Annotated in this window: 48 protein-coding genes (1 of these 48 running past the window's edge); 23 read left to right on the forward strand and 25 right to left on the reverse strand. The window is 72.0% G+C overall.

The annotated features are described in order from the left end of the window. Window positions 1–209 precede the first annotated feature (209 nt). Window positions 210–1,337: a hypothetical protein gene (locus DP939_RS40870; protein WP_147268337.1), complete on the reverse strand. Its 1,128-nt coding sequence runs from the start codon at window positions 1,335–1,337 to the stop codon at window positions 210–212. Between the two features lie 26 nt (window positions 1,338–1,363). Then, entirely contained in the window at window positions 1,364–1,810 is a 447-nt protein-coding gene (locus DP939_RS40875) for a DNA-processing protein DprA (RefSeq protein WP_199565744.1), read from the reverse strand. Between the two features lie 78 nt (window positions 1,811–1,888). Between DP939_RS40875 and DP939_RS45725 the strand changes: the two genes are divergently transcribed. The 4 genes from DP939_RS45725 (at window position 1,889) to DP939_RS40895 (ending at window position 6,469) form a co-directional block, all read left to right on the forward strand. Continuing rightward, window positions 1,889–2,353, forward strand: coding sequence for a hypothetical protein (locus DP939_RS45725; RefSeq protein WP_147268338.1), 465 nt, complete (start codon window positions 1,889–1,891; stop codon window positions 2,351–2,353). A gap of 370 nt (window positions 2,354–2,723) precedes the next feature. Next, window positions 2,724–3,596: a DMT family transporter gene (locus DP939_RS40885; protein ID WP_113986226.1), complete on the forward strand. Its 873-nt coding sequence runs from the start codon at window positions 2,724–2,726 to the stop codon at window positions 3,594–3,596. A 112-nt stretch (window positions 3,597–3,708) separates the two neighbouring features. Then, window positions 3,709–5,943 (forward strand): accessory Sec system translocase SecA2, encoded by a 2,235-nt coding sequence (gene secA2, locus DP939_RS40890; protein ID WP_113986227.1) that lies wholly within the window; start codon window positions 3,709–3,711, stop codon window positions 5,941–5,943. Between the two features lie 82 nt (window positions 5,944–6,025). Then, window positions 6,026–6,469, forward strand: coding sequence for a VOC family protein (locus DP939_RS40895; protein WP_113986288.1), 444 nt, complete (start codon window positions 6,026–6,028; stop codon window positions 6,467–6,469). Window positions 6,470–6,491: 22 nt separating this feature from the next. Here the strand turns inward: DP939_RS40895 and DP939_RS40900 are convergent, their stop codons facing one another. The 7 genes from DP939_RS40900 to DP939_RS40935 all read right to left on the reverse strand — a co-directional run bounded on the left by DP939_RS40900 (window position 6,492) and on the right by DP939_RS40935 (window position 16,517). Continuing rightward, complete coding sequence (locus tag DP939_RS40900; RefSeq protein WP_113986228.1) at window positions 6,492–7,625, reverse strand: NosD domain-containing protein; 1,134 nt, start codon at window positions 7,623–7,625, stop codon at window positions 6,492–6,494. A gap of 302 nt (window positions 7,626–7,927) precedes the next feature. Further along, entirely contained in the window at window positions 7,928–8,866 is a 939-nt protein-coding gene (locus DP939_RS40910) for an ATP-binding cassette domain-containing protein (protein ID WP_113986230.1), read from the reverse strand. A gap of 97 nt (window positions 8,867–8,963) precedes the next feature. After that, entirely contained in the window at window positions 8,964–9,770 is an 807-nt protein-coding gene (locus DP939_RS40915) for a DeoR/GlpR family DNA-binding transcription regulator (RefSeq protein ID WP_225878819.1), read from the reverse strand. Window positions 9,771–9,955: 185 nt separating this feature from the next. After that, a complete protein-coding gene (locus tag DP939_RS40920) occupies window positions 9,956–10,987 on the reverse strand; it encodes an ABC transporter ATP-binding protein (RefSeq protein ID WP_225878820.1) in 1,032 nt (343 codons plus the stop codon). After that, a complete protein-coding gene (locus DP939_RS40925) occupies window positions 10,984–11,745 on the reverse strand; it encodes an ABC transporter permease (protein WP_113986233.1) in 762 nt (253 codons plus the stop codon). The genes DP939_RS40920 and DP939_RS40925 overlap by 4 nt, the downstream gene beginning before the upstream one ends. Before the next feature lie 213 nt (window positions 11,746–11,958). Beyond that, window positions 11,959–12,210 carry a hypothetical protein gene (locus tag DP939_RS40930; protein ID WP_113986234.1) on the reverse strand — a complete coding sequence of 84 codons (252 nt, stop codon included), beginning with the start codon at window positions 12,208–12,210 and terminating at the stop codon, window positions 11,959–11,961. Between the two features lie 14 nt (window positions 12,211–12,224). Continuing rightward, window positions 12,225–16,517, reverse strand: a complete 4,293-nt coding sequence (locus DP939_RS40935) for a golvesin C-terminal-like domain-containing protein (RefSeq protein ID WP_147268339.1) — start codon at window positions 16,515–16,517, stop codon at window positions 12,225–12,227. A gap of 323 nt (window positions 16,518–16,840) precedes the next feature. Between DP939_RS40935 and DP939_RS45730 the strand changes: the two genes are divergently transcribed. The 3 genes from DP939_RS45730 (at window position 16,841) to DP939_RS40950 (ending at window position 19,115) form a co-directional block, all read left to right on the forward strand. Beyond that, window positions 16,841–17,410, forward strand: coding sequence for an RICIN domain-containing protein (locus DP939_RS45730; RefSeq protein WP_147268340.1), 570 nt, complete (start codon window positions 16,841–16,843; stop codon window positions 17,408–17,410). Between the two features lie 106 nt (window positions 17,411–17,516). Then, window positions 17,517–18,437, forward strand: coding sequence for an acyltransferase domain-containing protein (locus DP939_RS40945; protein ID WP_113986237.1), 921 nt, complete (start codon window positions 17,517–17,519; stop codon window positions 18,435–18,437). Window positions 18,438–18,566: 129 nt separating this feature from the next. Then, the gene (locus DP939_RS40950) at window positions 18,567–19,115 is read left to right on the forward strand and encodes a Uma2 family endonuclease (protein ID WP_158578958.1); all 549 of its coding nucleotides are present in this window, start codon (window positions 18,567–18,569) and stop codon (window positions 19,113–19,115) included. 4 nt (window positions 19,116–19,119) lie between these two features. On the opposite strand, the gene DP939_RS40955 is transcribed toward DP939_RS40950, so the two are convergent. After that, a complete protein-coding gene (locus tag DP939_RS40955; protein ID WP_113986239.1) occupies window positions 19,120–19,383 on the reverse strand; it encodes an SHOCT domain-containing protein in 264 nt (87 codons plus the stop codon). Window positions 19,384–19,538: 155 nt separating this feature from the next. On the opposite strand from DP939_RS40955, the gene DP939_RS40960 reads away from it, so the two are divergent. Beyond that, window positions 19,539–22,616 (forward strand): BTAD domain-containing putative transcriptional regulator, encoded by a 3,078-nt coding sequence (locus DP939_RS40960; protein WP_113986240.1) that lies wholly within the window; start codon window positions 19,539–19,541, stop codon window positions 22,614–22,616. 3 nt (window positions 22,617–22,619) lie between these two features. On the opposite strand, the gene DP939_RS40965 is transcribed toward DP939_RS40960, so the two are convergent. From DP939_RS40965 to DP939_RS40975, 3 genes are all read right to left on the reverse strand, one after another. After that, a complete protein-coding gene (locus DP939_RS40965) occupies window positions 22,620–23,120 on the reverse strand; it encodes a hypothetical protein (RefSeq protein WP_113986241.1) in 501 nt (166 codons plus the stop codon). 252 nt (window positions 23,121–23,372) lie between these two features. Next, entirely contained in the window at window positions 23,373–24,290 is a 918-nt protein-coding gene (locus tag DP939_RS40970; RefSeq protein WP_113986242.1) for a TIGR03619 family F420-dependent LLM class oxidoreductase, read from the reverse strand. 110 nt (window positions 24,291–24,400) lie between these two features. Then, window positions 24,401–24,655 carry a hypothetical protein gene (locus DP939_RS40975; RefSeq protein ID WP_225878821.1) on the reverse strand — a complete coding sequence of 85 codons (255 nt, stop codon included), beginning with the start codon at window positions 24,653–24,655 and terminating at the stop codon, window positions 24,401–24,403. 331 nt (window positions 24,656–24,986) lie between these two features. Between DP939_RS40975 and DP939_RS40980 the strand changes: the two genes are divergently transcribed. Then, the gene (locus tag DP939_RS40980; RefSeq protein ID WP_113986244.1) at window positions 24,987–25,586 is read left to right on the forward strand and encodes a class I SAM-dependent methyltransferase; all 600 of its coding nucleotides are present in this window, start codon (window positions 24,987–24,989) and stop codon (window positions 25,584–25,586) included. Window positions 25,587–25,589: 3 nt separating this feature from the next. Here the strand turns inward: DP939_RS40980 and DP939_RS40985 are convergent, their stop codons facing one another. Continuing rightward, window positions 25,590–25,973 carry a VOC family protein gene (locus DP939_RS40985; protein WP_158578959.1) on the reverse strand — a complete coding sequence of 128 codons (384 nt, stop codon included), beginning with the start codon at window positions 25,971–25,973 and terminating at the stop codon, window positions 25,590–25,592. 118 nt (window positions 25,974–26,091) lie between these two features. Between DP939_RS40985 and DP939_RS48945 the strand changes: the two genes are divergently transcribed. Together DP939_RS48945 and DP939_RS40990 are read left to right on the forward strand one after the other, a co-directional pair. After that, window positions 26,092–26,223, forward strand: coding sequence for a hypothetical protein (locus DP939_RS48945; RefSeq protein ID WP_263972379.1), 132 nt, complete (start codon window positions 26,092–26,094; stop codon window positions 26,221–26,223). A gap of 277 nt (window positions 26,224–26,500) precedes the next feature. Beyond that, complete coding sequence (locus DP939_RS40990) at window positions 26,501–28,405, forward strand: glycoside hydrolase family 15 protein (RefSeq protein ID WP_113986246.1); 1,905 nt, start codon at window positions 26,501–26,503, stop codon at window positions 28,403–28,405. Here the strand turns inward: DP939_RS40990 and DP939_RS40995 are convergent. Further along, the gene (locus DP939_RS40995; protein ID WP_113986247.1) at window positions 28,374–28,964 is read right to left on the reverse strand and encodes a histidine phosphatase family protein; all 591 of its coding nucleotides are present in this window, start codon (window positions 28,962–28,964) and stop codon (window positions 28,374–28,376) included. The genes DP939_RS40990 and DP939_RS40995 overlap by 32 nt on opposite strands. Window positions 28,965–29,012: 48 nt before the next feature. On the opposite strand from DP939_RS40995, the gene DP939_RS41000 reads away from it, so the two are divergent. Beyond that, on the forward strand, window positions 29,013–29,507 hold the full coding sequence (locus DP939_RS41000) for a GNAT family N-acetyltransferase (protein ID WP_404828632.1): 495 nt from the start codon (window positions 29,013–29,015) through the stop codon (window positions 29,505–29,507). Here the strand turns inward: DP939_RS41000 and DP939_RS41005 are convergent. After that, window positions 29,491–30,714, reverse strand: a complete 1,224-nt coding sequence (locus DP939_RS41005; protein ID WP_113986249.1) for an MFS transporter — start codon at window positions 30,712–30,714, stop codon at window positions 29,491–29,493. The two genes, DP939_RS41000 and DP939_RS41005, sit on opposite strands and share 17 nt — an antisense overlap. Before the next feature lie 91 nt (window positions 30,715–30,805). Here DP939_RS41005 and pdxR point away from each other — a divergent pair, with 91 nt between their 5' ends. Next, window positions 30,806–32,230, forward strand: a complete 1,425-nt coding sequence (gene pdxR, locus DP939_RS41010) for a MocR-like pyridoxine biosynthesis transcription factor PdxR (RefSeq protein WP_113986250.1) — start codon at window positions 30,806–30,808, stop codon at window positions 32,228–32,230. A 4-nt stretch (window positions 32,231–32,234) separates the two neighbouring features. On the opposite strand, the gene DP939_RS41015 is transcribed toward pdxR, so the two are convergent. Next, window positions 32,235–33,218 (reverse strand): MsnO8 family LLM class oxidoreductase, encoded by a 984-nt coding sequence (locus tag DP939_RS41015; RefSeq protein ID WP_113986251.1) that lies wholly within the window; start codon window positions 33,216–33,218, stop codon window positions 32,235–32,237. A gap of 63 nt (window positions 33,219–33,281) precedes the next feature. Between DP939_RS41015 and DP939_RS41020 the strand changes: the two genes are divergently transcribed. After that, window positions 33,282–33,977, forward strand: coding sequence for a Mut7-C RNAse domain-containing protein (locus DP939_RS41020; protein ID WP_113986252.1), 696 nt, complete (start codon window positions 33,282–33,284; stop codon window positions 33,975–33,977). A gap of 10 nt (window positions 33,978–33,987) precedes the next feature. Here the strand turns inward: DP939_RS41020 and DP939_RS41025 are convergent, their stop codons facing one another. The 3 genes from DP939_RS41025 to DP939_RS41035 are packed head-to-tail and all read right to left on the reverse strand — an operon-like array spanning window position 33,988 to window position 35,925. Continuing rightward, window positions 33,988–34,359 carry a VOC family protein gene (locus DP939_RS41025; protein WP_113986253.1) on the reverse strand — a complete coding sequence of 124 codons (372 nt, stop codon included), beginning with the start codon at window positions 34,357–34,359 and terminating at the stop codon, window positions 33,988–33,990. A 20-nt stretch (window positions 34,360–34,379) separates the two neighbouring features. Beyond that, a complete protein-coding gene (locus DP939_RS41030; RefSeq protein WP_225878822.1) occupies window positions 34,380–35,300 on the reverse strand; it encodes a DUF5996 family protein in 921 nt (306 codons plus the stop codon). 43 nt (window positions 35,301–35,343) lie between these two features. Continuing rightward, a complete protein-coding gene (locus tag DP939_RS41035; protein WP_113986255.1) occupies window positions 35,344–35,925 on the reverse strand; it encodes a TIGR03086 family metal-binding protein in 582 nt (193 codons plus the stop codon). Between DP939_RS41035 and DP939_RS41040 the strand changes: the two genes are divergently transcribed. After that, entirely contained in the window at window positions 35,924–36,055 is a 132-nt protein-coding gene (locus tag DP939_RS41040; protein ID WP_199565745.1) for a helix-turn-helix domain-containing protein, read from the forward strand. The genes DP939_RS41035 and DP939_RS41040 overlap by 2 nt on opposite strands. A 29-nt stretch (window positions 36,056–36,084) precedes the next feature. On the opposite strand, the gene DP939_RS41045 is transcribed toward DP939_RS41040, so the two are convergent. After that, entirely contained in the window at window positions 36,085–37,308 is a 1,224-nt protein-coding gene (locus DP939_RS41045; RefSeq protein ID WP_225878823.1) for a C39 family peptidase, read from the reverse strand. 243 nt (window positions 37,309–37,551) lie between these two features. Between DP939_RS41045 and DP939_RS41050 the strand changes: the two genes are divergently transcribed. The 3 genes from DP939_RS41050 to DP939_RS48950 all read left to right on the forward strand — a co-directional run bounded on the left by DP939_RS41050 (window position 37,552) and on the right by DP939_RS48950 (window position 47,694). Further along, window positions 37,552–38,358 carry an SAM-dependent methyltransferase gene (locus DP939_RS41050; protein WP_113986258.1) on the forward strand — a complete coding sequence of 269 codons (807 nt, stop codon included), beginning with the start codon at window positions 37,552–37,554 and terminating at the stop codon, window positions 38,356–38,358. Window positions 38,359–38,824: 466 nt separating this feature from the next. Continuing rightward, the gene (locus DP939_RS41055; RefSeq protein WP_147268341.1) at window positions 38,825–45,685 is read left to right on the forward strand and encodes a hypothetical protein; all 6,861 of its coding nucleotides are present in this window, start codon (window positions 38,825–38,827) and stop codon (window positions 45,683–45,685) included. After that, window positions 45,682–47,694, forward strand: coding sequence for an MBL fold metallo-hydrolase (locus DP939_RS48950; protein WP_113986260.1), 2,013 nt, complete (start codon window positions 45,682–45,684; stop codon window positions 47,692–47,694). Before DP939_RS41055 ends, DP939_RS48950 begins: the two co-directional genes overlap by 4 nt. On the opposite strand, the gene DP939_RS41065 is transcribed toward DP939_RS48950, so the two are convergent. Further along, complete coding sequence (locus DP939_RS41065) at window positions 47,685–48,518, reverse strand: universal stress protein (protein ID WP_113986261.1); 834 nt, start codon at window positions 48,516–48,518, stop codon at window positions 47,685–47,687. The two genes, DP939_RS48950 and DP939_RS41065, sit on opposite strands and share 10 nt — an antisense overlap. Window positions 48,519–48,736: 218 nt before the next feature. Here DP939_RS41065 and DP939_RS41070 point away from each other — a divergent pair, with 218 nt between their 5' ends. Continuing rightward, entirely contained in the window at window positions 48,737–48,985 is a 249-nt protein-coding gene (locus tag DP939_RS41070; protein WP_113986262.1) for a DUF5988 family protein, read from the forward strand. Window positions 48,986–49,046: 61 nt separating this feature from the next. Next, on the forward strand, window positions 49,047–49,706 hold the full coding sequence (locus DP939_RS41075; protein ID WP_113986263.1) for a 4'-phosphopantetheinyl transferase family protein: 660 nt from the start codon (window positions 49,047–49,049) through the stop codon (window positions 49,704–49,706). A 26-nt stretch (window positions 49,707–49,732) separates the two neighbouring features. Here the strand turns inward: DP939_RS41075 and DP939_RS41080 are convergent, their stop codons facing one another. Continuing rightward, window positions 49,733–52,678 carry a hybrid sensor histidine kinase/response regulator gene (locus DP939_RS41080; protein ID WP_225878825.1) on the reverse strand — a complete coding sequence of 982 codons (2,946 nt, stop codon included), beginning with the start codon at window positions 52,676–52,678 and terminating at the stop codon, window positions 49,733–49,735. A gap of 287 nt (window positions 52,679–52,965) precedes the next feature. On the opposite strand from DP939_RS41080, the gene DP939_RS41085 reads away from it, so the two are divergent. The 3 genes from DP939_RS41085 (at window position 52,966) to DP939_RS41095 (ending at window position 55,398) form a co-directional block, all read left to right on the forward strand. After that, window positions 52,966–53,679, forward strand: coding sequence for a response regulator (locus DP939_RS41085; protein ID WP_225878828.1), 714 nt, complete (start codon window positions 52,966–52,968; stop codon window positions 53,677–53,679). Beyond that, window positions 53,676–54,533 (forward strand): glutamate ABC transporter substrate-binding protein, encoded by an 858-nt coding sequence (locus DP939_RS41090; protein WP_225878829.1) that lies wholly within the window; start codon window positions 53,676–53,678, stop codon window positions 54,531–54,533. The genes DP939_RS41085 and DP939_RS41090 overlap by 4 nt, the downstream gene beginning before the upstream one ends. A 106-nt stretch (window positions 54,534–54,639) precedes the next feature. Next, entirely contained in the window at window positions 54,640–55,398 is a 759-nt protein-coding gene (locus DP939_RS41095) for an HAD family hydrolase (RefSeq protein WP_113986291.1), read from the forward strand. A gap of 12 nt (window positions 55,399–55,410) precedes the next feature. Here the strand turns inward: DP939_RS41095 and DP939_RS41100 are convergent, their stop codons facing one another. Further along, window positions 55,411–56,370: an aldo/keto reductase gene (locus DP939_RS41100; RefSeq protein WP_113986264.1), complete on the reverse strand. Its 960-nt coding sequence runs from the start codon at window positions 56,368–56,370 to the stop codon at window positions 55,411–55,413. 39 nt (window positions 56,371–56,409) lie between these two features. Then, window positions 56,410–57,092 carry the 3' portion of a zinc-binding dehydrogenase gene (locus tag DP939_RS41105; protein WP_199565746.1) on the reverse strand. 439 nt of this gene lie beyond the right edge of the window, so 683 of the gene's 1,122 nt are visible here — the last part of the coding sequence; the start codon falls outside the window, past its right edge; its stop codon occupies window positions 56,410–56,412.

Consider the following 57,092-nt stretch of genomic DNA (forward strand, 5'->3'; position numbering starts at 1 on the left):
GTCAGGTTGGAGCCGGTGCAACGTTAGGAGGCGTAAACGCCGGTTCCTCGCGTACTCCTTTCCGTCTCGCTTGCCGGACCCGCTCCATCTGACGGTGCTGACACGTCCCGGCTTTGTCAGGGCCGCTTGCCACCCTCCCCGGCACCTCCCGGGTCAGGCTGCCCTCAGCTTCAACCGTCTTGCTGCGACAAGACGGCGGTGCAGGTCTTTCACCTCCACTCGATCAGCAAGCGCTTCACGGCGCACAGCGCGGCCATCGCATCCACCAGATGCGGTTCTGCTTCCGCCCCACGGCCGAGGTGCACATTGCACACACCCTCGAAGCCATCGAGGTGGCCAGCCCCGAACCGGCCGCCCGCCGGATCGTCCGTACAGTCGCCGTCCACATCCCGCCACGCCAGGCGCAGAGCCGCGAATGCGTGGTCGCTCTGGCCGGCACGCGCCGCCATCTCGGCCTGCAGGGCGTGGGCGCGGGCTCGCATGATGGGGCTTTCGCTCCGACCGGCCGTACGGACGGCCTCGTCGGCGACGGCTCGGGCGGCTGCGACATCGCGGCCCGAGTAGAGGACGACCAAGGCGCGGCTGGTGTTCATGGCCGTACGCTGCCACGCCGGTGCGTCAACGGCTGCGCGGACGGCTTCCTGGTAAAGGCGCAGCGAGGTGTCATCGTCGCGTGCCTCGAAAGCGATACGCGCGGCGACCATGAAGGCGCCCGCCGTTACCTGTGCGAGCGGCTGCCGTAAATGCTCGGACCTCGGTGCGGCCATGAGGCGACGAGAGATCTCTACGGCAGGAGCCATGGCGAGGTGGAGGCGGGCGAAAGGCGCACCGCCGACCTGGCCGTTGACATCCGCCACGAGCGCGTCCAACGCGTTGACGCCCCCCATGGTCAGGTGGCCCTTCCCATTGACCGCCGAGACCAGCGGTTCCAGGCCAGGCGGCAAGAATGCCAGCAAGCCGTGGCCAGATGTCGCCGCACGCGTGGCCAGGTCGCGGATCTCGGCCACGCGCTCAGCCGAGCCGCCCCATGTCACGATCAGGTCCATGACCTGATCGAAGTCAGAGCCCTGACCCACTCGTACGTTCTCGCCGCGACGGGCGAAGACATATGCCAGCAGCAGTTGGTAGCGCTCGGCGGGGGAGGTCGGCCGATCTTCGCGTTCCCATCGCGCGATCGTCCGTACGAGGCTGGGGACGGTGAGGCGATCGACCGGTGTCGTGGCGAGCTCGCCTGCGGCGGACTTGATCGCGCGCGCCAGATCAGACCATGACCAGCCGCGGCCTTCACGGAGGAGTCGCAGGGTGCACGCCGCCGCACGCCGCTCACTCGCTGTCATGCGCGTATTACAGCATGCTGCAGGAGCTAGATGGGGTGGATCAGCCGAGGCTTGTTCCGCTCCGCCGCGTAGTTGAGCGTGTACCAGGTCCCGCCCGATGGGCCTTTCGGGAAACCGAGGACAAAGTCACTTCGATCGACCATCCACCGATTCCGGGCGTGGTAGCTCTCGGTGGACGGATGCCGAGGATGCCGCAACTCGACCAGTTCGGACAGACGGTCGCGCTCTCGTGCCAAGGCCACGGCACGGCGAGCGTCGGCGGGTTGGTCGGCGAGGGTGCCCGGGGTCGCCACGATCAGTGACGCCTGGGTCTCGGATGACAGCCATAGCAGGGCAAGAGAGTCGATTCCCGAGGCTCCGCCGAGGTAGATCGCCACACCGGCGCGCGCAAAGGGGCCGAGGTAGGTGTTGAAGATCGCCCAGTACTCGTCCGACCGCCGATGATCAGTCGCCCTTGACCCGGTGATGGTCATCGCACCCGGCATCCCGTCCCGCCCTGTCATCGGATGTCATCTTCCTGGAAGCAGCCCCCTCCGGGTCTACTCGTCATCATGACCCAGCCTGACGACCTCCACGGTGTCACCGACGATGCGGACGCCGACGAGAAGGCCATGCTCGACGCCCTGGACGGCTTCCTCGCCGGCCGGGGACGTGTGCGGTACGCCCGGCTGTCGTTCCTCGGGATCGGCTACGAGTACGGCCGACGGCGCGACCGTCACGGCGGCCGGCGACACGTGGAGGGCGACCCCATGAACGGGTGCGGTGGCGCGGCGAGGGAGTACAGCGCGCCGCCGTGCCGTACGGCGGGCCGCCGAGGGCCCGCCTGGCGCGGGTGGGTACGAGGTGTGCTCCCCGCCCGCGCCACCCCGTGGACCGCGCGGCGGCCCCACCTTCCCTGGGGCCGATGCCGCGCCGCACGGGGCAGCGGCAGTCCCCGTGCCGCGCGGGCGGGCGGTGTGCCCCACAACGCCGCCCGTCCGCGCCCTGCGAAGGACGGTGTGCAGTGGACGGCTTGAGCGCTCGCGAACGCGCCCACCTTGCCGCAATGGGGGTCATATCCCTGAGGTCGCACGTGTGGCAGACAACGAAGTACGCCCAGCCCGGCACGGCTTGCCGATGATCCGCTTCTTCGAAGGCCCCGGTATCAGATGCCTGAAACAGCCGGTGACATAAGGAAGATCGTCCGAGGGGAGCGAGGGCCCTTGGTCCAGGGCGGTAGGCGGGGGCGGCCGTTAAGGTGGGGGCATCATGCGTTCGATCATGTCTCCCCCCGCCGCTCGCTAGGCGGGCGGGGCTCACGCGCGTAGCCGGGTCTGGGTGACTCGGTGAGTGGTCGCTGCCCGCGTACGGGTCCCTTTTCGGCCACTCCCCTTCGGAGAGTTCTCGATGACGCATGTCTCCGTGCGGCAGGGTCTGCTGTACGTGTCCATTGCGGCCACCGCCTGGGGCACCGGTGGTGCCGCGGCGGCCCTGATCTATCGGCTCGGCGGCCTTGGGCCGGTCGCCGTCTCGTTCTGGCGGTTCGCCATCGGTGCCGCGTTGCTCGCCGTGGCGGGCGCGCTGATCGCTCGCGCGGGTGTCCGTGCGGGGCGCGGGCGGATGGTGGTCACCGGCGTGTGTATGGCGGTGTCGCAGACGTCCTACTTCGCCGCGGTCGGCGAATCCGGGCTCGCCGTGGCCACCGTGGTCACGCTGGGCGCGGCGCCGGTGCTCGTCGCCGCGGGTGCGCGGCTTGTTCTCGGCGAACGGCTCGGCGCGGGCAGGCTCGCCTCGGTCACCGCCGCGCTGGCCGGGCTGGTCCTGTTGAGCCTGCCCGGCGGTTCGACGGACTTCTCGCCGCTCGGGCTGGGCTGGGCGTTGCTGTCGGCCGTGACGTACGCGAGCGTGACGCTGGTCAACCGCGCGGGCGGCGGCGACCCGTACCGTACGGCGCTCGGCTCGCTGGTCGTCGGCGGGATCTTCCTGCTGCCCGCCGCGCTCGCCACCGGCGTACTGCCGTCCGGCGGCCATCCGGTCGCCGCGGCGGCGCTGCTCGCCTACCTGGGGGCGGTGCCCACGGCGCTCGCGTACGGGCTGTTCTTCGCGGGCCTGCGCACCGTACCGGCCACCACCTCGTCGGTGATCGTGCTGGTGGAGCCGCTGGCCGCTACGCTGATCGGGGTCTTGCTGCTGGGCGAGACGCTGACCCCGTACTCCGCGGCGGGAGCGGCCGTACTGCTGCTCGCGGTGGTGGCGCTGGCGCTGCGCGAACCGCAGTGATCACAATGGGGTGAGGCAGGCGCACGCCTGCGGCGGCGATGCATACTAGGAGCCTTCGGGGAACGTGTCCCTCGAACGGCTCGTTGGAGGGTTCGTGGCCTCTTTAGCGCAGATGTTCCGCAAGCTCCTGCAGCGTCCAGGTTCGCTGGACCTCACCCCGTTCGAGCGCGTGGTCGCCAGGGCGGGCGAACGCGGGGAGGCCGTCGCGGCGCTCGACGAGCTGCCCACCCCGGCGATGGACGACCTCGCGGAGTTCTGCGCCATCGCCAGGGAGGCCGCCGACCGTACCCTCGGCCTGCGCCCCTACGACGTGCAGCTCGTCGGCACGGTCGCGCTGCTGGCCGGGCACGTGGCCGAGATGGCGACCGGTGAGGGCAAGACCCTCTCCGGCGCGATGGCCGCGGCCGGCTACGCCCTGCAGGGCAAGCGCGTCCACGTGATCTCCGTCAACGACTACCTGGCCAGGCGCGACGCCGAGTGGATGGAGCCGCTGTACACGGCGCTCGGCGTCAGCGTCGGCTGGATCGGCCAGGACTCCACGCGCGAGGAGCGCAGGGAGGCGTACGCCAAGGACATCACCTACGGCTCGGTCAGCGAGATCGGCTTCGACGTACTGCGTGACCGGATGGTCACCTCCGCCGCCGACCAGATCGTGCCCGAGCCCAACGTGGCGCTGATCGACGAGGCCGACTCCGTGCTGGTGGACGAGGCCAGGGTGCCGCTGGTACTGGCCGGGGCCGCCGACCCGGGCACCAGCGTGCCGTCGATGGCCGCGCTGGTCAGGCAGCTCGTCCGGGGCTACCACTACGAGCTCGACGAGCAGGGCCGCAACGTCTTCCTCACCGCGCTCGGCACCGACGCGGTGGAGGAGGCCCTGGGCGAGACGCTGGGCGAGGACGGCAACCTCTACGACACGCCCGACAAGGTGACCGAGGTCAACCTGGCCCTGCACGCGCACGCGCTGCTGACCCGAGACATCGACTACATCGTCAGGGACGGCCGGGTCCAGCTCATCAACGCCTCGCGGGGCCGGGTCGCGCTGCTCCAGCGCTGGCCGGACGGCCTGCAGGCGGCGGTGGAGGCCAAGGAGGCGCTGCCCGCCAGCGAGACCGGCGAGATCCTGGACTCGATCACCATCCAGGGGCTCATCACCCGTTATCCGGAGAAGTGCGGAATGACGGGCACGGCGGTGGCGGTGGGCGAACAGCTCACCGAGTTCTACGACCTCCAGGTCGCCGCGATCCAGCCGAACAAGCCGTCCGGCCGGGTGGACGAGCCCGACGTCCTGTACGCCACGGTGACCGACCGTGACATGGCGCTGGCGCACAAGATCGTCGAGGTGCACGCCACCGGCCGGCCGATCCTGATCGGCACGCTCGACGTGGCCGAATCCGAACGCCTGGCGCTCACCCTGCGCGGGCGCGGCATCGACTGCGTGGTGCTCAACGCCAAGAACGACGCCGAGGAGGCGTCGATCATCGCCAAGGCGGGCGAGCGCGGCGCGATCACCGTCTCGACCCAGATGGCCGGGCGCGGCACCGACATCAGGCTCGGCGAGAGCGTTGCCGAGCTAGGCGGCCTGTACGTCATCGGCTCCGGCCGCCACTCCAGCTCCCGCCTGGACGACCAGCTCCGCGGCCGGGCCGGACGCCAGGGCGACCCCGGCGGCTCGGTCTTCTACGTCAGCCTGGAAGACGAGCTGATCACCAGGTTCGCGCCCGACGAGCGCCCGCCCGCCGCCGACAAGGACGGCGTGGTCAGACACCGCCGCGGCGACCACATCGTCGGCCACGCCCAGCGCGTCGCCGAGGGCGCCAACCTGGAGATCCACCGCAACACCTGGCGCTACACCCGGCTGCTGGAACACCAGCGGTCGCTGGTCCTGGAACACCGCGACAAGATCCTGCACGGCGACAGCGCGGCCGACGCGCTGGCCGAGGCCCGGCCGGAGCGGTGGGCCGAGCTGCTTGAGTCGGTGGGCGAAGACGTACTGCGCGAGGCGGCCAGGCAGATCGTGCTGTACCACCTGGACGCGGGCTGGACCCGTCACATGGCCTTCCTCACCGAGGTCCGCGAGGGCATCCACCTGCGGGTGCTCGGCCGGATGAACCCACTGGACGAGTTCCACCGCGAGGCGGTCGCCGGTTACCAGCGGCTGCTGGCCGAGGTCGAGGAGTCCTCGGTGGAGGCGTTCGAGACCGCCCCGGTCACCGCCGACGGGCTCGACCTGGCCGCCGCCGACATCAAGCGCCCGACCGCCACCTGGACCTACATGGTCCAGGAGAACCCGTTCGGCACCGCCCTGGAGCGCATCCTCAAGCGGGTCTCGGGCAAGGACCGCGACTGACGGCCCGAAAAAAGCGACCCCGAAAAGTCGGCCCGGAAATGTCGGCCCGGAAATGTCGGTGCCATGCGGCAGCATCTGCCGCATGGCACGGAAATTCCAGGTGACCTTCGACTGCGCCGACCCCGATCGGCTGGCCCGCTTCTGGGCCGACGCCCTGCACTACCGGCTGGAGGAGCCGCCCGACGGCTTCGCCACCTGGGCCGCCTACTGGGCGGACCGAGGGCTCCAGGAGGAGATCCCCGACGGCTACGACTCGGTGGTCGATCCCGACGGCGCGGGTCCGGGCATCTGGTTCCAGCGGGTGCCCGAGGGCAAGGTCGTGAAGAACCGCGTGCACCTCGACATCCAGGTCACCGAGGGCCGCGCCGTGCCGGTGGAGGTCCGCAGGCGGCAGGTCGACACCGAGGCCGAGCGCCTGGTCGGCCTCGGCGCGACCCTGGTCCGGGCGGTGCCCGGCGGCGGCATCCCCGACTATTACGCGGTCACCATGCTCGACCCGGAGGGCAACGAGTTCTGCCTGAGCTGACCGGCTCTCATTCGGTCAGAGATCAGAAACAGGTGAGGTCGGGGTTGGGCGTCGGGCCGCAGGGGCCCTGGTTGCCGCCGCCGTCGATCACCATGCCCGGCGGGGCCCAGATCAGGTGTCCGGCGTTGCCGCTGCCGGTGTTGTTCGCCAGCGTGATCCGCTTCAGCGGGTCGTCGGTGCCGGTCCTGATGTGGATGCCGCCGCGTACCGCGTTGCCGCCCGCGTCGGTGAGGCCGCTCGGGTCGTGGCCGTTGTTGACGAACTCGTTGCCGGACAGCGCGTCGGGGCTCGCCACGGGAGTCATGGTGAGCAGGTACATCCCGGCCGTGTCGTTGTCCTCGAACACGTTGTTCCGCACGATCACATTGCGCATGTCGTGGCTGCGCAGGCCGATGTCGTTGTCCCGGAAGACGTTGTCCTCCACGATCCCGGCCCGCGCGGCGTCGTACACCGCGCCCGCGGTGAAGGCGGTGGCCGTGTTGGCGAAGATGTTGCTCTTGAACAGGTTCCTGCGGCTCACCACGCTGGTGGACACCGGGAAGGCGTCGAAGACGTTGCCCGTGTAGATGCCTCCGTCGGACTGCCAGATGTTCAGCGATCCGTTGCTCAGCTCGCTGTCCCTGATGGCGGACCCGTTGCTCTCCGACAGGCTGACCGAGCCGGTCAGCACGCAGTCGTCGATTTTCAGGACCGTGTAGCGCACGTTCACCCCGGACAGCTCGCAGTTCGAGGTCGTCCCGGCGACGGTCACCGTGTTACCGCCGAAGGAGCGCAAGGGGGCGGCGAGCCTTACGCCGGTCAGGGTGATGCCGGCCCCTGTCTCCAGGTACACGCCATCGGCGAAGCCGGTGATCGTGCCGTTGGTCACGGCGACGCCCTGCGGCCGGTCGAGCTGCACTCCCTTCCCGGTGCCGTTGCCTCTGATGGTGTGGCCGTTCAGGTCGATGGTCACGTTGGCGGCGCCGACGGTCAGCGCGTCGCCCGCGCAGGTCAGGTCGGCGGTGAGGGTGACGCTCGCGGTGAGGGTGTCCCCGCAGGCCACGGTGAGCGCACTCGCGTGCGCGGCCGGTACGGTCGCGCCGTACCCGAGCAGGGCTGCGGCCAGGGCGATGACGCCCAGGCGCTGCACCGTTCCAAGAACGCGCAGGTTCGCCATGCTTCTCCTTCTGGAGCAGGGGGATCAAGGTCGTGGAAGGACGTCGGGTCCGCGACGTCGGCGACTAACGATGAGCATGCACGGCATCCCAAGATCCGTGAAGTCACTCACCCGTGCTGTGGCGTGCGGGAAATATGGCGATATGGGGGATATTGCGGGACGCCCTGTCAGGCATCCGGACACAGCACGGCGGAAGTGGCGGCATGGCCGCCGGGATGCGTGTCCTCAGCGCCTCGGGGCCGTTCGGACAGGTCGCCGGAGACGCGGTCCTCCTCGATCGGGCCGGGCCCCGCCCGGACCGATCACTTGCGCAGCAGCGGCATGCCCACCACCGGCATGGCCCTGGCCGTCTCGCCGCGCCGGGCACCGAGCAGCCCGCCGAGGCCCGGCACCTGCCCCTCGTGCAGCGCGCTGGAGACATCCGGCCGCACGTTCTGCCTGGTCGGCCCGGTCGCCTCCAGGAGGGGCAGGACGGCCGGGCCAGGCTCCTCGGGGAGCGGGCGGTGCTGGTGGAGGGGGCGGCCGAGCATCAGTGAGACCAGCCGGACCCGGTCCAGCCCGGCGAGGCCGCCGGTGTGGACGACCTTGCCCTCGTGCAGCACGGTCACCGTGTCGCAGACCCGGTACAGCTCCTCCAGCCGGTGACTGACGTAGATGATCGACCGACCCTGGGCGCGCAGCCGGGCGACGGCCCGGAACAGCGTCTCCATCTCCCCCGGTTCGAGGGCCGAGGTGGGCTCGTCCATGATGACCACGCGGGCGTCCGCCCAGGCGGCCCTGGCCATCGCGACCAGTTGCCGGGTGCCCGGGGAGAGCGAGCCGAGCGGGCGGCGGACGTCCAGGGGCATGCCGTACGACCGGACGATCTGGTCGGCTTCGGCGTGCAGCCGGGCGAAATCGATCAGCCCGAACCGGCCGCGCGGCTCGCGCCCGAGGAACAGGTTGCGGGCCACGCTCATCAGCGGGACGAGGTTGCCCTCCTGGTGGACGGTGGCGATCCCGGCCCGCCTGGCCTCGGCCGGCGAGCCGAAGCGCACCCGCTCGCCGCCCACCCGCAACTCGCCGCGGTCCGGCCGGTAGACCCCGGAGAGCACCTTGACGAGCGTGGACTTGCCCGCGCCGCTGCCGCCCACCAGCGCGTGCACCTCGCCCGGACCGACCGCGAAGGAGACGTGATCGAGGGCGCGTACACCCGAGAACGTCTTCAGCACCCCGTCGGCTTGGAGAACCGTACTGCTCATCGCACTTTCCTTGCCTCGCTGGGATCGATGGTGAGCCGGGCGGAAAACGATCCCGTAACGAAAAGGCCATGATCTTGTCACGGCCGATCACATGTGATCAGGCGTGGGCCACATGCAGCCGTACGCCACGGCCGCTCAGCTCGTCCAGCACGTCACGAGGGGCGCCGTCGTCGGTGACCAGATGGTCGAACTGCTCGACGGCGATCGTCTGCACCATGGTGTCCACGCCGATCTTGGTGTGGTCGGCCAGCACCACGACCTCCTCCGCCGCCCCGGCCAGCGCCCGATCGACCCCGGCCACCTGCATGTTGGGGGTGGACAGGCCGCGCTCGGCGGTGAGGCCGTTGCCGGAGACGAACGCCCGGCGCACCCGCAGCCCGGCCAGGGAGTGCTCGGCGGCGCTGCCGACCAGGGCGTGGATGGAGCCGCGCAGCGTGCCGCCGGTGAGCACCACCTCGATGCGCGGCGAACCGGACAGCGCCTGGGCGACCAGCAGTGAGTTGGTGACCACGGCCAGCTCGGTATGCCGGGTGAGCCGCCGGGCGAACTCCTGGGTGGTGGTGCCGGGGCCGACCACGATGGCGTCGCCGTCTTCGACCAGGGAGGCGGCGAGGTCGGCGATGGCGGCCTTCTCCCCTGCGGCGACCTGCGCCTTTTGTGCATAGGTGGGCTCGCGGGACAGCTCACCCGGCAGCGTCGCGCCGCCGTGGTGGCGGTTGATCAGCCCTTCGGCCTCCAGCGCGCGCAGGTCGCGGCGGACGGTGACCTCCGAGGAGCGCACGGCCTGGGCCAGCTCGCGCAGCGACACCGCGCCGTTGACCCGCAGCAGCTCGATGATGCGCTGACGGCGCTCCGCGGCGAACACCGGCCGGCGGCCGTCGCCCGGCGCCTGGGTCTCGCCCACGGTCTGCCCGCCCGTCGTTGGTCGGCTCGTCGTCCGGTCGGATCCGATCATAGTGGGCCCGGCCGCAGGTCGCGATCCATCCGGCGGGGCTCCCAGCGTCCCTTCAGGGATCGATTGAGCGATCGGATCAGAACGAATCAGATCATTCAGCTATGTTTTCCATAGCCATACGCGATCGAAACTGTTCAGGCGGGATAGGCGTGGGTCTCGGTGGCCTTGACCCCGGCCCAGACCTCCTGGCCGGGCGACAGCCCGAGGTCGGCCACCGCGGCGGGGGTGATGTCCGCGCCCGCCGCGATCGGGCCGCCGAGGTGGACGCGGACGTTGTCGCCGTACCGTTCCATGCCCTCGATGCGGGCCCGCCACAGGTTGCGCGGGGTGCCGTCGGGGCGGGTGCGGTACAGCGCGACGGCCGACGGCGGGAACGCCACGAACACCTGCCCCCGCAGGTGCTCGGCCACACTGAACTCCACGCCGTCCACCGTGACCCCGGCGCCGTCGGCCGTGCCGCGGTACAGGTTGAGCCCGACCAGCCTGGCCACGTAGTCGGTGCGCGGACGCCTGGCGACCTGGCCGGGGGTGCCCTCCTGGGCGACCGCGCCGTCCTCGATCACCACCAGCCGGTCGGCGAGCACCATCGCCTCCAGCGGGTCATGGGTGACCAGCACGGTGGCCCCGTCGAAGTCGGCCAGGTGGCGGCGCAACTGGGAGCGCACCGAAAGCCGGGTGTGCGCGTCGAGCGCGGCCAGCGGCTCGTCCAGCAGCAGCAGCCGCGGGTGCACGGCGAGCGCGCGGGCCAGCGCGACCCGCTGGGCCTGCCCCCCGGAGAGCTGCCTGGGCCGGGCGGCGGCGTGTTCGGTCAGGCCGACCCGCTCCAGCCACTCGCTCGCCGTACGCCGGGCCGCGACCTTGGCCGCCCCCTGGCAGCGCGGGCCGAAGGCGACGTTGTCGAGCGCGGAAAGGTGCGGGAACAGCAGGTAGTCCTGGAACACCACGCCGATCGGGCGCTCCTCGACCGGCATCGTGTGCAGCGGCCTGCCGTCCAGGTAGATGCGGCCGTCGGTGAGCGGGGTGAGCCCGGCCATGGCGCGCAGCGCGGTGGTCTTGCCCGCGCCGTTGGGGCCGAGCAGCGCGAGTACCTGGCCCGCGGCGACGGTCAGTTCGATGTCGAGCCGGAAGCGCGGGCGCTCGACGATCAGGCGCGCGTGCAGCGTCACGGGGCCGCCACCCATCGGTCGCGCAGCCCCGCGAGGATCGCGACCGAGACCACGAGCAGGATCAGGCTGAGCACGATGGCCGACTCCGGGTCGGTCTCCATCGCGAGGTAGACGGCGAGCGGCATGGTACGTGTGACCCCCGGGAAGTTTCCTGCGAAGGTGATGGTCGCCCCGAACTCCCCCAGCGCGCGGGCCCAGCACAGTACGCCGCCCGCCACGATGCCGGGCAGCACCAGCGGGACGGTGACCCTGCGGAAGATCGTCCAGCGTGACGCGCCGAGCGTCGCGGCGGCCTCCTCGAACCGGTCGTCGGCCCCGCGCAGCGCCCCCTCCACGCTGATCACCAGGAACGGCATCGCCACGAACGCCTCGGCGACGACCACGGCCGCCGTGGTGAACGGCAGCGAGATCCCGAACGTCTCGGCGAGCCACTGCCCGGCCAGCCCCCGGCGGCCGAGCGCCAGCAGCAGTGCGACCCCGCCCACGACCGGCGGCAGCACCAGCGGGATGGTGACCAGCGCCCGCACCAGCCGCTTGCCGGGGAACGCGACCCGCGCCAGCAGCCAGGCCAACGGCACGCCGAGCAGCAGGCACAGCACGGTGGCGACGGTCGCGGTGAGCAGCGAGAGACGCAGCGCCTCAAGCACCTCGGGCTGGGCCAACCGGCGCGGCATCGTGGACCAGGGCGCGCGGGCCAGCAGACCGGCCAGCGGCAGCACCAGGAAGCCCAGCCCGAGCAGCGCGGGAACGACGAGCATCCATGGCGATCGGCTGCGTGGACGGCTCGCGCGAACGGAGGGGGCCTTGCTGTTCACCACCTCACCATACTCTCGCGCGTGCGGGGCACATCCCCCGATACCCCTCGCAGAAGCATGGCAAACTTCGGCATGTCCTGAGTTTTCGCGACATATCGGAGATGGCGGCGGGCCTGCTCGGCGTGAGGGAAAGGCCGGTCGTGGGACCGGCCTCCCCTACTCGCGCAGCGCCCTGACCACCACGACAGCCAGGCGGATCGCCGAGACCAGGCCGCCCCAGCCGAACACGATCAGCCACATGCCCAGCGCCTCCGGGTCCCGCACGCCGAGCACGGCGATGAGGATCACCGTCACGACGAAATGGGCTACCACGATGCCGTTGGTGATCCGGGTGTCACGGACCTGAAGTGCGGCGAGAAGCGTCCACACGACGGCGATGCCGATCAGCGCGAGCATGGCGATGAACACGAGGGCGGGTCCTGTCAGGGGCTGCTGTAGGCCGGATCGGGCTGGAGGGAATTGTCGAGGCAGAACCTCGCCGCGGACGGATTCACCCCGGCATCCGAAGGCACGGAAATGTCCCACGGATTGCCGCTCTGACCCGTCGCGGGGCCGCACGGCCCATAGGGATTCTCCCACAATGGCCAGGTCTGATTAGGGTCGGGGATCCTGCTGAACCGGTCGAACCTGCCTTTCACGACAGGGGCGGCGCTGTTGCTCTGCCCGCCATTCAGGTCCATTGCCTGCCCATTGTGGTAAAGGTACTGGTCCGGCATGTGACTTGAGCGCAGCAGTGGCCGGTCGCCGTTCTTGCGCACGCTGCCGTCGGTGCACACCCGGAGATTGAGTTCCTGCCAGATCGGCGGTCCCTGGCCGAATATCGACCCGAGGCCGGGAATGATCCCCTTGTTGAAGAAGGCGTTGTAAATCTCCCCGGCGACCTTGGCGACCTCCGGAGGCACCCTCGTGTCCCCCTCGACGCGGGCCTTCCAGTCCGCCGCCTTCTCCCAGGGCTTCCCGTCGTCCGCGCCGAGCATCGGGCGGTAGCCGATCGAGCCGCCGGAGGTGTACAGGGCGGCGACGCAGGTGCCGCCGGTGCCGGTCGGGTTGCCCGCCGCGTCCACGGCGACGGGGGCCTTGCCCGCGTAGGCGTACGCCCGGCCGGGCAGGATGCCGGTCAGGTGCGGCCTCGCGGTGCGCCGCACGCCGTCGTGGCTGTTGAGGTCAGCGGTGCTGTAGGTGAGGTCGGGCGGGGCTATGCCGTAGTCGGCCTGGAGGGCCGCGAAGGTGTCCTTGACGAAGCGCGGCAGGTGCGTGTCGCCGGTGCGGTTGGCGTACTCGCCGTGTTCGCTCCCGGCGACGATCGTGCCGTCCGCCGCCTTGACGAACGAGATGGACACCTTGGAGCGGATCTTGTAGGTCCCGTCATTCGTGTCGTACCACGGGGGTTTGGCCGGGCTCGTCGGGCGATCGGTGTAGGGGTTGGCGAACCCGATCCAGGTGGCGATGCTCTTGCCGTCGGGGTGGTCGACGGGGTCGGTGCCCGCGGCCACCACGTCTGTGTGCCATCGGCCCATGGCGGCCTTGATCCCGGGCATGGTGCACAACATCGTCGGCCCGCCCGAGCAGTCCGGCAGCGACGTCACCGCGCTCGAGGTCTCGATCCCCCAGTCGTACAGGGCCTGCCTGCTCCGCAGCGGGGTCGGGAAGTCGGACGCGGGCGGCGCGCTGTCCACGTCCTGATCCTCGTCGAACAGCGCGACGGCCTCCACGGTGTGCTCGGCGAAAGTGCCGCTGACGGGCTGGACCGCGACGACGTCCCAGACGATCGACTCCTTGCCGTCGCCGGAGGAGTCGAGCGTGCTGAGCCGGATCACCGGCGGCCCGGCGAACTGGAAGGCGCCGATGGAGACCCACCGGTTGGTCCTGCCGTCACCGCGTTGCGAAATCGTCCGGGTGCGTAATCCCTGGGCGGTCTGGACCTCGTATTTCGCGTGTTTCGTGTAGCCGAGTTTCGCGGGCAGGTGGACCCAGACATTGGCCGGTCCGTTCACCGAACGGTTCAGGGTCCAGGTACCGGAGACCTTGAAGACCTCGCCGTTGTGGTCGGGCGAACGGGTGAATCCGTACCAGTAGTGGCCACCGAATCCATTGCCGATCTGCCCGAAGTCGGCCTTCGCCGGAACCCTGCCCTGCGCGTCGCGGCCGAACTCGAATCCGAGGCTCCCCGAGTTGGCCCATCCGCTGTTGTCGCAGCCGCCCCTGATCGCGGGAACGGTGGAGGGCACATCGTCGATGATGTACGCGCCGGAAGGCAGTCCCGGGGTACGGCACGGCGTCCAATGATCGGTCGGGTCGGCCCTTTCCGTATAGGCCCACTCCGGATCCGAATAGCGAATGGTCCCTTCGTTTCCACAGGTGGTGTCGCAGTTCACCTTCCACAGCTTGGGCAGGTGCCACCAGCATTTGAAGTCGGCCCGCCGGCAGGTGCCGGGCGTACTGGCCCCGGGTACGCTCGCGCCCGGCTGGCAGTCGTTGTGGTCGGTGCCCGAGGCGCGGCAGAACGCGTTGATGTCCACCGCGAACGACGTGCCGGCGTTGACAGTCGGGACGATCTGCGAGCGGTCGGTCACCGTGTTCCACCACGCGTAGTTGTATCCGGCCTGGTCGAGCCATTTCTGCTGGGCGGCGTCGTAGTAGGACTTGACGATCGGCCAGGCGGCCCAGCCCAGGACCTTCTCCTGGTAGGGCCAGTCCTGCGGGTGGGCGGCGTCGGAATAGGTGTTGTTGTCCAGGAACGGGTGGCGGTCCGGGCGGTAGGCGGGGTTGGCCGGGTTGTTGGCCCAGCCGACGCCCCACGCGCCGCCGTTCGCCGGGGCCTCGGCCTTGGGGTGCCAGCCGGAGTTGTACGCCCAGAGGGCGAAGTACCAGTTCTCGATCTTGGCGGGGTTTCCGGTGTTGGCCTTGACCGCACCGCCGGTGTCGTCCCAGATCTGGTTCCACTTCTGGGTGAGGGTGCGCAGCCCGGCCGCGATGTTGGTGGCGTAGTCGAGCGCCACCGCGCGCTGCTTGTCCGGCGGCCAGGCGGTCTCGCCCGGCCGTTCCGAACCGGCCTTGCGCATGCCGTCGGTCTGCTGGCTGATCCCGTAGCCGCAGTCGGCCTTGGTGAAATCGATGTCCCAGTCGTTGCCGGGGTCGTTGTCATAGAGGTCGAGGCCGTAGTAGTTGCCGACGAGCGGGTTGCCCGGCTCGCCCTCGGCGGCGTTGCGCTGGGCCTGCCAGAGGTTGGACTCCTGCGCCAGCACGCCCAGCATGATCGTGGAGGGCACCCGGCCGCCGCCGCGCAGGTCCTCGATGGGGAACATCGCCGCGGGCGACCAGCTCGGCAGCCCGGATCCCTTCCAGTTGGCGGGGCGGGCGAGCGTCAGGCGGTTCTTGAACACGAGCTGGTTCACCGCCCATTCCACCTGCCGCCAGTGCGGCTGGTACACCTGGACGGTGGGATCGTTGCGCGGCACGGCGCAGGTGTGGCCCGCGTCCACCGTTCCCTCGGCGGCAAGCCGGGGGTTGATGCGCGTGCCGGTGCTCGCCTGCGGCGCGGCGCTCACGTCCGGCTGCACGGTGAACCCGACCTCGGCCCGGGTGGCGGTCACCTGGGCGGCGATGCGGACCGGCTCGGGCTCCGTCTTCCCTATGCCGGTGCCGGAGATGCCGGTGTCCTTGAGAGCGGCCGCGTCGGCTCGTACGTCCGGCGCGGCTGACGTGACCGCCAGGCCGCCCTCCGACGACACCTCGCTACGGGCGGGCGCGGAGGCCAGATGGGTGACACTGGCGGGCAGGTCGCGCACCCGCTCGGCGTCCCCGAGCAGGAACAGCCGCCCGCGCGTCCCCGTCTCGACCGACAACCGGCCGAGCCGCCCGGTGGCCAGCAGCCGGGCCGAGCCCGCACGATGGTAGCGGACCTCGACCCGTTCGCCCGCGCGCTCGGCGAACACCACGCCGCCATCGTCGTCCGCGCGCAGGTCGAACGGCACCGAACCGGTCGTGACCAGCGTGCGCACCCCGGAGCCGGACACCTCGACCAGCCGGCCGCCCGCCGCCGCCACCACGCGGTCGCGCACCGGGATCGCGGAGGTGACCTGGCCGGGCGCCTGGATACGGGTCGTCACCTTCCGCTCGGCGGCGTTCAGGACCAGCAGGCGGGTGGAGTCATGCCGCTCCACCGCGCCCTGGGTGAGCACGACCCGCTCGCCCGCTCCGCAGCCGGGGTTGAAGTACGACAGCGACACCTGGTCCCGTAACTTCGTCACCTCACCGGACCGCAGATCGACCACGGCCGCGAACCCGCCACGGTTGAACAGCTCTTCCCTGTTGGTGAAATGCCGCGGCGCGTAAACGGCCACCGCGCTGTTCCCCGAGCCGGTCAGGCAGGCGTTTCCGATCCACTGGTCGGTGTCCAGGCCGGGTTCGCGGAGGGTGGCGAGCGTACGCCACTGATAGCCGGTGGCGGCCTCGGCGGTCAGGAGGTGGAACCCGGTCGAGTCTCCGGCGGTCGCCAGTGCCACGTCCTTCGACTCGCGCCATTTCGCGGGCAGCACCCGATCCCGTTTCGCCGGTTCGATCGCCGACCGTCCGGCGGGGTCCGCCGGGGGCGGCGGGGGTTTTCCGGCCGTTCCGGCCGTTCCTGGCGGGCCGGTGGCCGCGGCGCCCGACGCGGGCGGTGCGCCCGCGCACACCAGTAAGAGCACGACGAACGGCGCAAGAAAGCGTCTCATTTCATCCTCGATTCAGAACCAGGTTCGTTACATTGAGGAGAGCGAGAGGTCGGCGGCAAAAGCGGAGGCGTTTTCCCCGTACGCCTGGGCGTTTTTCGGCGGACTGATCATTTATCAGAAAGCCGATCCTGTCCACCCTGCTTTCACAGTGATCTGGATCACATCGAGCGAGATGAGCGGGATTACGGACGCCCGTTGACCGCCATCGGGCACGACTTCAACGTCCGGGCAGGCCCATGAAATAACGAATTAGCCCCCAACCTTGACAGTTTCTCCACGGCGTAATAGAAATCCCTGTTCCGCTGTCATCGAAAGGATGTCGGATGGTGAGAAACAGGCACAGACCCAGGGCGGCGCTCGGCCGCGCCGCCGTTCTCGGCGCCTTACTGGCGCTCGTTTCGGGCCTCCTGCCGGCCGCCCCCGCCGCAGCGGACGACGTGATCTTCTGGCAGAACCGCTTTTCCAGCCAGTTGCTCGATGTGAAGAACGGCACGACGGCCAATGAAGGACCGGTGGTGCAACAGCACTACAACGGACAGCCACCGAATCCGAACGGCCAGTACTGGCGAGTGGTCTCCTACGGTGGCGGGCTGCGCCGCGCCTTCATGAACACCTGGAGCGGCAATCAGCAATGGGTCGAGGAATCCCGCTACTTCAACGGCGCCCTTCTCGGGATGAGCCTGCGCAGCAATGAGAGCTGCTGCCGCACCTCGCCGAACTCCACCTCCGCGCCGGCGGCCGCGAGTCCGCCACCACCTTCCTCACTGAGGTCGCCACCCTCGACCTCTCCCCCGACGGCCTCGCCACCGCCACCGAACTCACCGCCGACCTGCGATCCTGACCCGGCCGGAAGGGCCGCGGCCTCGGATACCCCCATCCGGGGAGCGCGCTGAGCACCGCGGCTGCGGGGCGGCCCGGTCACGGCGGACCGGCGATGTACCGGCACGGCCCCTTGATCGTCCGCGCCCGCCGTTCGTGAAGGGTGTACGGTGGGGCGCCGTGGCCACTTCCGGGACGGGCGTCTTACCCACGGCGGACGAGTTGCCCGAGGTGCTGCTGGACCTCGGGGTGCCGCACGAGGACATCGGCGAGCTGGTCGCGCTGCGGGCCTCGCTCCTGAAGGACCCGGCCGCGCTGCGGTCGCTGGAGGAGGGCCTACCGGCCCTCGTCGACGGGATCGGGACGCTGGACAGGCCGTTCCAGCTTCCGGAGCCGCCACGAGAGCCCGAAGCGCTCGGCCGTTTCTTCAACCTCTTCGTGTACCTCGCCGCCCTGCCGTACGTCCTGGACTACCACCAGCGGCACGGCATCCCCCGCGACATCTCCCGCCGTACGCTCGCCGACCTCGGCCGCAGCGTCGCGGCCCACCGCCGCTGGCGGGGCACCGGCGGCCTGCGCTACCCGCGCTGGCTCAGGTTCCACTTCCGGGGTGAGCTGTACCAGCTCGGCCGGTTGCAGTTCCAGCGGGCCCGCCTCGGCACCCGCACCGGCGAGGGCCTGGCCGCCGCCGGTCTCCCGTACGTCCCCGGCGACCCGTGCCTGACGGTCCACATCCCCGACTTCTACGGCCCGCTGTCCCCGCAGGCATGCGACCACTCCATGGCCTTGGCCCGCGCGTTCTTCCCCCGCCATTTCCCCGGCGAGCGGTACCGGATCGCCCTGCTCCACTCCTGGGTCCTGGACCGGCAGCTCGCCCGATACCTCCCGCCCGGCTCCAACCTGATCCGGTTCCAGGACCGCTTTCACACCGCTTACGAGTCCGCCGAGCCCGCCGACACCGACCCCATCGCCTTCGTCTTCGGCAGCGCCGACCACCCCCTCGACACCCTCCCCCGCCGCACCACCCTCCAGCGCGCCCTCACCGACCACCTCCGCGCCGGCGGCCACTGGTACATCGGCCACGGCTGGTGCCCGCTGTGAACCCGGACACCACCGACCCGGACACCCGACGGGCGTGACCATGGTACGTTCGCCCTGATCGATGCCCCTTCCACGAATTCGGAGGCCCGCATGGCGACCCCATCGTGGTACGAGAGCCTCCCGCAGGTCATGAGTGAAGCCGAGTACAACGCGCTCTCCGAAGAGATCGCCAGGAGCATCGAAGTAGTACACGGGCACGTCATCAAATGTGAGTCACCGGCACCGGGCCACAACCGGATCGCCCGCCGCCTCGCCACGCAGTTGGAGGACGCGCGTCCGCCCACCGGCCCCTGCCTGAGCGTGGAGACCGATATCGATGTAGTGCTCTGGCGCGTCCCCAAGTTCACATTCCGACGGCCGGACGTAGTGATCTACAAATGTCTGGACGAACCCCGGCAGAAGCCGCACGCGTCGCAGACGCTCGCCGTTGTGGAGGTCTCGTCACCGGCGACCGCGCGGGAGGACCTGACCGACAAGCGCAGCCAGTACGCGGCGGCCGGGATTCCGCTTTACCTGATGGTCCTTCTCGACGAGAAGCTGGAGATCACTGAGGTATGGGAGTTCCACCTCGACGCTGTGGCGATGGAGTATCGGCAACACCGGATCCATCGCACCGTGCTGGAACTGGAACTCCCGATCATGGTCTCCATTCCGCTCGCCGCGTTGACCGCTCCCTGAGCGGTCAGGAGGAACCGGTCTTGAGCACTGACACCCGCTGAAGGTACTCGTCGTCGGTCATCTCGCCGCGGGCGAAGCGTTCGGCGAGGAGGCGTTCGGCGGATTCGGTGGGGCTTGCGGGGGCCGGGGAGGCGAAGGGGGGTTTCCAGCCCTTTTTGCGGGCCTTGATGAACAGGGTGACGGCGGCGATCCAGAAGATCAGCCAGAAGACCGGGATGATCGGCCAGAAGCCGCCACCGCCCCAGTGGGCCACGGCCAGAACGTTCATGAGATGGCTCCTTTCGACACCTCAACGGTCCGGGATTTCCGGGCAGGAGGCATCCGCCGGCGGCCTTGTTCGCAGGTACGACGGGTGGAGTGCGGGGCGGTGACCCGGAGTACTCCCGGTGACGTACGCTCCACGGCCCGCCTAAGGTCGGTCGTATGCGTTTTGGGGTACTAGGTCCGCTCACCGTCTGGACCGACGCCGGGGAGGTCGTCTCGATCCCCGGGGCCAAGGTGCGGGCGTTGCTGGCCGATCTGCTCGCGCACGAGGGCCGGGTGGTGTCGGCCGATCGGCTGGTCGCGGACCTGTGGGGGGACGACGTGCCGGGCAATCCGGTGGCGGCGTTGCAGGTGCGCGTGTCGCAGTTGCGGCGGGCGCTGGAGGAGGCCGAGCCGGGGGGCAAACTGCTGGTCGTCTCCCGCGCGCCCGGCTACCAGTTGCGGGTGGAGCCGGACGCGGTGGACGCCGCCCGGTTCGCCCGGCTCGTGGCGGAGAAGCGGCTGCCCGAGGCGCTGGACCTGTGGCGGGGATCGGCGTACGCCGACTTCGCCGACCACGAGTTCGCCCAGCACGCGATCACCAGGCTGGAGGAGGCGCGGCTGGCCGCGGTGGAGGAGCTGTCGGAGGTACGCCTGGCCGCGGGCGAGCCGGTGGACGTGACCGAGCTGACCAACGCCCACCCGCTGCGCGAACGCCTGCGCGCCGTCCACATGCAGGCCCTCTACCGGGCCGGGCGGCAGAGCGAGGCCCTGGCCGCGTACGCCGAGCTGCGCGAACGGCTGGCGGGCGAACTCGGCCTGGACCCCTCCCCCGAACTCGCCGACCTGCACACCCGGATCCTGCGCCAGGATCCGGCCCTGAGCGGCCCGGCCCGGCGGCGGCAGACCAACCTGCCCGCCCCGGTCAACGACCTGATCGGCCGGGAGACGGCCGTCGCCGAGATCCGCGCGCTGCTGGGCACGGCCCGGCTGGTCACGCTGACCGGTTCCGGCGGGGTCGGCAAGACGCGCCTGGCGCTGGAGACGGCCGCCGGGCTGGCCGCCGACCACGCCGACGGGGTCTGGCTGGTCGAACTGGCCGCGCACGAGAAGGACGACACCGGCTCGCTGGCCGAGGCCGTGCTCGCCGCGCTCGACGTACGGGACGGCGCGGGCCCGGACAGCGCCCTGGAACGCCTGGTGGACGCGCTGCGCGCCCGGCGGCTGCTGCTGGTCCTCGACAACTGCGAGCACGTCGTCGAGCACGCCGCGCGGCTCGCCGACGAGCTGCTGCGCGCCGCCCCCGGCCTGCGCGTCCTGGCGACCAGCAGGGAGCCGCTGTGCGTGGCCGGTGAGGCCCTGTACGCCGTACCCCCGCTCGACCTCCCCAAGGGCGGCGACCTGCGCGCCGTGGCCGGGTCGCACGCGGTGCGGCTCTTCCTGGCGCGGGCCGCCGCGTCGGCGCGCGGGTTCGCGCTGGACGAGACCAACGCGGCGGCCGTCGCGCAGCTCTGCCGCCGCCTGGACGGCCTGCCGCTCGCCCTGGAACTGGCCGCCACCCGGGTGCGGGCACTCGGCGTCGAGGAGCTGGTGGCCCGGCTGGACGACCGCTTCCGGGTGCTGTCCGGCTGGCAGCGCGGCGGACCGGCGCGGCAGCAGACGCTCTCGGCGACGATCGACTGGAGCTGGACGCTGCTCAGCGACGCCGAGCGGGTGGTGCTGCGCCGCCTTTCGATCCACTCCGACGGTTGCACCCTCCAGGCCGCCGAGGAGGTCTGCGGCGGCGACGGGCTCGACGTGCTGGAACTGATCGCGCGGCTGGTGGACCGGTCGCTGGTGACGGTGGTGGACGGGCCCGCGGGCACGCGCTACCGGCTGCTGGAGTCGGTGGCCGCGTACTGCAGGCGCAGGCTGGACGACGCGGGCGAGACCGAGCGGGTACGCCGGGCGCACGTCGAGTGCTACGCGGCGCTCGCCGTACGGGCGGAGGCGCGGTTGCGCGGGCCCGAGCAGGCGCAGTGGCTGCGCCGCCTGGACGCCGAGGCCGCGAACCTGCGCGCCGCGCTCGACGCCGCCCCCGCGGACGCGGCGCTGCGGCTGGTCAACGCGCTGGCCTGGTACTGGTTCCTGCGCGGCAGGCTGCGCGAGGCGCGGCGGGCGCTGGACGTCGCGCTGCGCGCCCCCGGCGACGCGCCCGAGGCGGACCGGGCCAGGGCGCGGGCCTGGCGGGCCGGGTTCGCGCTGCTGCTCGGCCAGGACGCCGGCTGGGCCGACTGGAAGGACACCCTCGCGATGGACGACCCGGGCGACCGCGCCCGGGCCGAGTGGTTCTTCGCCTGGAGCATGCCCGACCTGCCGTCCGCGCGGGCCTTGGCCGACAGCGCCCTGCTGACGTTCCGGGAACAGGGCGACCGCTGGGGCGTCGCGGTGACGCTGAGCGTGCTGGCCCGCGACGCCTACACCCGGCGCGACTTCCCGGACCTTGAGCGGACCGGGACGGAGAGCGAGCGGCTGTTCCGCGAGCTGGGCGACCGCTGGGGGCTGCTGCAGGCGACCGAGTGGCTGGGCGGGCTGGCCGAGGTGCGCGGCGAGTACGAGCGGGCGAGCCGGATGTTCACCGAGGGCCTGCACATCGCCGAGGAACTGGGCCTGTGGCCGGAGGCGGCGGGCCGGCTGTCCTGGCTCGGCTGGATCGCGCTGAGCCTGGGCGAGTACGACAGGGCGATGGAGACCTGCGAGCGGGCGCTGCGGCTGTCCCTCGGGCAGGGGCACCGGCAGGGGGAGATCTTCGCGCGGATGGGGCTCGGCTACGCCGCCCGCAAGGCCGGTCGGCCGGATCTCGCCGAGGAGCACCTGAACGCGATGCTGGCGGGCGTGCCCCGGGACCCGGACCTGGAACCGGCCCTGCACCTGCCGACGGTGCTGGTCGAGCTGGGGTTCGTCCGGCACGGGCGGGGGGAGGCGGAGGCGGCCAGGGAGCTGTTCCTGGAGGCGTTCGCCGCGGCCAGGAAGATCGGCGACCCGCTGAGCACGGCGTGGGCCGTCGAGGCGCTGGCGGCGACCGTCCCGGCCGGGGAGGCGGCCCGGCTGCTGGGGCTCGCCGCCGCCGCGCGGGCCGCGGCGGGCGTACGGGTCAACCGGCACGAACGCGACGACATCGACCGCATCACCGAGCAGGCCCAGCGCGCGCTGGGCGCGGAGCCGTTCGCCGCCGCGCACGCGCTCGGCGGCGGGCAGGGGTTCGACGACGTGCTGTGAGCCTCAGGCCCCGGGGGCCGGACCGCCGAGGACCATGGCGAGCCGGCCCGCCAGGATGCGGTTCTCGGCGAGGCGGGGGTAGGCGGCCATCAGGGCGTCGGCGTGCCGGGTCAGCGAGTCGCGGGCCAGTTTCAGCAGGTCGGCGTACGGCACGACGGCGATCCCCCGGGCGTAGGAGCTGGCCACCAGCACCCGGCCGTCGTCGAAGCGGAGGCTGAGCCATTCGTCGTCTTCGAGGAAGTCCATGGACATGCGCCCGGCCGCCGGGAGGCCGGAGAGCCGCCAGGCGAAGCCGACCGCGAAGCTCAGCGTCGCCACCCAGCCGAAGTTCGTGCGGAAATTCAGGCCGTCGAGCCGCAGATCCACGTCGCCGACGAAGCAGGAGAAGAAGAGCTGGTACCCGGGCGCGGTGGCGAGGTCGAGTTCGTCTTCCCGTTTGCGGCGCTCAGGGTCCTCGCGCACGCTGAAATCGAGCGCGAGTTCGGCAGGCTTGTCGTATGGCATGTGAATTGTGGCGGGGGTCGGATGGCGAATGAGCGATGCGGACCAGGCGGACGCGGCGGGCCGCGAAAGGGCAGGAAGAGGCCGGAAGGGGCCACGGCTTTCGGCATGGGATCCGCCGGCCGAGCCCCGCGCCCGCGCGCGGGGTCGCCACGGCGGGACAGGCTTCCGGGCAGCCCTCCGGTCCTTTTCGGAGAACACGCAGAAGTCACCACAGTATCACTTGGCGACTTTTTCATCGCGGTTTTCCACGTTTTATCGGCGCACTTCTCCGCGGTCGAGATCGAGAATGGCGTCGGCCACCGCGCGCAGCGTCCGCCGGTCCTCCTCGGGCGGGCGCATCGCCGCGGGAGTGCCCGGGTAGGTGTCGAACAGGACGTGTTCCGCGCCGAGGCCGGCGAGCGCGAGCAGGTCGCCGCGGATCTGGTCGAGGGTGCCCTGCCCGGCCAGGCGTTCGTCCTCGGGCAGCGGCGAGCCGGTGACCCGCAGCGGCAGGCGCGGCGCGAAGGCCGGGACGGGACGGCCCGCCTCCAGGGCCGCCGCCCGCAGGGCGGCGAGTCCTTCGTGGATCTGAGCGGGCCGGAGGTTCAGCGGGTGCCAGGCGTCGCCGAACCGCACGGTACGCCGCAGCGCCGCGCCGCTGGCCCCGCCGACCCAGATCGGCGGGCGTCGCCTGCCCGCCGAGGCCGAAGCGACCGACACCTCCTCGAAGGCGACGTGTTCGCCCGCGAAGGACACCACGTCCTCGGTCCAGTAGCGGGTGATCACCTCCAGGTACTCGTCGGTGATCGCCCCGCGCCGCTCGAACGGCACCCCGAGCGCCGCGTACTCCCGCCTGGCCCAGCTCACCCCGACCCCGAGGATCAGCCGCCCGCTGCTGTACTCGTCGATGTCGGCGGCCATCCGCGCGACCTCCAGCGGATGCCGGAAGGGCAGCACCACGACCGTCGTGCCGAGGCCGATCCGCGACGTGCGCCCGGCGAGCCAGGCGAGCGCGGTGAACGGATCGTAGAACGGCGCCGGGTACTGTTTCGCCACATCCGGGGTCACCGCCAGATGATCGGAGATCATCGCGAAGTGGAACCCCTCGTCCTCGGCGAATCGCGCCCAGCCGAGCAATGTGCCCGCGTCGGTGCCGGGGCCGAAGTTGAGGATGTTGACGCCGAATTTCATTGACTCTCCCGTTCATCGCTCGTTGCCTTGGGGGGCGGGCCTGCCGTGAGCACGCTACGAGCGGTGCTGGAGCGTCAGAGGGTGCGCCAGAGGGTGTTTCAGAAGGTGTTTCAGAGGGTGTGGACGAAGCGGGTGGCGTCGTCGTGGGACATGCCGGTCTCGCCCCGGACCAGCATGATCGCGCGGTCGGGGTGGCCTGAGGACTTCAGCGCCCGCGCCCGCGCGGCGAGGTCGGGCTCGCGCGGCGGCGGCCTGCGGCCCCCGGCGAGCCGGACCGCGAGCAGGATCAAACCGATCGTCAAGGCCGCGATCAATGCGAAGACGACCATGATGATCATTAATTCGACCGGGCCCAGGTTCGGCACACCTCGATGATACGTCGCGGCCCCCGCGAGAGGGCGCGCCAATCGCCGTCGGCGATTTCACGCCGCCATATCGCCCGCTAATAGTAAAAGCGGAAAAATACTCCAAAATCCCCATATGTGGCTTCACAGCCCCCGCCCCCCGAGACCACCGCACACCCAGTGAACCTTTTTCAACCGGTCGCTTGGACCAGGTCAGGGGCGCCTCCACCAGACTCGGCCCGGGCATGGTAGCCCGGCAGGACGCCTGGTCATGCGGGCACGGAATCCCACTTACCACCCCTGACCAGGGAACCTGAGGTGGAAAAAGGTTCAGTGATACCCTCCCACATCCATGCGGTTCGACCACAACGACCACTACCACCCCCTGCTCCTCCGCAGCCTCCCCCGGGGCGCGCGGACGGCGCTCGACGTCGGGTGCGGCACCGGCCGGTTCGCCCGCAGGCTCGCCGCGCGCGGCCTGGAGGTGGACGCGCTCGACCCCTCCCCCGAGGTGATCGAGGACGCCGCGCGGGTCTCACCGGCCGCCGGGGTCCGCTACCAGGTGGCCGACATCACCGAGGTCGCGCTCCCCGCCGCCCGCTACGACTACATCTCCTGCCTGGCCAGCCTGCATCATGTGCCCTTTGAGACGGTCACCCGGCTGCGCGCCGCGCTCGCGCCCGGCGGCGTCCTGGCCGTCCTGGGCTGCTACGCCGAGCGCACCCCCGCCGACTACGCCGTCGGCCTGGTCGCCGCGCCGGTCAACGCCGTGGCCCGGCTCGCCGCCGCCGTACGCGGCCCGGACGACGGCGCGATCCGCGCCCCCGTGCACCGGCCCGCGATGAGCCTGCCCGAGATCAGGCGGGCCGCCGCCCGGCTGCTCCCCGGCGCGTCCGTCCGCCGCCTGCTCTTCTGGCGTTACCTCCTCCTGTACCACGCCGGCAGGCCCTGACGCTCAGGCGGCGTCGGCCACCGGGGTGGAGACGTCGACGATGAGGCCGTTGGGGTCGGCGAGCAGGCAGCTCCGCTGCCCGTAGAACAGGTCGCGCGGCGGGGCGACCACCGGTACGCCCTTGATGACGGCGCTCTTGTAGACCGTGTCCACATCGTCCACCACGATGGTCAGGATCACGCCCTGCGGAGGGTTGCGGACCTCCCCCGGCACCAGCTCGTGGTCCCGCCGCCAGATGCCGATCTCCCGCTTCGGCTCGCCGGGGGCGGAGAGGTTGATGAACCAGTCCGATTCGAAAGCCACCGCGAACCCCAGCAGGCCCACATAGAAGTCACGGGTCTCGGTGAGGCGGTCGGACAGGATGTTGGGCAGCACTCGGTCAATCATGCGACCCCCTCTACCCGGCATCGCCCGCCACACCCTTCGAGCGCCGCCCAAGTATGGGTAGATTCACACACTAGCGATATGCGCTCGCGCTTCGCGCACTCAGCCCTACTCTGGTGTGATGACGGCACCTATCGCCTCTGGCCGTACCGCGGGCGCATACGCCATCGGCGGCGAGGCGGTCATCTACTCGTGCGACGCCGCAGCGGATCCTGCGGATCTCGTACTGACGCGGGCCGGTCTGACCAGTTGAACCGCTTGAACCACAGAAAGCGCGAAAACCGGAAGCACCAAAGAAGCATGTGAATCAGATCATTCAGTTCAATTATTCGAATTAGTCGAACCGTGAGGCGGCAGCCATGACCGAACCCTTCTCGGCGAGATGGCCCGGACGCTGTTCCGATGACGCGGCGCAGGGGTCACTCCGGGGTGAATATCGGGTCGACACGGACGTATGGGCACGCTGGAACCAACCACATCAAGCGGAACGCATCGGGCCGCTGCATCAGCACGATTGGGGTAATCGAGGCATGGACGGCATCAGCGGATCTTCTGCATTTCCGCCGATCGGTGACTACGGTTTCCTGTCCGACTGCGAGGTAACGGCCCTCGTCGCGCCGAGCGGGAACATCGAGTGGCTATGCCTGCCGCGCCTGGATGCGCCGAGCGTGTTCGGAGCAGTGCTGGATAGAGGGGCCGGCGGCTTCCGGCTCGGCCCCGCCGATATCCGGGTGCCCGCGGCCCGCCGATATATCCCCGGCACCATGGTGCTGGAGACCAGTTGGGGCACCGCGACCGGCTGGATCATCGTCCGTGATGTACTGCTCATGGGGCCCTGGCACCATGAGGACGAGCTTTCGCACACCCACCGAAGAGCCCCGACCGACTATGACGCGGAGCACGTGCTGCTGCGCACGGTCCGGTGCGTGAGCGGCGAGGTGCAGGTCACCCTGGAGTGCGAGCCGGTGTTCGACTACGGCAGGCAGGCCGCCACCTGGTCCTACACCGACCGCGGCTACCACCAGGGGGTGGCGCGCGCCGAGGAGGTCGGCCTTGAGCTGAAGCTGACCACCGACATGCGACTCGGGTTCGAGGCGGGCAAGGCCATGGCCCGCACCCTGCTCAAGGAGGGCGAGACCCGCTACGCCGCGCTGTCGTGGACCGAGCACGAGCCGCCGCACGACTTCCGGGAGGCGTACGAGCGGCTGGTGTGGACCGCCCACCACTGGCAGCACTGGCTGGCCAGGGGCGACTTCCCCGACCACCCGTGGCGGAGCTTCCTGGAGCGCAGCGCGCTCACGCTGAAGGGCCTGACGTTCGCGCCGACCGGCGCGCTGGTGGCGGCGGCCACCACGTCGCTGCCGGAGACCCCGGGCGGGCAGCGCAACTGGGACTACCGCTTCAGTTGGATCCGCGACTCCACGTTCGCCCTGTGGGGGCTGTACACGCTGGGGTTCGACTGGGAGGCCGACGACTTCTTCTGGTTCATCGCGGACGTCGCCGAGCGGGACAAGGACCTGCAGATCATGTACGGCGTGGACGGCGAGCGCGACCTGCACGAGGAGACGCTCGACCACCTGCACGGCTATGAGGGCGCCAAGCCGGTCCGGATCGGCAACGGTGCCTACAACCACCGCCAGAACGACGTGTGGGGCGCGATCCTCGACTCCTTCTACATCCACATCAAGTCGCGCGACGGCCTGGACGAGCGGATCTGGCCCATCATCAAGCGCCTGGTGGAAGCGGCCATCACGCACTGGCGGGAGCCGGACCGGGGCATCTGGGAGGTACGCGGCGAGCCCAAGCACTTCACCTCCTCCAAGGTGATGTGCTGGGTGGCGACCGACCGGGGCGCGCGGCTGGCCCGGCTGCGCGAGGAGCCCGAACTGGCCGACCGGTGGCAGAAGGTCGCCGACGAGATCCACGCGGACGTCTGCACGCGCGGGGTCTCCGCCGACGGCATCTTCCGCCAGCACTACGACACCGACGCGCTGGACGCCTCGCTGCTGCTCATCCCGCTGGTGCGGTTCCTGCCGCCGGACGACGCCCGGGTGAAGGCCACGGTGCTGGCCATCGCCGACCATCTGACGGTCGATGACCTGGTGCTCCGCTACATCACCGACGAGACCGACGACGGCATGACCGGCCAGGAGGGCAGTTTCACGATCTGCTCGTTCTGGCTGGTCTCGGCGCTGGTGGAGATCGGCGAGCTGGACCGGGCGCGGCGGCTGTGCGAGAAGCTGCTGTCGTTCGCCAGCCCGCTCGGCCTGTACGCCGAGGAGATCAACCCGGTCAACGGCCGCCACCTGGGCAACTTCCCGCAGGCGTTCACCCACCTGGCCCTGATCAACGCGATCATCCACATCATCAGGGCCGAACAGCAGCAACTGGCCGTGCCGTCGATCACGTCGAACGGCGGTCCGGGGCGGGTGTGAGCCCGCCGGGCGGCAGGTAGGGCGCGGGCACGGTGTAGGTCCAGCCCTCCTGCCACCCGAAGGGCGCGTCCACCAGGTCCTCCAGCGCCTCGCCGTGCAGCAGGTGCTGGAGGGCCCACCGGTTGGCCGAGTGGGCGATGACCAGCACCCGCGCGCCGTCCCACGACGCGGCGAGGTCGGCCAGGAACGCGGCGGTCTCGGCGGTCACCTGCCGGTAGCTCTGCCCGCCGGGCCACGGCCGGTCGATGTACCCGGCGCGGCGGCCCGCCAGGCGCGCCACGGGCCCGCCGTTCAGCTCGCCGTAGTCGCACTCGCGCAGCCGCCGGTCCTGCCGCAGCGGCACCGCCGAACCGGCGAACGCGATCTCCGCGGTCTGCACGGCCCGCCGCAGGTCGGAGCTGTACACCACGTCGATGCCGTCGTCGCGACGCCGCTCGCCCAGCTCGGCCGCCAGCGCCCGCCCGCGCGCGGACAGCTCCCCCGGCAGCCACCCCGTCGCGATGCCCGTCTCGTTGTCGGTCGTGATCGAGTGCGTCTCGTAGACCAACGTCACCGCCACCGTCGCCCCCTTTCGCCCGTCCGGTCCCTGCTATGACAACCTGGGGCGGTGCACTCTGTGGTGGATCTCGCTACCGGCGAAAAGACCTACACCCTCAGGCGGGCCGTGGCGGCGGACGTACGGCCGATCGTCGCGCTGCTGGCCGCCGACCAGCTCGGCGCGACCCGCGAGGACCCGGACGGCGGCGACTGGACGGCGTACGAGCGCGCGTTCGCGGCCATCGACGCCGACCCCGCGCACCTGCTGCTCGCCGTGACCACCTCACCCGGCGGCGAGGTCGTCGGCACCATGCAGCTCAGCTTCCTGCCCGGCCTGGCCAGGCGCGGCGCGACCCGCGCCCAGATCGAAGCGGTACGTGTCCATGAGCGGCACCGGGGCGGCGGGCTCGGCGCGGCGATGATCTCCTGGGCCGTCGGCGAGGCCCGGCGCAGAGGTTGTGCGCTCGTGCAGCTCACCAGTGACAAACGCCGCTCGGACGCCCATCGCTTCTACACCCGCCTCGGCTTCACCGCCGGCCACGAGGGCTTCAAGCTGGCACTTTGACCTGCGGCGCGGGCACGCGGGCGGTGGCACGGACGACAGGGGTGATGGCCAGGCCGGACAGGAGGAAGGCCACGCCGAGGGTCAGCCAGCCCGCGGTGCCCCAGCCGAGCAGCATGGTGGTGAGCAGCAGCGGGCCGAGCATCCGGGCGATCTGCGGGGCCATGCCGTAGAAGCCCTGGTACTGCCCGTGCCGGCCGTCGGGGGCGAGGGCGAAGCTCAGTTCCCAGCCGCCCGCACCCTGCATCATCTCGCCGAACACCTGGATCACCGCGGCGACGAGGAGTACGGCGATAGCGGCGGTGGTCCCGATGGGCGCACCGGACAGGGCGTACACCGCGCAGGCGGCGAACATCAGCAGGCCCGCGCGGCGGATCGCGGTGGCGGCGGTGCTCGGGCCGGTCACCGGGCGGGCCAGGCGCACCTGGAACAGCACGACACTGATCATGTAGACCATGAGCAGCGCGGCGGCCAGCCACGCGGGGGCCTCGGTGCGGTGCACGATCCACAGCGGCAGGCCCAGGCTGAGCAGCGGCATGTTCAGGTACATGACCGCGTTCAGCAGGGTGATCAGCGCGTACGGGCGGTCCCGCAGTACGGCCAGCCGTGGCTCGCCCGCCGCGACCGGCGGCGCGGGCGGCACCTCGGGCAGCCCGCGCAGCACCAGCGTGGCGGCGAGGAAGCACACCGCGTCGGCCACGAACACCGCCAGGTAGGCGGCCTCGGTGTCCACCGACAGGGCCAGTCCGCCGAGGCCCGCCCCGACGGCGAGGCCCGCGTTCAGGGTGGACTGGAGTCGGGCGCGCATGGCGGTCCGCTCCGCGGGGTCCACCAGCCCGGCCAGCAGCGCCTGCCTGGCCGAGGTCAGCCCGGCCTGGCAGCAGGCGTAGGCGCAGGCCGCGACCAGGAACGCCGGGAAGGACCGCACCACCAGGAACGCGCTCAGCGCGGCGGCGGTGAGCAGGGCGAGCAGCAGCGCGGTACGGCGCGGCCCCCAGCGGTCGGCCAGGTGCCCCATCGGCACCCCGGCCAGCATGCCCGCGCCCCACGCGAGCGTGAGGCCCAGCCCGACCTGGGTCGGCGACAGGCCGACGATCCGGGTGAAGAACAGCGCCGAGGTGGCGTAGTAGGCGCCATCGCCCAGCGAGTTGACCAGTTGCGCCAGGGCCAGTACGCGGGGCGGCCCGGCAGGGGGCAGGATTCGGTTCATGCCGCCCTCCTCGTCGGGGTGGTGGCACCATTGAACAACGGGGAATTGGCCGGGATAAGAGCCAATGGGAGCAAAGTCGATTGGGCCAATAGTGGACATCCATATCAGCCTGGAAGGGCCCGGCGACCTGGCCGCGCGCATTTACCGCGGTATTCAGGACGCCATTCTGGACGGCAGGCTGCGTCCGGGCGAGCGCCTGCCGCCGACCAGGGCTCTGGCCCGCGGGCTGGAGGTGTCGCGCAACACGGCCTCGGTGGCCTACGAACGGCTGACGGCCGAGGGTTTCCTGGTCGCCAGGGTGGGCGCGGGGACGTTCGTGAGCGACCGGCACATTCCGCCCGCCCGGCCCGCGGGGCCGTCGTACGGCGGCGCGGTGCGCCCCCGCTCGCCGTGGCGCGACATCGACCCGGTCATCGAGGACCCGACGGAGGCTCCCTACGACTTCCGGGTCGGCGTCCCGGACGGCGGGCTGTTCCCGCTGGCCACCTGGCGGCGGCTGATCGCGGGCGAGCTGCGCGCCCGGGCGGTGTCCGCCGGTTACCACGATGCCGCCGGTCACCTGGGGCTGCGCCAGGCCATCGCCCGTTATGTCGGGGTCGCCCGGTCGGTCCGGGCCCGTCCTGATGACGTGCTGCTCACCCAGGGCGCGCAGCAGGCACTCGACCTCATCGGCCGGGTGCTGATCGCCCCCGGCGACCGGGTGGCGGTGGAGGAGCCCGGCTATCCCCCGGCGCGGATGCTGTTCGCGGCCATGGGCGCGCGGGTGACCGGCGTGCCGGTGGACGACCAGGGCCTGGTGGTGGCCGCGCTGCCGCCCGGCGTACGGCTGGTGTACGTCACGCCGTCGCACCAGTTCCCGCTGGGCGTCCCGATGTCGCTGGAACGGCGGGCCGCGCTGCTGGACTGGGCCGCCCGGCACGAGGCGGTGATCGTGGAGGACGACTACGACAGCGAGTTCCGCTTCTCCGACCGGCCGCTCGCGCCGTTACAGAGCCTGGACCGCACCGGGCGGGTCCTGTACGTCGGCACGTTCTCCAAGACCCTGCTGCCGATGCTGCGGCTCGGCTTCCTGGTCGCGCCCGCCTCGCTGCGCACCGCCCTGCGGGCCGCCAAACGGCTGGCCGACTGGCACGGCGACCCCATCGCGCAGGCCGCGCTGGCCCGGTTCATCGACGACGGCGAGCTGCCCCGGCACATCCGCAGGGCGACCCGCGCCTACGCGGCCCGGCATGAGCTGATCGTCGCGGCGCTCCGCGGTGACCTGGCCGAATGGCTGACCCCCATGCCCTCGACGGCCGGGTTGCACGTCTGCGCCCGGCTCAATCCGGGCGTGCCCGCCGCTCTCGGCGAGGTCCGGGCACGGGCGCGGCGGCTCGGGGTGGCCGTCGAGCCGCTGGCCGGCTACTACGCGGGCGAGCCGGAGCACGGCCTGGTACTGGGCTACGGGGCGATCCCGGCCGAACGCGTCCCCGAGGGACTGCGGCGGCTGCGCCGCGCGTTCACGGAGGTGGCGTGAGCCCTCAGGCGGCCAGGGGCAGTTCGCGGGCGATGGCGGCAAGGCGGGTGTAGGAGTCGAGCCGCCGCTCGTGGTCGTAGGTGTTCATGGTGACCAGCACCTCGTCGGCGCCGGTACGCGCCACCAGGCCGGACAGCTCGGCCGCCACCTCGTCCTCGGTGCCGTGGATCTGGCCCTCCAAAGCCTCCTCGAAGTAGCCGCGTTCCCTGGCGTCCATCGCGCGGGCGAGGATGTCGCGCGGCGGGGAAAGCTGCGGGAACTCGCCCCTGGTCCGGGAGTAGGCGGTGGACCACGCCTCGGGCACCAGGAGTTCCTGCGCCTCGGCGGCGGTGGCGGCCACCGCGACGGTCGCCGCCACCACGACGTACGGGCGGCCCGTGACGGTGGCGCGGTACCGCTCGATCGCGGGCCGCATGCGCTCCTCCCGCCCGCCGATGACCAGCGGCAGGCCCAGTTCGGCGGCGATGTCCGCGCCGCTGCCCATGGCCAGGACGAACGCGGGCACCCGCAGCCCCTCGGCGGGCCAGGCGTGCACGCCGGGATGGCGGGGCGCGCGACCGGCGAAGTATCCGAGCAGCTCCGACACCTGGCCGGCGAAGTCGTCGGTGGCCTCCTTGCCGTGGCCGAGCGCCCGTCGTACGCCGTCGGTGAAGCCCACCGACCGCCCGAGCCCCATGTCGATACGCCCCGGGTAGAGCGATTCCAGCACCCCGAACTGCTCGGCGACCACCAACGGGCGGTGGTTGGGCAGCATCACGCCACCGGTGCCCACCCTGATCCGCGAGGTCGCCGCGGCCACCGCGGCGGCCAGCACGGTGGGCGCGGAACCCGCCACGCCGGGCACGCTGTGGTGCTCCGACACCCAGAAGCGGTGGTAGCCCAGCCGTTCGGCGGCACGGGCGAACCGCACGGTCTCGCGCAGCGCCTCCGCGTGCCCCTTTTGGTGCCCTGCTCGGACCAGCGAGCGGTCCAGGATCGAAATGCGCATCACCTTCGGTGTAACACCGGGTGATTCGCGGTGGTTCCCATGCGTTTGGGGGATGCTGGGTAGATGGTGGCGTTGCGCTTCGACGAAGAGCTGCGGGTGTTCCTGGCCGCCGGGCGGCGCGGCGGGGACGTCAGCGTGCCCGCCGACGGCACCTCCACGCTCGGGCACCTGGTGGAGGCGGCGGGGGTGCCACTGACCGAGGTCGGTTCGATGCTGGTGGACGGGCGGGACGAGCCGCCGTCGTACCGGCCGGACGGCGGCGAGACCGTCGAGGTGGGGCCGGTGCGCAGGCCGCAGCGGGTGGAGTCGGCGGGGTTCCTGCTGGACGTGCACCTGGGCACGCTCGCGCGGCGGCTGCGGGTGCTCGGCGTGGACGCCGCCTACCACAACGATCGCGACGACGACGAGCTGATCGAGCAGGCCAATACCGAACGGCGGGTGCTGCTCACCCGCGACCGGGGCCTGCTGCGCCGCAGGAGGCTGTGGGCGGGCGCGTACGTGCGCGGCGAGCGGCCAGACGACCAGCTCGCCGACGTACTCGACCGGTTCGCCCCGGACCTCGCCCCCTGGACCCGCTGCACGGCGTGCAACGGGCTGCTCGAACCGGCCGCCAAGGAGGACGTGATGCACCTGCTGGAGCCGGGCACCCGCCGGGAGTACGACACGTTCGCCCGCTGCCGGACGTGCGGGCGCGCCTACTGGCCGGGCGCGCACCGCCCGCACCTGTCGGCGATCGTGCGCCGCGCCCGGGGGCGCTGAACCGGCCCGGTCACCTCTCCTGGAGCACCGACAGGACGTTGCCCGCCGGGTCCTTGAACCACGCGATGTACGGCCCGCCGGCCCGCATCACCCCGCGTTCGTCCTGTTCCATGCCCGGATAGCGCTCGAAGGTGATGCCCCGCCCGGTCAGCTCGTCGATGGCCGCCTCGATGTCGTCGACCGGGAAGTTGAGGATGGTGAAGGACGCCGGGGTGTGGCCCGGCTTGGGATAGATCAGCACGTTCGCCCCCGAACCGAGGCGCAGGGTGAGCAGGCCGTACTCCTCGGAGACGTCGAGCCCCAGCGTCTCACCGTAGAAGCGGCGGGCCTGCTCGATGTCGTCCACGGAAAAACCGCTGAACGCGTTGGTGTTCTTGAACATGCTTCCCCATTATTCGCTGATCAGTGCGGGTGCGCCCAACGATTCGGATCGTCTTCAAGCGACTCGCGGTCCCAGCGGCCGAGGTCGGCCGCCGCCGTGTAGGTGTCCTGGAGGAAGTCGAGCACGGCCCGGTCGGGGTCGTTCGCGGTCCGGGCGGCCTCGTACGGCAGCACGAACTCGCCCAGGTCGGCGTTGTAGGAGGCCGCCTGCGGGCGTACCGGGAAGTCGGCGTAGCCCTCCGGCTCCGGGTAGGCGTAGGAGTAGAACGCGCCCTCCTCGCCGCCGCCGGGGAAGAAGCCGCAGCTGCTCAGCTCGTGGGAGTAGCCCTCGACCATCACCCAGTCGCCGACGTTGGGCGCGCCGCCGGGGTGCTTGGGCGCGGTACGGCCGGAGAACCGCGTGCAGGCGAGGTCCATCGCGCCCCAGAACAGGTGGACCGGGCTCACCTTGCCGATGAAGTAGGACCGGAACTCGCTGAGCACCCGGTGGGCCTGGACGAGCTGGAGCCAGAACAGGTGCGCCTGCGCCGGGTCGTAGGAGCAGTGCTGGTAGTCCTCGGCGAACGGGATGGCGGGCTCGACCTCGTTGGGGCGGGGCCTGATCCGCACGTCCAGGCCGAGTTCGTGCAGCGCGTTCATGGTCTCGGTGTAGAAGACGGCGACGGGCATCGCCTCAAGGGCGATGTCGCGGACCCGCCCGTCGCCCGCCCGGATGCGCAGCAGGTGGTCGCACAGGTCGAACTCGATGTCGAAGACGCGCCTGCCGTACGGGATGGCGGAGGTGGTCAGGCCCTGCGCGCTGACGTACAGCGGGACCTGCCACCAGTGGTTCACCATCGGTGCCTGGGCCAGACGGACCTTGCCGACGACCTGGGCCCACATGTGCAGCGTGTCGCGCGTGGGGCTCCACTCCGCGACCCGCAGACTCGGCCACTCCTCCATAGCGCACCCCATTCCCCCACGTCAGGGGGCATAACCCGACGGGTTACGGCGTCCAGGAGGGGTCGCGGCCGGTCAGTCCGAGCACCCGGTCGAGCGTCGGCGAGCCGTCCGGCACCGGCACCTCGGGGCCGTAGACGCCCATCTGCCTGCCCATGTCGGCGGTCTTGGCGACCTCCTCATGGGCGTGGGCCAGCAGACCGGCGTCCCAGGTGGCCGGCCTGCCGACGGCCCGCGACAGGTCCCAGCCGTGCACCAGGAACTCCACCGTGACCATGCCGCCGACCAGCGCGGCGGGCAGTTCGGTGGGGCCGCCCATGTGGGTCGTGCCCGTCCAGGCGCCGGGGTCGTCCCAGGCGGCGGCCGTGCGTTCGACCTGGGCCACGAGGTCGGCGGCCCAGTCGCCGCCGGTCAGGTCGAGTTCGCTCTCGGTCGCGGCGGGCGGCGGGACGGTCTCCTTGCGCCCGGCCCCTTCCAGCGAGGGCCCCCAGAAGAGCAGGTGGTGGACCAGCGCGCGGACGTCGAAGTCGGCGCACGGGGTGGGCGCGGTCAGGTGGTCCGGCTTGAGGTCACGGACGATGTCGATCAGGGTACGGCCCGCTTCTGCGACCGGTCGTGCGTCAGACATGAGGTCCACGCTAGGGCCCTCACCTGGGGAGGTATTAGCCGACCTCGGCTACGCCGACCAGGCCCACTTCGCCCGCGACTTCAAGGCCATGTTCGGCGAGTCCCCCACCCACTACGCCGAACGCTACTGAGCCCCGGCCCGTCACGGGCCGGGGTCAGGTCACCAGTTGGCGGGGAGGCCGGGGGTGGTGCGGGGGAGTTTGTGGCCCTTGGGGTGGATGATGTAGACGATGCCGCCGCTGCTGGTGCTGCGCAGCCAGACGTTCTCGAAGGCGGCGCGGGGGTAGACGCGGCGGACGGCGGCGTTGTCCGGGGAGGCCGGGTCGTTGGCGATCACGTCGCCGGTGGCGGTGAAGCCGATCACGACCATCAGGTGGCCGTTGGTGCCGTATCCGGCGCCGGGCAGTTCGTGGGCCTGGAAGGACTGCGAGGTCACCACCGGGATGCCCGCCTTGATCAGGCTTTCCAGCTCGGTCAGCGAGCGCAGCCTGGTGACGAAGCCGGACAGGCCGAACCGGCCCGCGTAGGCGGTGTTGAACGGCCAGTTGCCCGCGCCTTGGTAGGTGTAGTCGTAGGTGTGCCTGGCGGCGTAGTCGACCTCGGGGTCGGGGTCGGTGGGATCGACCCAGGAGGTGTCCCGTTTTGTCGGCCACCGGTGCCAGCGGCCGAGGACCATGGTGGTGGACGTGGGGCTGCACCACGCCTCGCCGCCGCCGTCCCATTCGGGGTAGTGCCCCTCGTGGACGTTCTGCGACCGGCGCGGTACGTCGAGTTCGACGCCCCACGCGCCGCCGCCCGGGCTGACCGGCACGGTCGCGCGGTCCGGTACGGCGGAGGCCATCGCGCCGAGCGCGCTGAGGACCGGCCCGCGGGACTGGCCCGGCTTGCGGTAGAGGGTGACGCGCAACTGGTAGGAGTCGATCGGCCTGTCCTTGGCGGCGACGAACGTGTCCACCGCCACGCTGCCGTCGGCGTCGCCCTGGCCGCGTACGGACGTGCGCTGGATGTCGGCGTCGCCGTACGCCCAGCGGCCGAGGATGTACCACTTGGTGTCGGGGGCGGTGCCGCGCATGTCCACCTGGATCCAGGTGCCCGCCGGGGTGTCGGCGGTCCAGGAGGCGACGAGTTCGGTGGCGGCGAACCCGACGTCCCGGCCGGAGCCGGTCCAGCGGGCGTACTCCCAGGTCTTGGTGCCCAGCGCGTCGGTGTAGGCCAGGGTGCCCACGGCCTTGCCGAAGCGCAGCGCGCCTCCGGCGGCGAAGGTGCCCTCCTGGGTGCCCGCGGGGAAGGCGGCCCGCTGGTAGACGACGTCGGGAATCGGCGCGGGGACCCTCGCGGCGGCGGCCTCACCCGTCATCGGGGCGGCGACGAGGACCAATGACATGAGCGCTACGGTCAGCTTTCGCATTTGACCTCACTTCGGGGCTCGACGCGGGGAATGTAGTTCGCCGGTCGGGCACGCGCATCGGAGATGTTACGTATCGCGTGCGGAACCCTGGCAACTCCGGCGAAGTTCCGCGGTTTCCCGATTTCCGGACGTCCCCTTTGCAATGATCACCAAGTTCTTATTCTCATGAAAGGCTGTGGCCGATCATGGAGTGCCCGTCCCCCGGAAGGAACGATCGCCATGGCCGGCGCGAGCGACCCGCCCCCCGGACTCGACCCGACCGTCCCGCACACCGCCCGGATCTGGAACTACTGGCTCGGCGGCAAGGACAACTACGCGGCCGATCGGGCGGTCGGTGACCGAATCCGGCAGGTGATCCCGGACATCGCCGAGTCGGCGCGGGCCGATCGGATGTTCCTCGGCCGGGCCGTCCGATATCTGGCGGGCGAGGCGGGCATCCGGCAGTTCCTGGACCTGGGCACCGGCCTGCCCACCGCCGGGAACACGCACGAGATCGCGCAGGGCATCGCCCCCGAGTCGCGGATCGTGTACGTGGACAACGACCCCCTCGTACTCACCCACGCCCGCGCCCTCCTCGTCGGCACCCCCGAGGGCCGGACCGACTACCTGCACGCGGATGTGCGCGATCCCGGCGCGGTGATCGAGGCGGCCGGGGCGACCCTGGACTTCTCCCGGCCGGTGGCGATCATGATGCTCGGCATCCTCAACTTCGTCACCGACGACGTGGAGGCCGGTGCGATCGTGCGCCGGTTCCTGGACGCGGTGCCCTCGGGCGGCCATCTGGCCATCGCCCATCCCACCGATGAGGTCAGCGCGGAGGCGGCGCACGAGGCCGTCCGGATCGGGAACGAGGCGGGAGTGGCCGAAATGTGCCTCCGCGGGAAGGACCGGTTGCTCGCGTTCTTCGACGGGCTGGAACTGCTGCCACCCGGGGTCGTCTCGTGCTCCCGGTGGCGTCCAGAGGAGTCGCCGTTCGGGGTTCCGGACGAGGTCTATCAGTTCTGTGGGCTTGCCAGAAAACCATGAGACGGGTGGTGGTGCGCTGCTGTGTGACACGGCATGCGGTTTACGGGCGGGCCGTATCATCGAAACGTGACCGCACTTTATCTCTAAGTACGCTTGTATTGCCAAATACGGCCCCGCTTTTATTCTGACATCGTGAGGGCCGCCTTCTATTGGATAAGACTTCCCAAGTACAGTGCCTCTTCCTGCTTTAAGAAGGATTCACGACCTTCTGCCCTTACGATGTGGGTGGCATTGTGCTAGGCGGAGGTATCTGATGGTTCGACACACTTTGGGGAAGGAAGACAAGGGCGGCCCGCGCGATCCCGTCCCACTGGGAGCCGTCGGCGCCCTTCCTGCCTTCTCCGATGTCGGCATAGTGCTCGCCGAGGCGGTTGGGAGGATCACGCCCGACGACTTACTCTCCGCTGATCACGGATACACTCAAACGGACAGAAAGCAGATCCTTGCCCATGTCCGGCTGCGCGACATGCGCTCGATCAGCAAAATGGCCGCGACCAGTCTTACCCGGGCGCTGCGCGGAAGTGACAAGAAAAGGGGCTCTTCACTTATCTGCGCACTGAGTACCCGCTTTAGCCGTGGCTTCGACAACTCCGATGGACTCTCAGCAGAGACCTGCGTCAACCTTCTGCGCGCGAGCACGGCGGCCGGGGCACTGGCCGAGGCGCCGCAGATCGCCGAGGCGCTGACGAGCCTGGACGGTCTCACCGGCAACTTCGTCGACCTGGTGCTGATCGACATCTTCCGGCACGACCACGCGCTGTCCGGGCTGGCGCTCGCCCTGCTGCTCTCCTCCGCCGAGCGGATGGCCCCGCAGGCGGCCGACGTGCTCCGCACGGCCTGGGACCAGTTACGGGAGGGCCAGGCGAGGCTGCCCGAGGTACCGATCTCGCTGGCCGAACTCCGCGCCATCGCGGCGGCGGAGGCGGCTGCTGCTGAGGCGGCCGAGGCCGCTGCGGCGATGGCTGCGGAGGCCAAGGCGGTCGCGGGTAATGGTGCCGCCCCCGCTGCCGTGGCGGCTGAGCCGGAAGTCCGGCCGCCCGCGCCTGCTGCTTCCGAGGCCGTTTTCGACGGGGCCGCGTTCGACGAGCTGCGGGTGGGTCTGGAACGGTTGCGCGCGTCGTTCGTGGCGGCGGCGGGTTCGGCAGAGCGGGTACGGCAGGCGTACGCCGACCAGCGCCGCCCGGCCCAGCCGGACCTGAGCGCGCTCAGCGGGGTCGCCGGTGAGTTCGACGCCCTGCGCGCCCGCGTCGAGGCGGTGTGCGGCGGCCAGGTCGCCGAGGCCGGCGCCGACGCCCTGGAAGAGGTACTGGACCAGGCCGCGTCCGCCCACTTCCGGCAGCACCGGGTACGCGCCCTGGCCGAGGTCACCGGGCCTTCGGTGCTGGAAACACTGCTGTCGGAGGTACGCGAGGGGGCCTTGGTGGGCGCGCCGGGCCTGGAGACCCTGGCCGACCTGATCGGCCTGGGCGGCGACCCGGACGCCTTCCTGGAGAGGTTCAGTTTGCAGGAGCGCTTCCGCCAGGAGGCCCCGGACCACTGGGCCCCGGTCGCGGGCGCCGCCGCCGAGGGTCTGCTCACCCTCCCCGAACACCCGCCACGCCCGCCGGCCCCACGCCCACCCTCCGACGGCCCCCTCCCCACCACGGGCCACCCGCCTCCCACCACAACGGGAAGCATGGCCACCGCCCACCCGGGCACCGGGCGAACCCCCTCGGAGCAGGCTGTCACCGGCACGCCCAGGGCGGCCCTGGCAGCCGACGGCCCATCGGCCGCCGCCCACCCTGTCAGGACCCGCCCCCCGAGCACCCCCGGCCTACAGACCCCGGGCCGCCCCAACACGAACTCGGCACCCACCGGCCACACGGCGGTCAACCTGCCCGGCACGGATCAGGCCCCCCCGGGGCTGCCCAACGCCGACCCGCCGGCCACCGGGCGATCCGCCACGGGCCGGTCCACCACTGCCCACCTACAGGCCACCGCCCCCCGCACGCCCGGCCCACCGGCCGCCCAGGCCACCCCGGGCCTGCGCACCGGGGCCCCACAGGTCACCGGTCACGCGACGGCCGAGCCGGGCACCGACCCGCGCACATCCGGCCTACAGGCCGCTGACGAGGCCCCCACTGGCCTGCCCAACGCACACCCGACGGCAACCGGCCGGCCCCCCAGCGCACCCGCCACAGCGGACCTCACAGCCGACCAGCCGGGCACCGACCCACACATATCCGGCGTACAGGCCGATGCGGGCCGACCCGGCTCCACCCCACCGGGTACCGCTCAGCCCCCCAGTGCGAGCCAGGGGGACAAGGGCAGGGGCGACGGCGTTGGGGATCTCACGGAGCTCGACGCGTTCCTGGAGCAGGTCTACTTCGAGCGGCAAGCCGCCCCCCGGACCGAGCGCGTCAAGAAGGGCGGTGCCGGGCAGAGCGAGGAGCCGCCGGGCACGGAGGTAGCGGCGAGCGAGGAGCGACAGGACAACGGTACGACGGCCGAGAAACCCGGAGGGAACCGTCCGAAGGCGGCCCCGCCGGGTGAGATGCCGCTCGAAGCCCCGGAGGACTCCCCACCGGCCGACCCCAGCGCGAGCGACCAGGCCGAAGCACAAGATCAGACCCAAGGAACGCCCGCCGGCCCCCAGGACCACCGCCGGTCGGACGATCCACCCGCCAAGCCCAAGGCACAGGCCGGAGACTGCGGCGGCAAGCCCGGCCGATCAGCGCAGCGGGATCTAAGTCCATGCGGAAAGGCCCTCGATCGCCCGGCCGGGCGCAACGAGCAGGCAGCGGAGACGACAGCAGTCGCCGAGGCGGCCGACAGGTGGGAGGCCGCCGAGGCGCAGGCCCTGGACGGCGGGCGGTTCGCGGCGGCGGCCTGGCTACGGCAGGCGGCCGACCGGCCCGCGGCCGAGGCGGCGGCGCGGCGGTGCGCCGCGGTGGCCGGGGAGATGAGCGAGTTCGGCGGGCGGTTGTCGGCGGCGTTCGCCGAGGCGGCGGGCGCGGTCTCGCTGAAGGCACTCGCCGACGACGCCCCCGGGCGGCTGCTCGCCTGGGCCGCCGCCGTACGCGCCGGACTGATCCATCCGACGCCGCAGATCGCCCAACTGCTGGACGACCTCGCCCCCGCGCTCTCCCCGTACCCGCGGCTGGCCAGGCTCGGCGCGGCGTTCGCCAGGACGGCGCACGCCGGGGCGTACCTGGTCCCCGGCCTTTCCGGCCGGATGCGCGACGCCGCGCGGGCCGAGGCCGCCCAGCAGGCCGCCGCCACGGCGGCGGGCCGGTTCCTGACCGAGAGCCCGACGCAGACGATCAAGTACGCGCTGGCCACCGAGGTCTGGAAGACCCTGCTCCAGGAAGAGGAACCGCTCGGCGCGCTGCTCGCCCTGGCCGCCCGCAACGACTGCGCCAAGGTACGGCGGGCGGCCGAGGAGCTTGAGCGGCTGCGCACCGGCGACACCGTGGACCGGATGATCGACGACACCGCCAAGACCCGCCGGGCGAACCGGCCGGGCGGCCGCATCCACTCGGGGGCCCGCGCCAAGCTGGTGGACAAGATCGGCAAGGGCCTCGACCTGGTGGACACCTGGGTGACGGCGGCCCGCGAGGTGACGGCGCTGCACGCGGCGGACGCCGAGGTGTCCTGGGTGCTCAAGCCACTGGACGACCTGCGCGGCGTGGTCACCGAGCACCGCGCCGAGGCCGAGGCAGAGCTGGCCGCGCTGGCCTGCGCACCCGATCCGCTGACGGCCGCAGCCGCGCGCAGTGCGGCGGCCCTGGTCGCCGACACGATCCGGCTGCTGGACGGCGGGCCGCTCCCGGCCGCCGAGCCCGCCGCCGCCCACCTGCTCAACGGCGACCTGCTGCTCTGCGCGTCGCTGCCGCTGGAGCCGGGTACGCTCGCCCCGCGCACCCCGCCACCCCCCGCGGCGCTCATCCCGCTGTGCGAGCACCCGCCCACCGACGATCAGTGGCGGGCCGCCTTCCACGCCCGCGCCCGGCTCGGCGACCACGAGGGCACCGCCTCGCTGCTGGCCGTACTCGGCGCGCGGGACCGGCGGCTGGCCGAGGAACTGCGCCAGCGCCGCGACAAGCTGGTGGACGAGGCCAGGCACGACCGCAGCGACCGGATCGAGGCGATCTCCGACCTGCTCGCCCAGTGGCGGGACGACGGCGTGCTGCCCCAGGCGGCGGCGGCCCGGTTCGCCGCGGCGGTCGCGGCGCTGGGCGACGACGGCAGGGATGACTTCGGCGTGATCGCCAAGGCCCTCGCCGACGTGGAGCGGGAGGCGCGGGCGATCCGCGCCACCGAGATCGCCGGGACGCTCGACCGGCTAGCCGAACTCACCGGGCGGCACGCCACGGTGGCCGCGGGGGCGGCGCGGATCAGCGCGTACGCCGAGGCGGGCGATCTCACCACGGCCCGCGAGCTGCTGGCGCGGGCCTGCGAGGGACGGCCGCCGCCGGAGCCGCCGGACACGATCGACCACCTGGAGCGGTTCTTCCCGCGGTTCCCGCAGGCGTTCGAGCACGCGTACGGGCGCAAGCGCGGCGCGGACGCGCCGACGTGGCCGAGGCTGCTCGCCGACGCGCTGCGCGCTGGTACTCCTCCCGCCGACCCGGCACTCGCGGCCCTGCTCGAACGCTGCGGCCTCACCCCGGCCGAGCTGCCCGCCGCCCGCCGCGAGGAGTCGGCCGAGGGCCTGCTCGGCTGGCACGCCCTGGCCAAGGGCCCCAAGGCCGAGGGCGACCTTCCCGGGCAGGTGGCGGCGGCCCTGCGCATGATCGGCCTGACGGGCGAACCGGACGGCCCGCCACGCGTGGAACAGAACCGCGCCTGGATCACCTTGACCGAGGTCCGCACCTCCGACGACTCCCCGATCCCCGCCTTCGGCTCCCGGATGACCCCCTCGCCCACGCAACACGCGCTCGGCAACAAGTCCCCGGCGACCGGCCCGACGAACGGGCCGGGCGAGCGGTTGCGGGTGTTGCTGGTCTGGCGGGGGCAGCCGCAGCAGGTGGCCGATCTCCTCAAGGACCAGCCGAGGGACCAGACCGTGCTGGTGTTGTGCTTCGGGGTGCTGTCGCCCGAGCAGCGGCATCGGATGGCCGCCGCCTGCCGTACCGGGCCGGGCCCCGTGGCCGGGGTGGTCGATGACGCCGTGCTCGGGTACCTCGCCTGCCTGCCCGGACCGAGCTGGGCCGCCGCCGTGGGGCTGCTCGCGCCGTTCGGTTCGGCGAACCCGTACGCCGCCGCGGGCCAGGCGCCCCCCGAGATGTTCTACGGCCGCGCCGCGCAGCTCGCCGCCGTGACCGGCGGTACCGGGCCCTGCCTGGTGTACGGCGGGCGGCGGCTCGGCAAGTCCACCCTGCTCCGCCAAGCCGGACGCCAGGCCCCGGGCACCACGGTGGTCTCGGCCTCCATCAGGCAGGTCGGCACGGTGATGCCGGTCGCCGCGCTGTGGCACGCGCTCGCCGCGGCCCTCGCCGACGCCGGACTGCCGCCGGCCCTCGATAGGACACCAGCCGGGGTCCGCCGCCTGATCGCCGGCTGGATCGAGGCGGACCCGTCCAGGCGGATGCTGATCCTGCTGGACGACGCCGAGGGTTTCCTGGCCGCCGACGCGCGGCAGGCGTCGTCGGCGAACATGGCCGCGCTCGCCGACCTGATGGACGAGACCGGCCACCGCGTGCGGGTGGTCTTCGCGGGGCCCGGTCACCCGGGCCGGTTCCAGGGGGAGGCGGTCGAGGTCGGCCCGCTCGACCCGCAGGACGCATTCGACCTGCTCACCCGCCCGCTGGCGGCGCTGGGACTGCGGCTCGGCCCCGAGGCGGCGGCCCGAGTCACGACCGAGGCGAACAACGCCCCCGCGCTGATCCGGCTGTTCGCCGACGCGCTGCTGTGCCGGGCGCGGCGGGCCCCGGTCGCACGTACGGCGCTGCCGTACACGGTCACCCGGGAGGACGTGGCTGCCGTGTGGCGGGACCTCCGCGCCGCGCCGGGGTACCGCGACCTGCTGGAACGGGCGCTCGGCCTCGCCGGGCGGTGCAAGGTGATCGTCTACGCGATGGCGTTCCACGCGCTGGACGCGGGGACGGACGCCGTGCTGACCGCGGCCGAGTTGCGCGCCGCGTGCGAGGAGTGGTGGCCGGAGGGCTTCGCCGGTACGGGCGGGGACTTCCCCGCGCTGCTTGAGGAGTGCGCGGGCCTGGGGATGCTGGCCGCCGACGGCGGTGGCGGGTACCGGCTGCGCACGCCGTACATCCTGACCCTGCTGGGCGGCGCCGGCGAGATCGAGGCCGTGCTCGAAGGGGGCTTCGGGGCGCCGGAGGGCTTCGCCCCGGACTCCTACCGCCCGCCCGGCCCGGACGGCGGGGAGCGTTCGCCGCTGACCGGCTGCCAGACGGCCCGGCTGCTGCACCAGCGCACCGGGTTACACCTGGTCACCGGCTCGGCGGCGCTGCGCATCGACCGGGTGCCCGCCGCGCTGACGGACACCGCCGTACGACACGGCCCGAGCCGGGTGTGGCGGGCCGGCGACGACCTGCCGCTCGCCGAGGCGCTGCGCCGCGCGGGCGAGGGCACCGGGCACGACCTCGTACTGGTCGAACTGGCCGGACGCACGCCACAGGAGACGACCGCGCTCGCCGAGGCACTGCGCCAGGCCGACGACGGCATGGAACACGACCGCGTACTGGCCGAGTTGACCGGCCGTACGCCGCAGGAGACCACCGGGCCCGCTGTGGTGTTGGTGGCGACGCCGGAGCTTGCCGTGCTCTGGCCCGCTCTGGCCCGCTGGGCGGGAGGGGCCGGGCAGGTGGTCGGGTTGCGGCGGTTCGATCGGCGGGCGCTGGCCCTGTGGGCGGACGAGGACGACATCGGCCTGAGCGGCGAGGCGGACCGGCAGGCCGTGCTCCAGGTCACCGGCGGATGGCCGGCGCTCGTCGGCGAGGTCGTGAGGGGCCTGGCGCAGGGCGAGGGCGAGCGGGCGCTGGCGGCCTGCCGTACGCGGCTGGAGCGGTCGCCGGAGGCGTTCGTGCGTTCCACGGGCGTGCTGTCCGGCGCTGCCGTCGCCGCGGCGTGGCGGCTGCTGGCCGCGCAGACCGAGATCGCCGACAGCGCCGAGACGCTGGCCGGGCTGCTCGCGCTCGCGGGCGCGGACGAGCCGGGCCATCCGCTGTCGGAGGCGGCGTTGCGCGCCGAGGGGCACTCCTCCACCGCCGACCTGGTCGAGGTGCTGCGGATGCTGGGCGCGCTGACGCCCCGCCCGGACGGCCGGCTGGAGCGTGAAGAGGTGCTCGCGTCCGCGACCCGGAGGCTGGGGCCGGCGGGGTGAGTTCCGATCTCCTCCTGCCGGTACTGCACGCCGCCGCCAAGGTGGTGCTGTCGCGTCCCGCCCTGGCCGAGGAAGGGCACGACGTCGAGCGGTTCGCCGCCGAGAACCGGGAGATGCTGCTCAAGGCGCTGGTCCAGGTACCGGACCTGCGCGGCCGGGTCCGTGCCGAGCTGCGCATCCGCCGCGACCAGCCGGACGCCCAGGCCCTCGCGACGCTGGTGCTCGCCGACGACGACGAGGTGGTGCGCGCCGCGCTGAAGCTGGCCGAGCACCTGGTCAGGGAGAGCCGCACGCAGCAGGTACGGCTGCGCCGCCACCAGGAGAAGCTGAGTGAGCTGCGCGGCAGGCTGGACCGGGCAAACGGCCGCCACGAGCACACCCTGGCCGGGCTGAACACCACCACCGCGGCCCTGGCCGACGCCGACAAACGCGCGGAAGAGCTGGACATCCAGGTCACGGCGCTCCAGCGGCGGCTGGGCGACCCGCGTACGGCGGCCTCCAGCCTGCTCGCCGCGCTGCAACGTTCTCCGGTGAACGACGCCGCCCCAGCGGACGCGCTGCTCGAACGGGCCGCCGCGGCGGCCGGGATCTCCTCGCCGGAGCTGGTCACGGCCATCCAGGCGATCGTGTCCCCGCCGCAGGAGATCGCGGGCGACCGGGTGTCGGTCGTACGCGAGCGCGCGCTGCGGGTGACGCCGCTGGGCGGGGACACCGAGATCGGCGGTTCGTGCGTACTGGTGGAGGCGGGCGGCACCCGGCTGCTGGTGGACGCCGGGCTGCGCCCCGGCGACCCCGCGCGACCGCCCCGCGACATCGACCGGGCGCTCACCATGCCGCTGGACGCGGCGATCGTCACCCACGCGCACACCGACCACTGCGGGTACATCCCGGCGCTGGTCGAGCGCTTCCCGAAGCTGCGGGTGATCGCGACCCCGGCCACGGTCCAGCTCATGCCCGCGATGTGGGCCGACTCGGCCAAGCTGATGATCCGCCGCGAGCGCACCTACCGGCAGTGGGGCGCGGACGGCGCGACCGCCCTGTACGGGCGGGCCGCCGTCGAGGAGGCCGCGCAGCGCTGCGAGGAGGTCCCGTACGGCAGGCCGCGGCAGGTCGGCGAGGTCGGCGTGGAGCTGTTCCCGGCCGGGCACATCCTGGGCGCGGCCGGGGTCGTGGTACGCGCGGGCGATCAGCGCGTGGTGATATCCGGTGACATATCGGGCTTCAACCAGCGGACCGTGGACGGCTACCAGATCCCCGAGTCCGCCCGCGAGCCCGACCTGCTGGTACTGGAGTCCACCTGCTGCGCCGAGACCCACGGACCGCGCGAGGGCCGGGTGAACGACCTGGTCAAAGCGGTCGGCGACGTCCACGCGGCGGGCGGGCGGGTGCTCATCCCGGCGTTCGCGCTGGGCCGCGCCCAGGAGATCGCGCTGATCCTCCAGGATCGGCTGCCGCACGTCCCGGTGCTGCTGGACGGCATGGCGGCCGACGTGGCGGCGGCGTTCGAGCGGGTCACCGCCGACGGGCCCGCGCCGCTGCGCATCTTCCAGGGCTCGGTGTCGCGCGCCGACCGGCCGGGCGACCTGGACCGGTTCGCCTCGGGGGTGGTGATCACGACGTCCGGCATGATGACCGGCGGCCCGGCCGTGCAGTGGGCGGCGCGCATCCTGCCCGAGCCCAACGGCGCGCTGTTCCTGTCCGGCTACCAGGACGAGGAGTCGGGCGGGGCGCGGCTGCTGCGGCTGGCCGAGGACGGCGCGGCGTCGCTGACGCTCGACGACAACGGCGTGGAGCGCAAGGTGCCGATCCGGGCCAGGATCGAGATGATGCGGCTGTCCGCGCACGCCGACAAGCGCGGCCTGCTCGACATCGCGGACGAGGTCGCGGCCCGCGAGGTGATGCTGGTCCACGGGTTCTCGGCGCGGCAGCGGGAGTTCGCCAAGATCCTCAGTGTGCGGCGGCACTCACCGGTGGCCTCCGGGGTGTGGGGAGAGCAGCGTCAGGGGTGAGGGGTCAGCGGGCCGTTGCCGTGCACGACGGCGACCGGCTGGCCGGTGCCGTACAGCACGGCCTGGGCGGTCGCGCCGAGCGAGGGGGCGGCGGGTTCGCCCACCACGACCAGCGCGGAGTCCGCGGCGAGCGCGGCCAGGGCGCGGGCAGGGGGACGCTGGTCGATCCGGGTGCGCACCTGGACCTGGGGGTAGCGCTCCAGCCACGGGGCCAGCAGCCGCTGGAAGCGGCGGCCGGTCTCGCGCCAGGCGTCCTCGCCCGCGGCGCAGGTCCGTACGATCTGCAACTCGCACCGCCGCAGGCACGCCTCCTCGAAGGCGAAGCCCACCGCCTTGTTCCCCGGCTCCTCCCCCACGCCCACCAGCACCACGCGGCGGGGCGCGGAGGTACCCGGCCCGACGACGATCACCGGGCCCGGCGCGTGCGAGGAGACGTGGACGGCCGTGGAGCCGAGCTTCAGCCGGCCGTGGCCGCCGTTCACGCCCCGGGTGCCGACCACCATGAGCTGCGCGGCCTTCGCGTCCATGAGCAGCGCCCCGGCGGCCGTGCCGCGCTCCAGTTTGGGTCGTACCACGAGCCGCCCGGCCATGTCCTTGGCGAGTTCGACGCCGTGCCGCAGGATCAGCTCGGCCGACTGCCGTACGGCGGCGACCGCGATCGGGTCGTTCAGGAAGCCGGGGATGGGCACCTGCCAGGCGTGGTAGACGACCAGGGGGGCGTACCGGAGCTGGGCCTCGCGTACGGCCCACCGCAGCGCCGCCTCCGCCGCCGCCGATCCGTCGTACCCCGTCGCGACCGGCCTGCCGGGATCTTCGGTCCGCATGGATCCCCCCTTCGCCGCGTCCTACCTCCTAGCCTTGCCGGAATGCGCGCCTTGCCTACCTTGTCAAGCATGATTCTTGGCCGCGGCGGCCCGCGCGGCCCCGGCTAAGGGGTCATCAGGGGTGGATAGGGGATGGCCGGGAGCACGGTTGTTCGTCACCATGGCGATTACGAGGTGACGCCCCGCGCGAGCGGGCCCGGCCGACGAGGAGTGCCCAGATGAAGAAGCACATCGTGCTCACCGCCCCCTCCGCCGACGACGCCACCCCGGACGGCCCGGTCGATGTGACGCTGGAAGGCGGCCCCGCGCATCTGCCGCGGAGCCTGCGCGTCGAGCCGGGCGAGGCGGCGTCCGGGCGGCTGAAGATCGCCAGCGGGGCGGGCTACGAGCACTTCGAGCGCGTCCCGGACGGCGACGCCGGGGCCTGGGTGTTCCGCTGGATCATGCGGACCACGATCGCCGAGTAGAAGGCGGGCCCCGGCCCGCCTATCGTGAGATCGTGCATGCCCCCCGGACGAAGAGGCCCGCTTGATCGAGATCATCCTGCCCCCCACGGTGGTGGCGGTGGACACCACCGACGACCCTGCCGACGCCGGCCTCCATCCTGAAGAGGAGGAGGTCGTCCGCAAGGCGGTCGACAAACGCCGCAGGGAGTTCACCACGGGGCGGACGTGCGCGCGGCGGGCCTTGGGCCTGCTCGGCCTGCCGCCCGCGCCGATCCCGCAGGGTGCGCGCGGCGAACCGGTGTGGCCCGAGGGCGTCGTCGGCAGCATCACGCACTGCGCGGGCTACCGGGGCGCGGTGCTCGGCCGTACCTCGAACGTCGCCGCGATCGGCATCGACGCCGAGCCCAACGAGAGGCTGCCGGACGGCGTGCTGGACGCGGTCACCTCCGAGGGCGAGCGGCGGGCGATCATCGAGGCGCTGCGTTCGCATCCGGGCGTCCACTGGGACCGGATGCTGTTCTGCGCCAAGGAGACGGTCTACAAGGTGTGGTTCCCGCTGGCCGGGCGGTGGCTCGGCTTCGAGGACGCGGAGGTCACGATCAACCCGCTGACCGGCGCGTTCGAGGCCCGGCTGCTGGTCGAGGGGCCTTCGGTCAACGGCGGCGCGCTGACCCGGCTGACCGGCCGGTGGCTCGTGAAGAACGGCCTGATCCTCACCGCCATCGTGCTGCCCGCCGGGTAGCGGCGCCCCGTTTTCGCCGGAGGGCGTCAGTCCGGCGATTCGCCGAGTCTCGCGGTGACGGCGTCGAGTTCGGTGTCCAGTTCGGAGGTCGCTCCGGTGAGTCCGGGGCCGCCCTCGCCGTCGCGGGCCAGATCCTCGACGCGGCGGCACAGGCGGGCCGCGTGCGACTCGCCCACCGTGGCGCAGGTGCCCGCCAGGCGGTGCGCCAGGGCGGCGGCCTTCGGCAGGTCGCCGGACGCCACGGCGTCGGCCAGGTCCCGGCGTACGGCGGGCACGGTGGCGGCGAACGCCTGCGCGATCTCCGCCAGTTCCTCCGGCGTCAGCCCGTCGATCCCGGCCACGTCCTCCTCGGCTTCGGCGTCGATCCCGGCCAGGTCCTCCTCGGCTTCGGCCTCAGGCCGGGCCTCCTCGTGCTTGATCCAGGTGGGGATGCGGGCCAGTACGTCCTGCCAGTCGACCGGTTTGGGGAGATGGTCGTCCATCCCGGCGGCCAGGCAGCGGGCGCGGTCGGCGGGGCTCGCGGCGGCGGTCATCGCGATGACCGGCGTACGCCGGGGCGGCCCCTCCTCCCGGCGCAGCCGCTCGGTGGCGGCCAGGCCGTCCATCACCGGGAGCTGGCAGTCCATGAAGACGAGGTCGTAGTCGCCGGCCAGCACCATCCGTACCGCCTGCGGCCCGTCGCCCGCCACCTCCACCCGGTGGCCCGCCTTCTCCAGGACCAGCCTGGCCACCTGGCGGCTGACCTCGTCGTCCTCGGCCACCAGGATCGTGGCCGGGGCGGCGGGCGCGGCGGCGAACTCGCGGGCCACGGGGCTGTTCCGGGCGGTGAGCAGGGCGTTCTCCACGGCGGCGAGCAGCCGTCGGCGGCTGGCCGGGCGGGTGACCGACTGGACCGAACGGTCGCTGCCGTTCGGCGCGGACGGCCACTCGTGCCGGGTACGGCCGGGCGCGATCAGCACGATCACCCCGGTCGCCGCGAACAGCGGGTCGGACAGCACGGCGTCGGCGAGCGAGCCCTCGTCCTCGTCGGCCGCCACGGCGTTCATGTCCAGGTCGATCACGGCCAGGTCGTAGGGGTTCCCCTCCTCGGCGGCCCGGCGCAGCGCGGCCAGCGCCCCGGGGGCGACCGCCGCCTCGTCGGTGCGCAGGCCCGCGCCGGCGAGGATGCGCGCGGTCAGCACCCGGTCGTCCGGCGTGCCGTCCACCACCAGCGCCCGCAGGTCGCGCAGCGCCTCCACCTCGGGTGGCGCCCAGGTGATCACGTCCAGCGGCACGGTCACCCAGAACCGGCTGCCGACGCCCTCCACGCTGTCCAGCCCGATGCTGCCGCCCATCAGCTCGGTGAGCTGACGGCCGATGGCCAGGCCCAGGCCGCTGCCGCCGGTGCGGCGGGTGATCGGCGAGTCCACCCGCCGGAAGATGTCGAAGACCTGCTCGCTGTCGTCCGCGCCGACGCCCACGCCCGTGTCGGTCACGGTGAACCGCAGCACGGCCCGCACGTCGCTGATCTTGCGCTCCAGGCCCACCTCCAGGCGCACGCCGCCCTGGAAGGTGAACTTCAGCGCGTTGCCGATCAGGTTGCTGAGCACCTGACGCAGCCGTACCGGGTCGCCCGCCACATGCTGCGGCACGTCGTCGGCGAGGTCGAGGGTGAGCCACAGCCCCTGCCGGTAGGCGTGCGGGGCCAGCGGCGCGATCAGCTCGTCACAGAACCTGGGCAGGTCGAACGGCAGGGTGGAGACCTCCAGATGCCCGGCCTCGATGGTGGACAGGTCGAGGAAGTCGTCGAGCAGGCGCAGCAGGTTCTGCGCCGAGTCCTGGGCAGTGCTCACGTAGTGGCGCTGCTCGTCGTCCAGGCGGGTGCGCAGCAGCAGGGAGTTCATGCCGAGCATGCCGTTGATCGGGGTGCGGATCTCGTGGCTGACCTTGGCCAGGAACTCCGACTTGGCCTTGGACGCGCTCACCGCCTCATCGCGGGCGGAGGCCAGCGCGTCGGCGTACACGGCCAGCGCGCGCTGGGCGCGGCGGCGGTCCCTGGTGGTGTGGATCTGCAGCGCGAGCCCGGCCAGCAGCATCAGGGCGACCAGCGCGGCCACGGTGAGCAGGCTGGTGCGCAGCCGGCCCGCGGACGCCATGGCCTCGGCGGTGGGCACTTCGGCGGTGACCGTCCAGCCGATGCCGGGGATCGGTTCTGAGGCCGAGAGCACCGGCCCGTCGTACCCCATGTAGTCGGTGGACCACCTGCGCCCGGCCAGCGCGGCGTCCACCCGCGGGTCCTCGCGCAGCGAGGTCAGCCCGACCAGCTTGCGCCCGTAGTCGGCGACCAGTACGCCCGCCTGGTCGGTGATGAGCAGCCGGATGCCCTGGGCCCTGGCCGCCTCGTACGTGAAGTCCTGGATCGCCTCAAGGCTGTAGACGACGACCAGAATCCCGGCGATGCCGATGCCGCCCGCCTTCGGGACCGGCGCGGCCACGGCCACCGCCCGGATGCGTCCGCGCGGGGGCGTGTACGCCTGCGACACGTACGCCTGGTTGCGCACCAGGACCGCCTGGTACCAGTCGGTGGCGGTGAAGTCCTGCGGGAGCCCGCCGGGCGGCGCGGCCCCGATCGTGTAGCCCTCCGGATCGATCACGATCACGCCCGAGACGCCGGCGCGCAGTTGCCGCAGCTCGTCACGGTAGCGGCCCATGGCCGTCTCCACGTCGGGGCTGGGCGGCCGCCCGGCGCGTACCCCGCCCGCCGAGGAGGTCACGACCTTGGCGATCTCCGGCCGCTGCGCGAACGCGCTGACCAGTTGTTTCAGCGACAGCATCTGCTGGTCCACCACGACCCTGCTCACCGCGGCGGTGGTGCCCACCCGTTCCCTGACCTCGTCGCTCACCGCGTCCTCGGAGAGCTGGACGCTGGACGAGGTCAGCAGGCCGAGCGGAAGCAGCCCGAGCAGCAGCCACATGACGATGACGGCGAGCAACCAGTTTCGATAGTTGTCGCCGTCGATGCCCTGCGACCCTCGCAGAACTCCGGTATCGCGTCCGCCGGTGGCGCGTGTCCTGGTACGGTGCGCCAAGCGGCTCGAGCGTCGAAAGACCAGTACCCTCACCTCCCCCGAGGCCGTCGGGGTCCGATATTAGGCGGATCGGATCGGAGGGGCGGGACACGGTGAGCAGAACAAACTAAAGCCCCATGCAATAACATCGATATACATAAGATGACACGATCGAAAAATAGAAGGTCCAGTCCCTTCACCTGGATGCGGCGATGACGATGACCATCGGAACTCCCCCTGGCTCGAAGGACATCACGGTCCTCATCGTCGATGACGATCCCGTCGTCACGACCGCCCTCAAAGCACAGGTCAACCGTGTCCCGGGGTTCAAGGTGATCGGGGTCACCCACACCGGCCGCGCCGCGCTGGCCGCCGTGCCCCGCCTCGTTCCCCGGCTGGTGCTGCTCGACCTGTACCTCCCGGACCTGCCCGGCCTTGAGGTCGCCCACCAGCTCCGGCGGCCCAACCAGCCCTCCACGGACGTCATCGTGATCAGCGGCAGGAAGGAGTCCGGCGCGGTACGGGCCGCCATGCAGCACGGCGCGCTGTACTACCTGGTCAAGCCCACCAGGATGGGCACCCTGGAACAGACGCTCACCCGCTACGCGGCGGCGGTCGACCAGTTCTCCGCGACCGAGGCCACGGTGGACCAGGAGGAGATCGACCGGATCTTCCGCTCGCTGCACATGGACCAGGTCGCCCGGCCCAAGAGCATCTCCCAGGAGACCGAGCACGCCGTGCTGGGCGCGCTGGAGTCGGCCGGGGCGGACCTCTCGGCCAACGAGGTGGCCCAGTCGATCGGCATCAGCCGGGCCACCGCGCGGCGCTACCTGGAGTACCTCTCCGAACGCGGGCACGTCGAGGTCGGGCTGCGGTACGGGCCGAAGGGACGGCCGCAGCACAGGTACTGGATACGGGTGACGTGAGCCGGGCGAGGCTCGCCGCCCGGGTCGTGCGCGTCGCGCTGGCCGTCCTGGCGGCGGTGCCGCTCGGCGCGGCCTGCGCCGAACCCGCGGCGGCCCCGGGTTTCCCCGACGAGTCCACCCTGCAGCGGATCGAGCGGCGCGGGGTGCTCACCGTGGGCATCAAGTTCGACCACCCGCTGTTCGGCTTCAAGGATCCCACCAACGGGCGGATCACCGGCTTCGACGCGGAGCTGGCCCGGCTGGTGGCCAAGGACCTCACCGGCAGCGAGCGCAACGTCCGCTTCATCGAGATCATGCCGCGCGACCGGGAGAAGTTCATCGAGCAGGGCCTGGTGGACATGATCGCGGCCACCTACTCGATCACCCCGGAGCGGGCCAGGGCGGTCGGTTTCACCGACCCGTACTACTACGCCGACCAGGACATCCTGGTCCGCGCCGACGACACGCGCATCAGGGGCGTGGACGACCTGGCGGGCAAGAAGGTCTGCACGGCGGACGGCTCGACCTCCAAGGACCGGCTGCGCGCCCGCGCGCCGCGCGCCAAGCTGGAGGTCGTCAACTCCTACAGCGAGTGCACCCACGCGCTGGTGTCCGGCCGGATCGACGCGATCAGCACCGACGACAGCATCCTTATCGGGCTGATGAGCCTGCGCCCGGACAGCGTGCGGCTGGTCGGCGAGACGTTCGGCAGGGAGCTGTACGGCATCGGCGTACGCCGCGAGGACCACGCCTTCCGGCGGTACCTCAACGGGCTCCTCACCCAGTACCTCCGCGACGGCCGCTGGGACCGGGCCTTCCGCGACACCATCGGCATCACGGGCGCCGACCGCGGCCGCGCCAAACCGGCCCGCTGACCGACCAGAGACGGCCGTTCACGGACCGGCACTGATTACGGGCGGCGACACGGCGGTACCATCACGGCACCGGACCAACCGGAGGGAGGGCGTCAACGTGGCCGCCATCACCGCCATCGACCTGACCCTGGTGACCGGCGTCGTCTTCGACGCCGACGTCATCACCGACACCGCGCGCATCCACGCCGCGGCCTGGAAGCGGGTGTTCGACCCGTTCCTGCGGGGGCGCTCGGCGCCCTTCGACATCCGGGCCGACTACCTGCGGCATGTGGACGGCCGGCCGCGCCTGGACGGCGTGCGCACGTTCCTGGCCTCAAGGGACATCACCCTGCCCGAGGGCGGCCCCGGCGACGAGCCGGGGGCGGCCACCGTACACGGCCTCGGCCTGGCCAAGGACCGGCTGTTCGCGGCCGAGGTCGAACGCTACGGCGTGGCCGCGTTCCCCTCCTCCGTCGCGCTGCTGCACGAGCTGCGCAGGCGGGGCTGCCGCACCGCCGTGGTGTCGGCGAGCCGGCACTGCCGTACGACGATCACCTCCGCCGGCCTGTCCGGGCTGTTCGACGCGCTGCTGGACGGCAACGACGCCGCCGGGCTCGGCCTGCTGGGCACCCCGGACCCGGCGATGTACCTGGCGGCGGCCCGGCTGCTCGGCACGCCCCCGGAGCGCACGGCGGCCGTGGACGACGCGCCGGCCGGTGTGACCGCCGGGCGCAGGGGCGGCTTCGGGCTGGTGGTCGGCGTGAGCCGGACCAACACGGCGGACGTCCTGCGGGCGAGCGGGGCCGACCTGGTGGTCGCCGACCTGTCGGGCCTCCCGGTCCGCGGCCGGGTCCCCGCGGGCGCGCTGACGCGCCCGCGGGCCTGACCCGCGGCCCGGTCAGGGGCCCTGGGGGTCCACGGCGTCGCGGTCGGCCCAGAAGGGGTCGAGCAGTTCGCGGATGCGTTCCGCGCCGACCTTCTCCACCAGTTCCAGCGCGGCGACGTTGTCCAGCAGCTGCTCTTCCTTGGTGACCCCGAACAGCACGCTGGCGATGGCCGGGTGGGTCAGGCAGAAGGCGACGCACAGCCGGGCCGGGGTGGTGCCGAGGTCGGCGGCCACCCGGGCGATGCCCTCGGCGGACTCCATGATCTTGCTGCGCACGTCGCCCGGGTCGCGCCCGATGGGGCGGGTCGGGGTCAGCCGCCCGGCCAGGATGCCGCCCTCCATGACGTCGGACGCCTGGAGCCCGATGCCCAGCTCCCACAGTTCGGCGAACGGCTCGCCTTCCGCGATGGTCCGGCGGCACGGGCTGTACTTGAGCTGCGCGAACTGCGGCCCCGGCGACCCGCCGGAATGCGCGTGGCGGCGGATCTCCAAGATCGTGGAGGTCGACCAGTTGTTGACGCCCCACCAGCCGATCAGGCCGTCGGCCTCCAGCGCGGCCAGGTCCAGCGCGAGGCGCTGGAGGTTGACGCGGTCGCTGCGGATGTCGCCGAGCACCGCGACGTCGGCGCGGTCCACGCCGGCCCGGAACAGCGCGTTCTCCAACTGGGCGCGCAGTGGGCGCTCGGGGTAGCCGTCCAGCCAGAGCTTGGTGGACAGCAGGTACTCGTCCCGCTTGATCCCCGCGGCCCGCACCATGGCCGAGAACAGCACGTCGGTGAACACCGGCGGGTAGCCGGGCATGCTGTAGACCCCGACATCGAACAGGTTGATGCCGAGATCGACGGCCTTGCGTAACATCGCGACCGCGTCGCCGAAGTCCATCCGGTCGTAGGTGTGCCAGGACCCCAGGGACAGGACGGAGGCCAGCGGGCCGTCCCCTCCGAGGCGGCGGATCGGAATCGTCGTGCTCATCTGGTTTCCGTTCGTTCGGTGACCATGTTCGTTCGGTGATCAAGAAAGGCCGGGCTGGACCACGGCCTTGACCTGCTCCAGCCGGGACATCGCGGCGAGCGCGTCCGAGGCGCCCGCGAGTCCGACCGGCTCGCTGAACAACTCGTCCCACGCGAAGAACGAGCGGAATTCGCGCAGGAACTCGATGGCCCGGTGGTAGTCGGCGATGTCGCCGTTGAGCGAGCCCAGCACGGCCAGTTGCTTGCCCATCACCGTCCCCAGCGGGACCGGGTCCGGGCGCGGGCCCGTCGTGCCCACCACCACGTACTTGCCGCCCCAGGCGGCCATGTCCACCGCCTCGGCCGCCACGCCGGGCGCGCCCGCCATGTCGAGCACGAGGTCGGCGCCCCGGCCGTCGGTGGCGGCCATCACCTCGGCCACCCGGTCGGCCGGTTCGCCGGACAGGCCGATCGTGACGTCCGCCCCGAACCTGGTGGCCAGGTCGAGCCGGGCGGCGGGCGCGCCGACCGTGATGACCACGCCCGCCCCTGCCGCCGTGGCCAGGGCGGTGGCGACCAGGCCGAGCCCGCCCGCGCCCTGGATCACGACGTTCGCGCCCGGGCGCAGGCCGCCGGCCCGCTCGAAGGCGTGCACGACGGTCTTGACCGCGCACCCGGACGCCGCCGCCCACGTGTCGGCCACGTCGTCGGGCAGCAGGAGCTTCTGCGACGTGGCGGCCACGT

The sequence above is a fragment of the Spongiactinospora rosea genome, from assembly GCF_003315795.1.
GTDB lineage: Bacteria > Actinomycetota > Actinomycetes > Streptosporangiales > Streptosporangiaceae > Spongiactinospora > Spongiactinospora rosea.

What these genes read in the sequence shown, in the direction of transcription:
- secA2 (WP_113986227.1), top strand. Translation starts at nt 3,709, where the DNA reads ATGTTCCGCAAGCTCCTGCAGCGTCCAGGTTCGCTGGACCTCACCCCG.
- DP939_RS41055 (WP_147268341.1), top strand. Translation starts at nt 38,825, where the DNA reads ATGCGCTCGATCAGCAAAATGGCCGCGACCAGTCTTACCCGGGCGCTG.
- DP939_RS41030 (WP_225878822.1), bottom strand. Translation starts at nt 35,300, where the DNA reads ATGGAGGAGTGGCCGAGTCTGCGGGTCGCGGAGTGGAGCCCCACGCGC.
- DP939_RS41050 (WP_113986258.1), top strand. Translation starts at nt 37,552, where the DNA reads ATGGCCGGCGCGAGCGACCCGCCCCCCGGACTCGACCCGACCGTCCCG.
- DP939_RS41020 (WP_113986252.1), top strand. Translation starts at nt 33,282, where the DNA reads ATGGTGGCGTTGCGCTTCGACGAAGAGCTGCGGGTGTTCCTGGCCGCC.
- DP939_RS41015 (WP_113986251.1), bottom strand. Translation starts at nt 33,218, where the DNA reads ATGCGCATTTCGATCCTGGACCGCTCGCTGGTCCGAGCAGGGCACCAA.
- DP939_RS40935 (WP_147268339.1), bottom strand. Translation starts at nt 16,517, where the DNA reads ATGAGACGCTTTCTTGCGCCGTTCGTCGTGCTCTTACTGGTGTGCGCG.
- DP939_RS40960 (WP_113986240.1), top strand. Translation starts at nt 19,539, where the DNA reads ATGCGTTTTGGGGTACTAGGTCCGCTCACCGTCTGGACCGACGCCGGG.
- DP939_RS45730 (WP_147268340.1), top strand. Translation starts at nt 16,841, where the DNA reads ATGGTGAGAAACAGGCACAGACCCAGGGCGGCGCTCGGCCGCGCCGCC.
- DP939_RS40885 (WP_113986226.1), top strand. Translation starts at nt 2,724, where the DNA reads ATGACGCATGTCTCCGTGCGGCAGGGTCTGCTGTACGTGTCCATTGCG.
- DP939_RS41045 (WP_225878823.1), bottom strand. Translation starts at nt 37,308, where the DNA reads ATGTCATTGGTCCTCGTCGCCGCCCCGATGACGGGTGAGGCCGCCGCC.
- DP939_RS41065 (WP_113986261.1), bottom strand. Translation starts at nt 48,518, where the DNA reads ATGCGGACCGAAGATCCCGGCAGGCCGGTCGCGACGGGGTACGACGGA.
- DP939_RS40870 (WP_147268337.1), bottom strand. Translation starts at nt 1,337, where the DNA reads ATGACAGCGAGTGAGCGGCGTGCGGCGGCGTGCACCCTGCGACTCCTC.
- DP939_RS40970 (WP_113986242.1), bottom strand. Translation starts at nt 24,290, where the DNA reads ATGAAATTCGGCGTCAACATCCTCAACTTCGGCCCCGGCACCGACGCG.
- DP939_RS41035 (WP_113986255.1), bottom strand. Translation starts at nt 35,925, where the DNA reads ATGTCTGACGCACGACCGGTCGCAGAAGCGGGCCGTACCCTGATCGAC.
- DP939_RS40895 (WP_113986288.1), top strand. Translation starts at nt 6,026, where the DNA reads ATGGCACGGAAATTCCAGGTGACCTTCGACTGCGCCGACCCCGATCGG.
- DP939_RS41070 (WP_113986262.1), top strand. Translation starts at nt 48,737, where the DNA reads ATGAAGAAGCACATCGTGCTCACCGCCCCCTCCGCCGACGACGCCACC.
- DP939_RS40925 (WP_113986233.1), bottom strand. Translation starts at nt 11,745, where the DNA reads ATGCTCGTCGTTCCCGCGCTGCTCGGGCTGGGCTTCCTGGTGCTGCCG.
- DP939_RS45725 (WP_147268338.1), top strand. Translation starts at nt 1,889, where the DNA reads ATGACCCAGCCTGACGACCTCCACGGTGTCACCGACGATGCGGACGCC.
- DP939_RS41005 (WP_113986249.1), bottom strand. Translation starts at nt 30,714, where the DNA reads ATGAACCGAATCCTGCCCCCTGCCGGGCCGCCCCGCGTACTGGCCCTG.
- DP939_RS40875 (WP_199565744.1), bottom strand. Translation starts at nt 1,810, where the DNA reads ATGACCATCACCGGGTCAAGGGCGACTGATCATCGGCGGTCGGACGAG.
- DP939_RS41025 (WP_113986253.1), bottom strand. Translation starts at nt 34,359, where the DNA reads ATGTTCAAGAACACCAACGCGTTCAGCGGTTTTTCCGTGGACGACATC.
- DP939_RS41040 (WP_199565745.1), top strand. Translation starts at nt 35,924, where the DNA reads ATGAGGTCCACGCTAGGGCCCTCACCTGGGGAGGTATTAGCCGACCTC.
- DP939_RS41085 (WP_225878828.1), top strand. Translation starts at nt 52,966, where the DNA reads ATGACGATGACCATCGGAACTCCCCCTGGCTCGAAGGACATCACGGTC.
- DP939_RS41100 (WP_113986264.1), bottom strand. Translation starts at nt 56,370, where the DNA reads ATGAGCACGACGATTCCGATCCGCCGCCTCGGAGGGGACGGCCCGCTG.
- DP939_RS40900 (WP_113986228.1), bottom strand. Translation starts at nt 7,625, where the DNA reads ATGGCGAACCTGCGCGTTCTTGGAACGGTGCAGCGCCTGGGCGTCATC.
- DP939_RS40980 (WP_113986244.1), top strand. Translation starts at nt 24,987, where the DNA reads ATGCGGTTCGACCACAACGACCACTACCACCCCCTGCTCCTCCGCAGC.
- DP939_RS48945 (WP_263972379.1), top strand. Translation starts at nt 26,092, where the DNA reads ATGACGGCACCTATCGCCTCTGGCCGTACCGCGGGCGCATACGCCATC.
- DP939_RS40990 (WP_113986246.1), top strand. Translation starts at nt 26,501, where the DNA reads ATGGACGGCATCAGCGGATCTTCTGCATTTCCGCCGATCGGTGACTAC.
- DP939_RS40985 (WP_158578959.1), bottom strand. Translation starts at nt 25,973, where the DNA reads ATGATTGACCGAGTGCTGCCCAACATCCTGTCCGACCGCCTCACCGAG.
- DP939_RS40910 (WP_113986230.1), bottom strand. Translation starts at nt 8,866, where the DNA reads ATGAGCAGTACGGTTCTCCAAGCCGACGGGGTGCTGAAGACGTTCTCG.
- DP939_RS40955 (WP_113986239.1), bottom strand. Translation starts at nt 19,383, where the DNA reads ATGAACGTTCTGGCCGTGGCCCACTGGGGCGGTGGCGGCTTCTGGCCG.
- DP939_RS40965 (WP_113986241.1), bottom strand. Translation starts at nt 23,120, where the DNA reads ATGCCATACGACAAGCCTGCCGAACTCGCGCTCGATTTCAGCGTGCGC.
- DP939_RS40950 (WP_158578958.1), top strand. Translation starts at nt 18,567, where the DNA reads ATGAGTGAAGCCGAGTACAACGCGCTCTCCGAAGAGATCGCCAGGAGC.